Origin of the sequence: Deferribacter desulfuricans SSM1 (genome assembly GCF_000010985.1) — a bacterium.
Taxonomy (GTDB): Bacteria; Chrysiogenota; Deferribacteres; order Deferribacterales; family Deferribacteraceae; genus Deferribacter; species Deferribacter desulfuricans.
In genome coordinates this window covers 702,844-760,514 of record NC_013939.1, presented here as the reverse complement: position 1 = coordinate 760,514, position 57,671 = coordinate 702,844, and the positions used below count along the sequence as shown (strand labels likewise).

Sequence of the window (57,671 nt, the reverse complement as noted above, 5' to 3'; positions counted from 1 at the left end):
TTTTTTAATATCTTTTCTGAATAATCCATCATCCCTTTTGCGTACTCCTTTACCATTTGAAGCCCATAACTATTAACTAACTCTTCAATCCTTTTTATACCGGTTATATTAGCCATAATTTGTGCTGTAAAATCCCCCTCTCTTTCATAAGGGGTTCTCACATTATTTAGAAGAAATTTCATCAAAGGCTCAACCACCTCACCTTTCTCAACAATTTTAAGAGGTGGTATAATTAAACCTTCTTGAAAAATTGAGGTAGATAGTGGCATTGAGCCTGCAGTCATACCACCGATATCAGCATGATGAGCCCTATTTGCAACAAAAAATTGAGGTTTATCTTCTCCTAAAAAAACTGGTGCAACTATTGTTACATCTGGCAAATGAGTGCCACCTTTATAAGGGTCATTTAAAATAACCATGTCGCCATCTTTCAAATTTACATTTTCTATAGCTGATTTCACACTCATAGGCATAGAGCCAAGATGAACTGGGATATGTGCAGCCTGAGCAATCATATCACCATTTTCATCAAATAGTGCACATGAGAAGTCTCTTCTCTCTTTTATATTTGGTGAAAAAGCTGTTCTATTTAATGTAACTCCCATCTCCTCTGATATTGAAATAAATCTATTTTTAAAAACTTCTAATAATATAGGATTTAATTTCATAACCTCACCTCAAACATGAATTATCAAGTTTTCAAAAGCATCCACCTCAACTGTTGCCTCAGGTGGTATTACTATTGTTGAAGAATATTCGATAACTATAGCTGGCCCATCGAATTTATTACCATACAAAAGTAAATCCCTATCAATGACTTTAGACTTAACAGTTTTACCACCAAAAATAACATCAGTTTCACTTAATATGGCATTTTTATCAATATCTGCTACTTTAGTAGCTTTCTTTTCAAATTTCGGTTTTTCCATTTTACCTCTTGCTCTAAGTCTTAAATTTACTATTTCAATCGGTTTTTCATAATTTGCATACCCATACAATCTCTTATGATATTCATGAAAAGTATTTACATAATCTTCCGTAAATGGAACGATAATCTCATAAGATTGCCCTAAATACCTCATATCCAAATACAACTCTAATGATATATTTTCTCGCTCTACCCCCTCATTCAACAGGTCATTTATCCCTTGCTCTTTTAAATCTGCAAAATATGTTTTCAATTCATTAAAGCTTAATGCTTCTTTCAACATCACTGTCTTTGAATAATCCTTTATTATGTCTGATAAAATCATCCCTATTGCAGATAAAATACCTGGATTTCTAGGAACAAATACTCTTGGGATATGAAGTAGTTTAGCTAAAAATGCAGCATGCATCCCTCCTGCACCACCAAAGGAGAAAAGTGTAAAATCTGATGGGTTATACCCTCTCTCTACAGAAATTACCCTAATCGCTCTTTCCATATTTGTATTGGCAACTTCTAAAACCCCTTCTGCAAGCTCCACTGTGGTCAAACCAAACTCTTTGGATAGCTTGTCAAAATAAAAGTTTAGCTTTTCTCTATCAAGTTTCATCGCTCCACCAAGAAAGTGGTCAGGGATAAGTCTTCCAAGATAAAGGTTTGCATCTGTAACTGTAATCTGCTCCCCTTTACCATAGCAAATAGGTCCAGGATCAGCACCTGCGCTTATCGGCCCCACTCTCAGAGCACCACCATCATCTTTATAAGCAATTGAGCCACCACCTGCACCAACCGTATGGATATCTATCATAGGAACTTTTACAGGGAATCCATCTATTTCAGATTCTACTGTTAAAGGCAACTCTCCATTAATAAGTGCCACATCTGTAGAGGTTCCACCCATATCAAATGTAATTAGTTTGTCAAAACCTGCCATTTTCCCTATTTCAAATGCCCCAACAGCTCCACCAGCAGGACCAGAAAGAATAGTCCTAACAGATTCACTCATTGCCACTTCTGCAGAAATTACCCCTCCATTTGACTGCATTATTCTGAGCTTGCTCCCCTCAGTTAAATTATCTTTTATATGACTTATATATCTATCCATTTTAGGTGATACATAAGCATTTATTACTGTAGTTGATAACCTTTCATACTCTCTAAACTCAGGTAAAATCTCTGATGATAGGCAACAATGAAAACCTTTTTCTCTAAGATAATCTCCTACAATCTTTTCATGTTTTCTATTCAAAAATGAAAATAAAAAGCATACAGCCACAGATTCTGCTTCCGCAATCTTTAGTTTTTCAGCAATCTCTTCAAGCTGTAATAAATCCACCTCTTTCAGAACTTCACCATTTGAATTAACCCTGCAGTCCAAACCAAATCTCATAGTCGATGACACAAGTGGCTTATTTTTTTGATAGTATAAGTCATAAAGCTTTTTCCTATTTTGTCTGCCTATATCTATCACATCTTCAAAACCTTTATTTGTTATCAATGCAGTATTTGCACCCTTCTTTTCTAAAATTGCGTTTGTAGCAACTGTAGAGCCATGTGTAATATTCCCAGGTTTACCCTCAAGAATATAATCAAGCCCCTTTAAAACAGCTTCAGCAGGGTTATGTGGAGTAGATAGTAATTTATATACCCCCCATTTCCCATCTTTTTTATAAATAAAATCTGTAAAAGTACCACCTGTATCAACGCCTACAATAATCATCAAAACCTCCTACTCTCAATTACATCTTTGAGCATTTTTATGCCTTCTTCATCGTGAAATCTTGAATAAACAACTAAATTTTTTACCTTATTAAAAAGGTTCTTATTCGTATCGTAGATCTGTTTCAAAGTGAGTACATATTTAGCATCTTTAATTAAATTTTGAATTTTTGTTTTTTCTTCAATAGAAACAAATATTAACGCATTGAATTTTCTCATTAAAGAACTGTAAGATCTTTCAAATCTCCTCTTCATCTCATCATTAATTGTTATCACTAAAATTATATCACTCGTACTTACCTTATCAAAATTTATCAAAGTATCTATTGGTGGAGTAATTTTCAAAGGGAAGATTTTTGCATTACAATTATTAACCTCTTCCAATCTTTTTAAACAGTAATAAGTTGTAATTATTATACAATTATCAAAACTACATTCTTTTAGCCTATTCACAGCATCAGGCAATAAAAGTGGGATTACCTCTCTTTGCAACTGCTCTTCTAATTCTCTTCTACCTACAAACAAATTATAATACTCTTCATCAACATAATAGATATCCCCAGAATCTTGTTCTAATAGAGCATGATTGAAACAGAAAAACACTTCATCACTATTTAAACCACTATTTATTATTTTGTTTATAACCTTTGATAATTCCCCTTGATAAAGTAATAAATTTTTTCTTTTGTATAAAAACTCTTTGTTGATACAAAACCCCTTCCCTTTTACAGCAACAAAATAACCCTTTGATTTCAATTCAGAAAAAACGCTTTTTACAGTATTAATATTGACATCTAACTCATTAGCTATCCACTGAAGCTGATAAAACTGGTTTTCAACACCAAAAAAGAATATTTCTAATAGCTTTAATTTAACTATTGCTGATTTAGTGTAGTTTTCTAACATGTTTTATTAATAAAATCCTGTTTCAAAATTATCAAGCTAAAAACTATTTTTATAGACTTTAATAAATTTTAATCATAATCAAATATATGTTAATGGCAATGTATATTTTTTAAAAGTATAATCAAATATCTTTAAAAAAAATTTACAAATTAAATACTTTGTTGTCTTTTTATCACAAACCTTTATAATAATAAAAGAGGAGTATATAGAGGTTAAAATGAGTGAAATAAAAATCAGGAATATGACGATTGATGATTTACCAAAAATTTATAGACTTGGAGAGAAAGTATTCACATTAAATAAATACCCAAACCTACATAGAGTTTGGGATGAAAATGAGGTAGTTGAGTTTTTTGTAAATGATAAAGAGAGTTGTTTTGTAGCGGTAGATGAAAAAAATGAAATAGCAGGTTTTATATTATCTTATATTATTCATAAGGCATCTATAAGATATGGATATTTAGTTTGGCTCTGTATTGATAAACAGTACGAAAAACAGGGGATAGCATCAATCCTTTTTGACAAATTCTTAGAACACATGAAAAAAAACGATGTGGAAACTGTAATCGTCGATGTAGAAAAAAGTAATGAAAAAGCCTTAAACTTTTTTAGAAACAAAGGGTTTTCATCACCCAAAGAACAGATTTATTTAACACTAAATTTAAAGGATAAAAAATGATTAATGAAAAAAGACTTAAAGAACTTTTTTTAGATATGGTAAATATCTACAGCCCATCAGGTAAGGAAGAAGAGATAATTTCTTATTTAAAAAATTATTTTAAAAAATACAAAATAGATTTTGAATATCAAGAAGTGGAAGAATCAAGAGGTAATCTAATAATTTTACCCCAAAGTGACGAAAGTGAAATTGTTTTTGTAGGGCATATTGATACGGTGCCTGCATTTGACTATGAAAACTACGAAGCAGATATTGTTGGTGATGAAATTTATGGGCTTGGTACAGCAGATATGAAAAGTGGCTGCGCTGCGATGATTGAAGCTTTTTTGACTTTTAAAGAAAAAGTGAAGAAAGATTTTCCATGTTCACTCGCTCTGGTAGTAGGTGAAGAAGAATCAGGTGATGGAGCTTTTGAGCTTTGTAGAGCTTATCCATTTGACTGGGCTATCATAGGGGAGCCTACAAATTTGCTCCCTTGTTTTGGGCACTATGGCTATGTGGAAATTTCCCTTGTAACTTATGGCCAAAAATTACATGCAGCTGTTTCTAAACCTGATAAAAATGCTGTTAAGATTATGATGGATGCTATAAATATGATTTTAGATTATCTTGGGCATAAAGGGGATATTTTATACAATATAAGGGATTTTAGTAGTTCACAATCAGGTTTTGCAAGCCCAAATAGATGTGAAGCCTATTTGGATCTTCACATCCCGATAAAGTATGCTATCGGCTCACTCGTATTTGAAATAGAGGATTTAATCTTTTCAAAATTTGATTCTGAAGAGATAAAACTTTCACTAGAAACAATTCATCACGGTTATGAGCTTTCAAACAAAGCTTCTATGCCAAAATTGCTTAAAAACATTTATGAGAAAATGAAATTAGAGTTCAATCCTTCCGATTTCAAAAGTGATTCAGATGCACCTATTTTTTGGCAATCAGGTATAAAACCGATTATTTTAGGCCCAGGTGATTTATCAGTGGCACATACAAAGGACGAATTTGTAAGTTTCAAAGAAGTCATCACCGCCGCAAATCTTTACTACAACATCCTAACAAGCACAGCAAAATAATTATAAAATATCTTTCAGTTTGGATTTGCTAACTACTCCATTTTCATCATAACCACGGGCTTTGTAATATCTTTTAAGCATTTTATCTAATGGTGGCAGTCTGTTTTCTTTGTCAGATTTTCTTGGCTCATAAAGTAATCTTGCTGGTAAAATATCATCCTTTTTAGTCACACCTAGCCTATTATTTAAATACCTCTCCAATAAATGTATCCTTTCGCCAGCCTTTAAAAACTCCTTTTTGGAGATATTCAACCCAGTTACAGAAACCCACAACTCATAATACAAAGAATAATCGATTAGTAACACAGCGATTTTCGATAAATTATTCATAAAAAATCTAAGTAAAAAATCAGGGGTATATTTAGTTAAAGGTGATTCTAAAAGGTAGGCAAAAGCAGTAAAGAGGCAAACTTGTAGCGAATTAATACAATTAAAAAGATTTTCAAAAAATACAGTAAATTCCACTTTCCCTTTTTCAGAATAGGGATTTAGTAAATCAAAAATCACTTCCAGCCCAATAGGATATGCTGATAGATGACAACCTCCCCTATTTGCAGTTGCAAATGATAATGCTTGTCCGAAAGCAGCTCTTGGGTCATACCCAGATATTTCCAACCCTTTTACATGTATTGCAAACTCTTTTCCACCATATTTTTCACTTAACCTTTTAACCCCTTCGGCTAAATCATCACCAACCCCTCTACGATGAGCTATATCCAACAAAACTTCTTCAATCCCATCACCTTTACCAAATTTCAAATTTGAGCTAAAAATCCCTTTTTCACCTGCCTCCATTGCCCATGCCAAAACACCACCAGTGGAAATCGTATCCATCCCCATTCTGCCACAAATATCATTCCATTTTGCAACAATAGCTGAGTCAAATATACCAAGGTTGCTACCCAAAAGTGTCACAGTTTCATACTCAGGCACAGAAAGCTCTTTGCCATCCACAACCCCTTTATGACCACATAATATTGAGCAAGGCTTACAGGTATGATGTTTTGTATTAAACAATTTTGCCATATTTTCTCCAGCAAGATTAAAAGATTTGGGATCAGCCCCATCTTGGAAGTTGTAGGCAGGCATCGCACCTTTAGAATTTGTAAAATTTACATTTGAGGCTGTACCATAATTTCTGTAAAGGCTTGCTGTAAAATTGTTTCTATTGATATAATTAAGCCCTTTTTTCCTTATTTTATCAAACATTTCTTCATTTTTTGGTAAAATTTTATATATACCTTTTTTGACAACTACACCTTTCAAATTTTTAGAGCCAAAAACTGCTCCAAATCCACATCTACCCAAAAATCTATGACCAGAAATCACATTTGCATATCTCACTAAGTTTTCACCTGCAGGCCCAATAGCTAATGATGCAACACCATAATTTTCAAAATAATATTGTGTTTCTCTTGTATCCTTACCCCAAATCTCGTTAGCCGAATAAAACTCTACACTATCAGATCCTATCACAAGAAAAGTAGGCTCTTTTGCAACCCCCTTTATCACCAAAGCTTCATAACCATTTTTCCTAAGCTCCATTCCAAAAGGTCCACCACAGGAAGATGTCCCCACAATATTTGTTAAAGGGGATATTGTAACAGCATGAAATCTACCACTACATGGAGCATTTGTCCCCATCAAAACACCTGGAACAATAATAATAGGATTCTCAGGGGAAAATGGGGTAATCTTCTCATCAAAAAGATCATACAAAAGCTTAATTCCTAATCCTTTGCCACCTAAATATTTTTTTAAATCCTCTATATTTAGCTTCAAAACATCATAATTCTTTTTCGATAAATCAACAAACAGTATCTTATCGCTATAACCTTCAATAACATTCATCAGTAAGACACCTCTAAAATTTTTATAATATCATCAATACCTGCATACTTTGGTGTAAAAACAATGGAACCGTCATTTAAAGACATCTTTGCAATATTATCAAAATCACTTTTTCTAACACCAACATCGCTCAATTTTATTGGTAAATTAGTCAAAGCATTAAGTCTTGTTAGAACATTTCTGACATATTCTATCAAATCTTTCACTTTTTCTTCTAAAAAATTATTTAATAGCTTTATTATTTCTTCAAACTCTGCTTTTCTCGTATCATAATAAAACTCAAGACCAGCAGGAAGCAAAATCCCCATAGCAACACCATGTGGTATTTTGTACATCCCTCCCAAGGTATGCCCAATAGCATGAACTATACCAACCATAGCATTTGAAAAAGCTACCCCTGCACATGTAGAGGCAATCATCATATTTAATCTATATTCTCTGTTTTTAGGGTCATCTATTACTTTATATAAGTTTTGAAAAATTAATTTGATAGCTGTCAAAGAGAAAGAATCCGAAATTGGGTTTTTCTGTAAAGAAAGATACGCTTCCAAAGCATGTGTCAAAGCATCCATAGCAGTAGCTGCAGTCATAATCGGTGGTAGGGATAAAGTCATTCTGGCATCAAGTACAGTCACATCAGGTATGAGAAACTGTGATGCGAAGGGTAGTTTCAAACCATTTTCTTCATCAGCTATTACTGCAACAGATGTAACTTCAGAACCAGTCCCACTTGTAGTTGGGATAACAATTAAAGGTTTTAGCTTTCTATCAATCCTATCTGCTCCTGCAATATCTGCTAAATCTTCTGAATTGTAGGCTATCAAAATGTTTGCACCCTTTGCTGAATCGATTACAGATCCACCACCCACGGCAATTATCGAATCACAACTTGACTGTTTATATATCTCATAAATATTTTTAACAATCTTCAATGATGAATCAGGAGGAACTTCATCAAAAATTATATATTCGATACCAGCTTCTCTCAAAGGCTGTTCTACATATTTTAACAAGCCAGCATTTACAATACCTTTATCCGTTACAATAATAGGCTTTTTGCTATTTAAAAGTGAAAGCTCATAGAAAAGATTTGATAAGGAGTCTTCTCCAGCTAAAATTTTTGTTGGAACAAAAAACTCAAAAAGTGAAGTTTTCATAATTTTACCCTCTAACAATTCCGTACAAATACAGCTTAATTCTTAACAAGTTATTTATCTCTGGAAGCTTCTTCATAATTCTTTTACAAATAAAGGCAGGGAAAAGATACCTTTGAACAATCATAGAAATTCTAGTAAACATCAGTCCATCAGCTATCATCCCTTTTAGTGTCATCCTTTTTTCAGCAAAACCAACCTCAAGCCCTTTCAAACCAAGGAAAATCTTTAATGCACTTTTTAATGACTTAAATTCTATTATCAAATCAGCATCATCTATATCGCAAGTTAACGAATAACAAAGTTTATTATCATTTTTTTTAAAACATAAAACTGGATTATCCAATCCAAATACTTTTACGACAATTTTAAAACCATCAGGCAGATATAATATCTCATTTTTTATATTGTTATCACGGTTTGATAAAAAAGATAGTGACCTTCCAAAAAAGAAAAATAGAATTTTTAATAAGAGAACCATTAAAACACCTTTATATTTTAATTAAATATTAGTTCACAAACAACCTTTTGTCAAGAAAATAAAAGATGTTATGCTGAATTAACAATTATTTTTAACATTGATCAACTTTTAGAAACTTGTCAAAAAACTTATTTTAATATATTTTATCCACATGAAATTTGTAATTTTTTATATTTTTTTATTTATCTCAATTATTAGTTGCACATCTCCACAAATAAAAGTCAATGTTACTTTAAAACCAAAATACTATAATCTACTTTCTCTAAAAAGTATCGCTGTACTCCCATTTGAAGGCAAAGATGGAAAAATCTTTTCAAATAAAATCGAATCCATGATATCTAATACACTATTACAAAATGGAAATGAATATTACAAACTCGTAGAAAGATCAGAAATAAATAAAATTATCGAAGAATTGAAATTTTCAAATAGTGGATTAGTAAATAAAAAAGATGTCATTAATTTCGCCAAACTCATTGGAGCATCAGCAATTTTAACTGGTACTATCAATATTTCAAAAGTTGAAGATATATTGTTTAAAGAACAAAGAAGTGAGTGTATAAAGTCAAAAGAAAGCAAATTAAAAACCCCTTTGGGTAACATACCTGTTTCAAAATGCCTAAAATGGAAATATTATTACGTAAACTGTATAAAAAGAACTGCAACTTTTTCTGCAACAACAAAAATTATAGAAGTTGAAACGGGAACAATTATTTACTCTTCTGATTATACAGAAACAGCTAAATCTGCAGCATGCCCAGATTCTGGCTACCCTGTTAAATCCAGCGCAGAACTATTAACAATAGCACAAAATAAAGTTTTAGAAGACATTAGAAGAGATATACTTCCGTATAAAGTAATCTTAACTATAGAATTAAAAGATAATGATGATGACATAAAAGATAAAAATGCAAAAAAATATTTTAGAGCTGGCTTAGAATTTGCTTCTAACAACAGAATGGATAGAGCGTGTGAACTGTGGGAACAAGCGTACCAAATTAACCCTCAATCAGTATCTCTTTTATATAATTTAGGAGTTTGTAAAGAAGTCTACCAAAATTATTTAGAAGCAAAAACATATTATCAAAAAGCTGACCACTTACTTTTAAAACCAGACCCCATGGTTAATAAAGCATTAAAACGAATAACCATTTTATTCACCAATAATAAATGATTGTTAAAGTAATAATTTAAAGTACTTCCTTTAACAGTTATAATTGTTATGAAGTTGGACTATTTTCAACGTTCAGAATTATAGTTTTCCTCCACCATGATAGTGACACGATTGACAGTTTGTTTTACCTGTTTGGTGGCTCTGTTTGTCTCCATTATGACAAGATTTTCTACATAACTCGAATTTAACTGGGATAGGTACATAAATGTCTCCACTATCAAAGTTTGACCTTGAAGCATTTTTGGTATCAAAAGGAGCATTTGTCCATCTTACTCTATTTGATATCAAAAATGGATTGCCACCATGAGGATCATGACAAATAATACAAGGGATTCTCTTTTTACCATGTACAGAATTATAAAAACCTGAAGCGATATTTCTTATATAACCATTATTATTGGAAGGCTCTAATACATTTAAATCCGGTCTATCAGAAAAGGTAGGAAAACTTCCATCATGACATTTTAAACAAAAGTGATCTATTTTGTATACTTTCAACCAATATTTATCAGATCCACTATAGTTTGTTGGTTGCCCCCAAGTAAATGGTTGGGATGGATTATCAGGATCCACAAGCGATTCTATAACATTTGTAGTATTTAAATCATCTCTTCTTACACCATGTACTCCGTGACAATTTATACACTCTATATGAGCTCCACTACTACTTTGTTGTGCATCAGTTACATCATGAGATCTGTTTACCCATCTACGAGTCCCACTATAAGTATCATAAAATCCATCATTACTGCTCATTAAATTCTCTATATCAATATTATTTTGAGAAAGAGGGCCTATACCTTGTGAGCTCCCATGACATATAAAACATAGGTTCTCTTCTCTCCCTTTTAAAAGCTGTGTTGTCGAATCACCATTAACCACATCTTTTGCATTATGAGGCTTATGACAATCTCCACATGGGTAATCTGCAGAAATTGGGGCACTACTTATTACTTGATTATGAATAGAAGATGAAAAACTCAAAGTTACAGTTCCCTCCAACTTTTTATCATGACAACTTGTACATAATAGTTGCTTATCCCCAGTTCTTAAGAAATAAACAGTTTCAGTATGAGGATCATGACATGTTGTACATTCTACTCTACCGTTTTGCAATTTGATAAAAGAAGGAAGTGTAGAAGGTGATTTTAATTGCCTGTCCTGATTTGCTAAATTATCATCATACACAAAAGATATAGGATGATCATCTCTAAGATCTGTCCCAAGATTTGAATCTCCTGTTAAAGTAAAATTTAGATCATTAGCAATCGGAGTTGAAGATGCATATATAGCATTTAAAGCGATAGTACCATCATGACAAGATAAACAAAGTTTTGAATTGCCAGTTGGCTGTCCAGGCTGTGCATTCATGGTTACAGAAGTATATGTTTGATATAAAGCATTACTTAGTTCCCTATTCCAAAGTGGAGCGTAAGGAAGTGCGTTATGTGGTGTATGACAAAATACACAAACTCTATCTTCTTCGCTTGATTTTATGGGACCAGGCCCTGATTTTGACAAATTATGTTTTGTATTGGCAACACCAGCATAAATAATAACACTAAAACCGATTATGATAAACAAAGATAAAAATAATCTAATTTTCATAAACGCACCTCCGTCTCGCTACCAAAAAATCATCTAAAAGACTTAAAAACTTTTACCCTTGAATTAAAAAGATCTGACACATAAATTTCATCTTTATAACAATAAACTCTTGCGGGCATATAAAAAGACACTTCATCCGAACCATTTTGTCCAATAAAATAAAGGAGGTTACCTTTCTCATCAAAGATCTGAAAATTATCAAAGTCTGCATCAGTAATATAAACTCTATGAAACTTATCAATACACAACCCTTTAGGTTTTGAAAAATTACCGGGTCTATTACCAATCTCACCAAACTCACCAATCAAATTGCCATCATAATCTAGTTTCAACACCCTAAAATTCATTGAATCTAAAACAAATAAAATTTTTTCTTCAGGAATAATGTCAACATCAAGAGGGAAATTAAAATATTTATCAAACTCCTTTATTATATTTCCACCTAAATCTGTAACTATTATTTTATTACGTTTAGTATCAGCTAAAAATATCAAATGATTTTTAATATCTACTTTTATTGATACAGGTTTTTCAAGTTGAACATCAATTACCTTACTGGCTTCATCTATCACATTATACTTGATAATAATATTATTTTCAGAATCTACCATATACAAGTCATTGTCAGCAAAATCTAAATCAACTATGGATTTAAATCTTTTATTATTTATACTTTTTATTATCCTCAGTTTAAAATTATTTTTATTAATTAAATAAATTACTCCAAACATTATATCACTAACAGCAACATACTCATCATTTGCAGCAACAGCAAAAGGTCTATATAAAGGTTGGATTTCATGTTCTAACCCAAAGAATTTTCTAAAAAAACTATAATTTTCTCTAATCTTTTGCATATTAATAATATCTACCAAGGCAATTTTTGGATTAACCATATCAGGCCAAAAAAGCTTATCAAACTGAACTAAGTTTTTATTATGTGTTGAGCATCCACTAATTACTAAAATTATTATCAAGAATTTTAATATTTGCTTCATCTTTTGCTCTCTTTAAAAGATTTTTATAATAATCTTTAAATTTTTTTAATTTCATCAATCTTTCAATTTCATTTTTTATCTCATCAAATGGAAGAACTTCGGATGGTTTAATATCAATGACTTTCACAATTAAATATCCATAAATGTTTCTATAAGGTCCTCCAAAATCACCTTTTTTCAGTTTAAAAATTTCTTTTATTGGATAATTCTTGCTAAATTTGTAAACTGTATCTTGTTCTGGATAAATACCTTTATCACACTTTTGCCATGCTTTTTCATCTTCTTCTTTTAGCATTTTCAGTAAATTTTCTGCTTCCTTTTTTTTCTCTTCCATCTCTTTTGCTTTTAGCTCTCTTGCATCAGCTTTAATTAAACAATTTTTCACCACATAAGATTCACCTGTAGAAAACATTTGCTGATTATTTTTATAATATTCCTTCAAAACTTTAGGTTCTATCTTTTCACTAAATATCTTTTCTTTAATGATATCTTTAACATTCAAATCCATATATGTTTCATATAAAATTTTTTCTGTTATACCATTTTCTTTTAATGCTTTTGCGTATTCATTATTACTTTTAAATCTTTTTTTAATGACTTTAATAATCTCATTCACTTTATTTTTTAATCCATTATATATTTCAGGATTGTTGTTTTTTATAAATATAACAATAGCTCTACTATCAATTGCAGTATTTAAAGCTTTTTCCCAGTACTCTTTTTTATTTAGTGATTGTGTATGAAAACGTCCTATTGGTACTACTTTATTCAAAAAAGATTTTACTTCGAAAAGATGAATGTCTTGTTCATTAACTTTTGCAACAACCTTATCCTCAGCAAATAGTAAATTACTATGAACCAGTACCATAATAAAAATCAAAATTTTTGCGCAATTCAAAATAAACCTCATGTTCAACTCTCCTTTTCTCATCAATTTCGGTAATATTTTTTCTATAGCCTAAAGCTAACTTAAATACTCTAGTTTGATAATTAACACCACACTCATAATCATACCCTTTATCCATATTCCTGTCTATCTGCTTTTCAAAAGAAAATATTGCTCTAAGTCTATCAGTGGGCGTATAAGTTAATTTAACAATAACATAATCATCTTTTTCATACTCTCCTATTGCATTATCCCTTTCTCTCTCAAAACCTATCTCAAAAATAGCATATGGTCTCACTACAGGAAAACTTCTGTATTTAACCAACTTTAAATTTGCATTAAATAATTGTAACTTATATTCATATATATTCTCATTGTATTTAACATCAAATAATATATTTTCCCCACTGTAGATATAATAAACTCTTTTCTCTTTTTCTGAATATGTTGATAAATTGTTATATTTTTTCTCTTCTTTGCTATAATAGGTAGATAAGTTGTGCTTTTTGTATCTTACTTTTAAATCGTATGTTGTTGTATACTTTTTATAAACCCCAAACTCTTTTTCATATTCTTTCTCAGGATAAAAACTGATATTATAATCTGAGCCCCTTAAATCCAAATTTAAGGTAAAGCTGTAATACTCTTTATCATTTGACTTATCATAATTATATTTATTGTATTTACTAATTAGATAAAACTTTTTATTAAGTGAAAAATAGCCATCTTTTGAAATAACACCCCAGTTTGTACTCTTGTCCTGATTTTCATTTAAATGTTTGTATTCAAACTGTTTATCAAATATTAAATTATAGGGTCTTATTTCAAATAATTTTAATAAGTTAAAACGATTTTCATCCTCATTTATATATCTATTATTAGGATTATAAATCACATCATAATTAGAAAAATAATAATCAATATCAAGTCTCGATTTAAATGTTTCAAAGTATTTTAAATAATATCCACTTTTAATATTGTATTCATTTTTCCTATATTTATAACCCGTATCTCTTGTGATATAGACAGTTAAATCATCACCATCACCAGATAAAATAACAGCATTACCTTTAATATATTCAGAATAACTGATAACTAACTGATCTGATGGTAAAATCAACACATTGTTAAAATTATTATTTCCATCAACAATTAAACCACTCAAATCTATTACTACCGAAGAAGTGCCACTATTTTTTATAATGACACTTCCTGATCCATTTAAACCAGAACTTATGATAGCTAAGAAATTATTAAAAGAATAAGAGTTATTATCCAAATTATTAGAAGTTATTACACCTTTTTTATATTTTATTTCGGTATAATATGTCAAATCCTTCGAATCATAGTCCAAACCAATAGTGCCAACATTATATTTGTCAATATCGTTCACATATTTATCTTCATTATATTCATAATTATATGATAAAAACAAAGTATATTGATTTTTTTCATAAGTAGTACTTAATTGATAAAACTTACTATTAAAATTACTGCCTTCAAAATTTTCATCTATATGTTTAGCATAACCATCAAATTTTAAATCACCAAATTTAAGAAGTGTGGGAAAACCAAAAGCATCAACTAAACCAAAAAGATATGTTTTTTTATCAGAGTCATCATCCCCTAAATTAAACTTTTTTATTTCCTGTTCAAAATTAAAACCAACCTTATTTTTTATATCAACCCCTGCTTTTTTAATAGTATCTATTTTTAAATAATTGGTATCACTTTCTAACCCTTTGTAATACTTATATTCTGTATAATTAGCCATCAAATTAATTGTCCCATATTTATAAAAATAGTAATTTTGCATTTTGTTTTTATCATAATCATCTAAAGATTTTACCACTCCATCTAATTCTTGGATATCAGTCTTAATCTTACTTAAAGAGTTAAAATATACATCGCTATCAGTTTTAAATAATTTATCTTCTGAATACTCTAACGTAATCTCAGTTTGTTTTTTAGGAAATTTTAGATTTAATCTTCCATTTATAGACTTGTTATATTTATCTGTATTATCACCATTATTATTGCTAAATGGTACGCTAAAACTTGGCTTTTCATTATAAAAATAATTCATATGATATTTATCTAAATTTAAATCAAATTTTAAATCTCCTAATCTTCCTCTTAAAAACTCCCTCTTATATTTAGTTGTTAAAAATAACCTATCTATTTGACCACCTTCATAGAGCTTAGATTCATTATCTTCACTTTTTGAGTACGACTTAAATAATGTTTCTAATCCAGTATTTAAATAAATATAACCAGCAAAAACAAATTGAACATTAATGAATAAAATAAATGATGTTAATAAAATAACTATCTTATATATCATAATCACCTTTCATGACAATCAACACATAATTTTTCTGGTAAATCTCTAAGTAGCTTAACCTCTTTTGTATGCGGGTCATGACATGTGGAACAGGCCATTAAATCATTATTACCATATAATGGCAACTTGTTATCAATTTTTTTATTATAAATTTTCATTTTTTTTAAATGTCTTTTTGTACTCTTAACACTTAGACCTACTGGGTGAAAACTTGATGAATGCTCAATATAATCTGAATGGCATGATATACAAACAATTGAGATATTATCAAATGTATCTATTACTTTGAAACTGTTTTTTTTTGAAACATTTAAATTAATAATCGGTGAGATATAATTAAAAATTTTATTTGCACCCCATAATGGATTGATATTATAAGATTTTCTCAATTTATGACAATATGAGCAATAGGCATTACCATCAAGGTATAAAAATTTATGAGAATTATTTCTGGCATCCACAACTTGAATAATAATTAATAAAATCAATAAAATTAGTATGTAAAATTTCTTCATTTCTTTCCATGATATTTTTTATTCTTTCTTTAATCAAACTATTTATTAGTATGACATTCACTACAAAATGTTTTCACATCCGTTGTTCTCAATAATTTTTCTATATCTCTACGATCTGTAAAACTATATCCAATTGCACCTTTATGAGGGTCATGACATGTTAAACATTCAACTTTGTTATTTATTAACTTAAATTTCCCATTTGTACCATTTACCCAGCCGTTAGCAACATTATTATTTAACCCACTATCCTTTGTATAATCATATACAACACCAATGGGATGATTAGACTTAGAATAATCAATTGTTAAAACACCCATGCTATAGGTTTCGAAATATCCACCAGTAAAACCAGTGCTTTCTGACATCCCATCATGACAACCCATACAAGCTTCAGATGGTGAACTTATATTTGTATCTTGTAAATTATCCAATGTTCCTGTTGGACTTGAATAAGCTTTATAAGGGCTACCGTCATCATACTGATTAGTATCATTCCATAGTGGTATTTTGCTACCTGCATTATGTGGTTTGTGGCATGGAGCACAAGGAGAAATATCTACACCATCAGACCTATAAAATGTATGAGGACCATTTTTAACAAATTCTCCATTTAGTTTAATAACATGACAGTTATAGGTAGAACAACTTGATGCATAAAGAAATGATGAAAAAAGAAGTAACATAACTAAAGCTAAATAAAATCTATCAGTAATTTTCATAGCCCCCTCTCTATCAACAAAGCTTTTATAAATAGGGAAGGTATTCACCTTCCCCAAGTATAAAAGCTTTCTTAATTGTTGTGGCAAGTTTGACATAATTGCGCTTTATCAGCCCTTAAGAAATCAGGAGACCCACCAGCATGAGGATCATGACAAGTGCCACATTCTAAAATATCGCCACTCGTTCCATAAAACTTAAAACCTGCAGCTTTCACATTTGCTAATGGTTTTAAAGATGTAGCAGTTCCATTATCTACATACTGGATAGAAACAGGGTGTTGACCTTGAGCATCATTTTGATAATCAATATCCAAACCAACTGTTACTGTTGCTTTTAATGCGGTTATTGCTGTACCACCATTAACAGTATCATTAATCATACCATCATGACATGCCATACACGCTTTAGAAACACTTCCTAAAGTACTGTTTGGGGTAGCGTTAAGAGAATCAGTTGGTGAAGAATAAGCTGTGTACTGACCATCAAAAGTATTACTATCATTCCATAAAGGAATTAGTGTGCCTGCATTGTGTGGTTTGTGACAACCGCCACAAGCTGTTCCACCATACAAACTTGATGCACTGTTTTGTGAAAAGTCATGTGCACTACCTGCAACCCCTGCAAAAACAAAGGTTGGCAATAAAATTAACGTAGCCAATAAAATTAATTTTTTCATAATATTACCTCCTTATAAAATACTAATTCATATATAGCACAAACTATGCCATAATAAATTCTCTTTTATTAATAAAAGAATACGAAAGATTATTGTTTTTTATTATAAATCTTCATCAGTTTGATATAGAACATAAAAATTATAGTTTTATAATTACTTGATAAATTTACTTTTTTTCGTCACCAAAGTTAAACATAACTATTAAAAATATAATACAAACACACTGTGATACACATTTGATACATTATTGCTACAAACTTAGTAGATATTGAAACACATTCAACTCTTTTTGAGACATATACAAATCGAACTTATTTAAAAAAAAAGTTGATTAACTTTAATATAAATAATTAAGAGTATTGCAGCTCAAATTACCCATCCCACTTCGGCAACTTTGTATAAATATCAAGGAGGTTTTACTTAAGCACCACAGATTGCTTCGTCGCATTTGCTCCTCGCAATGACCCAAAAATGCCGTCTTTGAGAGCGTTAGCGAAGCAATCTGAGGTGCTAAGCAATTGATATTGTGCAACACCCTCCAGTAAATTAATCTGGAGACATAAAACAGCTATAACTAGGCAAGGCCTTCTTATCTCATAAATATCAAGCTATTGAGCTATGATACATTTAGTCATTTATATGATACACATTTGATACATCTATACACATATTTTAATAAAAGTGAGACATTATAATTTTAAAATGAGACATACCTTAGACAATCATATATAATAAATCACTACTCTAATCTATATTATATCTTCTTAACAATCTATAAAACGTTGCTCTACTAACTCCCAATAATTCTGCAGCTTTTTTACGATTATTTCTTGTTTTTTCCAATACCTGCAAAATATCTTCTTTTGTTATAGTATCTTTCACAAATTCTTCTTTAATATTTAGATCCTCATCTAAAATAATACCTGTATATCTTGCCTTAATTAAGCTTGCCCTAATTATATTTTCTAACTCTCTAACGTTACCAGGGAAATCATATCTCAATAAAAGTTTCTCAGCTTTATTGCTCAATTTTATTTCTCGATTAAATGTATTATACTTTCTTATAAAATAGTTTGCTAAAGGTATGATATCCTCTTTCCTCTCTCTCAGAGGAGGTACTCTAATTTCAGCAACCTTTAATCTATAATAAAGATCTGCTCTAAACTTACCCTCTTGAACTTTTTTATCCAAATCAACATTGGTTGCAAATATAAACCTAACATCAAGCTTTATATCCTTTATTCCACCAACTCTTCTAATGCTTTGCTCTTGCAAGACTCTTAATAATTTAACCTGTAAATCAAACTCTAAATCTCCTATCTCATCCAAAAAAAGTGTCCCTTTTTGAGCTTGCTCAAAATAACCAGGTTTCCCTTTATCAGCACCAGTAAAAGCACCTTTTTCATAACCAAAAAGCTCTGATTCCAATAAAGAACCAGGAATTGCATTACAGTTAACAGCTACAAAAGGATATTTACTCCTTTTACTGTATCTGTGAATAGATTTAGCAACAATCTCTTTACCAACTCCGCTCTCCCCAGTAATTAAAACTGGAACATCTGAAATAGCAACTCGTGCCATATCTTTCAATGTCTCTAAAAAGACGGACGACTCTGCAATAACTTGATCATCAAAATCATTCTCAAGTTTATTTGTTTCATTAAATGTTTTGCTTTCATTTAACCCCTTTTCAACATTTTGTATAATTTGTTTCAATTTACTCATTTTAAAAGGCTTACTCAAGTATTCATAAGCACCCTCCTGTATAGCTTTAATTGCAATGTCACTTGAGCCAAAAGCAGTTATCAAAATAAATACAGCATTACTACCAATTTTTCTAAGTTTTTTTAGAACTTCTATACCATCTATTTCGTTCATTACATAATCACATATTACAACATCATAACTTTTACTTCTTATAAGTTCTAAAGCATGCACACCATTCAAAGCAACATCAACTTCGTAACTGTTTTCTAATGAAAGTTTTATTATATCACGAGAATTTTTATCATCATCAACAACCAATATTTTAAGCATTTTTCACCTTTAAATGCAACTCTATACCAAAAATAGTTTCCCCATCTTTAGATTCACAAAATATTTGACCGCCTAACGATTCTACCAGCTCCTTACAAACAGCAAGCCCTAAGCCCGTGCCCTTTCCAGTTTTTTTTGTTGAAAAAAAAGGGTTAAATATTTTTTCCTTTATCTTTTCATCTATCCCTTTACCATTATCAACTACCAATAATTTTATATATTCACCATCTATAACACTTTTAATCTCAATAAACCCTTTATTTTCACCAATGCTATCAGCCGAATTTTTAACAAAATTATACAATATTTGTTCTACAAAGCCTTTATCAGTAAATATGGTGACTTCATCAACATTTGTTCTTAATTCTATATTATCTGAAATAGTAAATGACATATCCTCAACAATATCAGAAACTAATTCTTTAAGATTAACAGGCTCATAAACTGGAACAGGTTTTTTTGAAACATATAAATAATTTCTAATTATATTTTGTATTTTATTTATTTGCCTTGCAATATTTTCTCCACGCTTTTTAACAAAATTATTTTCTTCACATTCATCTAAAATAAGTTCTACGTTACCCATTATTACATGCATTGGTGTACCAATTTCATGAGCCATTTTAGAAGCAAACTGACCAAGTATCGAAAGTTTCTCATAATGTGCCACTTTGTCTTTGAGCTGCTTTTCTTTATTCTCAATTTTTTTAACAATAAAAAAAATCAATATAATATATAAAATAAAACCAAAGATCGAGAAAACAGTTGCCCTAAATCTCACAGTTCTAATATTATTAAATACTTCAGTAACATCTTTATAAATTTCAACAACTCCTTTAACCTTACCATCAAAAATAACCGGATAATATATTTCTTGAATCACATTCTCTTTATCTACAATATGTAAATAATTAAAACTCTCTGATTCTCCAGCTTTTTTAATTTCATAACTGATTTCCCCTTTTAATGCTTTTAGTAATCCTTCACTTTTGTTTTCTAAATTTAGTATTTTTCTTTCTTTCATCACTGCAAGTCTTTTTCCATCTGATGAATAAATAATCGCCTCTATTAAATTTGGTTCATTATTTAATATATTAAATATGGGACTAAAATCTAAACTATTGTCCCAGTCATTTCTAAAAACATAATAAGAGGTTGCTGATATTAGTGATTTTTTAAACCTTTTCTCAAAATTTTTTCTCTCTACAGAGATAAAAAAATTCTTAAAATCTAAATATATAAACAAATTTAATAAAACCAAAACTAGAAATATAACAGCAACAGAAGATATTAAAAATTTTTGAGTTAATGATAAATTAAAAAATTTTTGTTTTATATTTTCAAATTTTTCTTTAGGTATAATTTTCAAATTACCACCTCAACATAGGCTCATCAACTGTCATATTTCTCCTACCTTTTTTATATAACTCTCCTAAATATTGAAAAATAACAACCCTTTTATTTGGAGCATCTAATACATAAATTCTATCCTTATCATCAATTACCAAATCTTTAGGGTTATTAAATCCACCTAAATAAACAGAAGGTTTTTGTGCTCCCATATAATATAAAAAAGTTCCTTTTTTATCATATACTTTAAATCCATTTGAAGCAATATCCACAATATAAATATGCCCTTCAGAATCAAAGTCTATTCCGTTTGGAAAGTTCAGTGCCCAAATATTATCTCCCGGTTCTAATAACTCCCCCTTAAAATTACCGTCTTTATCATAAATAAATACTTTCCCAATAAATTTGGATACTGCATAAATATCTTCAGTCTGTGGATCTATAGCTATGGCTGTAGGTGCTGGAACCTTTTTTATGCTTTTAATGAATTTACCATCTAGAGTTAAAATATCAATTCTTCCAAAAATTTGATCAGCTACATACAATTTATTTTTATAAACCAAAACATCTGAAATATCTTTATATAGTCCATCAACATCGAATTTTTTTTCAGCTTTTAACTTCTCGAAGTCTTTATCATTAACTTTTCTTCCATATGACCATAAAACCTTTTTATCTTCTGTGATTTCCATAACATTTCCACCAGATCTATTACCAATAAATATCCTACCATCTTTAGTAACATCTATGGCACAAGGCATAATAGAGCCAAACCTTATATCCCTAATCTCTTTCTGTATAAAATCAATTATCTGTATTTTAAATGCAATTGGTGCTGCTATATAAACTTTGCCTCTACCATCAGTTGCAATTCTTATAGCTCTATAATCTACCCATTTTACATTAATATCACCAACCAATTCCTGTAATAATCTGTTTTTACTCGATGCTTTTCCAGGAAACTCTTCTGAATTTGCTATAACTCTTACAGCTTTAAATTTAGGATTTGCTGATTCTTTTGGCCAAACATACTGATCTATTTTAAATACTGGCTGTTTAGTTGAGCAACCAAAAATAAAAATACCTATTAAAATAGTCAAAAATATCCTAAAAAGTTTCATGCAACCCCCCATACTATAGTTTATCTTTATGACAACTGGTACAAAGTATCATAAAATCTTTAACACCATTTTGAAATAGCTGTTTAGATTCTCCATAGTGTGGATTATGACAAGAAACACAACTAATTTCCTCTTTTGTTCCAGGAATCTTCTTACCACTTGTAGGATGAGCTGAAGAAGTAAAATTAGCTAAAACATGAACTCCTGACTTTTTTTCTGAATGGCAATTAATACACAAATTATTGATCTTATCATTTAATAAATATTTCCTATTTGAACCGTGTGAATCATGACAAATATTACAATATCCAGCTACTGTTGGACCATGAGCATATGGCGCATTAAACATATTATTCCTAAACTCCTCATGACATTGCAAACAGATGCTAGATATTGGTTGTTTTGGAGCAAAATAATTATTTTTATCATGGCACTGAAAACATTGCCATGCTGCTGCAGGACCATGTACATATGTATAGTTCATTTTATCTGAATGACAAACCTGACAGTCTTTTATCTTTTTAAAATTATGACAGCTAACACATAAACTTTTATTTTCATCCAAATGAAAATACGTTTTTCTCTTAATTTTGTCTCTATATAATTCGGCTGAAGTCAAATATTTAACTGTCAAACTTATATTATTTTGTTTATATTTTACATTAATTTCATTAATCCCTTTATCTACATTAACCTTTGTCATAAAAACATATTTAAGTCCGTCTTTTGTTTTTAGTTTCTGAAAATTTTTAATATCTATTAAATTCTTATTACTTATAATTTCTACTTTATCTTTTTGGCTAACATAACCAATAATATGTATTTGAGAATCATTTACAATCATATTATCAAAAGGATAAACAATAACTATATCATTAGAATAAGCTAAGCTATAAACAAATATAAAAAAGCTAATTAATAAGATTTTGTTCACAAGACTTTTCAAAGTATTCACACCCTTTTTTAAAATCACCTTTAGATTTATAAACTTTTCCAAGTAAAAAATAAAGTCTCCTTTTGTTAGGATAAATTTTCTCTATATTTTTCAATAAGTTTAATGATTTTTCATATTCACCTATGTTATAGTAAGCCAAACTTAAATAAAATTTAGCATCAATAAATTTATCAGATATAGGCTCTAATAATTTAACAGCATCTTTATATCTTTGTAATAATATATAAACTTCTGACAGTTTAACTTTTTCAAAATTAGTTAAATTATCCAATTTTAGAGAACTAAGCCTTTTTATCGCATCATCTTTCTGACTATCGCGAATCAATCTTTTTATAAAATTTATTTCTGGTAATATGCTTCTTCTTCGATCAACAACTGATGTATTACTATATTTTTCATATTCATCTTTACTTATTTTACCTGTCAAATAGTCTAAATATCTATTTATCTTAACATAATATTGGCCTTCATATCCAATAGCATCAATTACTTTATTATTTTTATCTAAAAATATTGTTACAGGTAAAGTGTATATTCCTAAATCCTCAATGATATCACCATTATATAAGGTTACATAAAAGTTTTTGGACAAATCGCCAATTAATTTAAGTAATTCATCTTTTTTTATCTGTTTTATATCCATTGAGTAGCAATATATATTTTTAGTGCTACAAATCTTTTTAAAATTTTTAGCTATTTTAACACTCAATTGTTTATCACTCCTCCACAATAAAACCATTTTTATTTTTTTATCTTTAAGTGAGTTAGCAAAATTCGATTCTTGCGATGTAAACTTACTAAAATCAAACACATCTCCCTTTTTTATGTTTTTTAGGGGGAAAGAAAAACATACATTTGTAAAAATGAAAAATATTATTATTAAATTTGCAATTCTCATAACTCATCCCCTTTAATTATTTTTTACAGGATGAACTCTGTCATAACTCTTTGGTTTATGACAACCTACGACACAACTGCCACCAGTTTTAGTCTTTGTAAAATTAATAGGAAGCTCCCAACCTCCAGATCCAAACGGTACAGATTTCCTAACATGCTTTGGCTGATTGGAAGCATGAACTTCGTGACAGGCTTTACAACTTCTTCCCTTACCTTTAATCCTAACATGTAAATAATGAAGATTTTTATCTCCATTTCTAAAACCAGTATACTTTGTTGTTGATGCAAACTGTAGAATTTGTTCATTATGACAATTAAAGCACAAATCATACAAACCTTTTTTATAAGGGTTATAAAACTTTTTAGGAAAAGCCATTTTTAAGATAAAAGGAAATTTCGCACCATGGACATCATGACAAGCAGTACAACCATCTGTTTTAACAGGTCCATGCACATATTTAGAATTCTTTACTTTCTCTCCGATATCATCATGACAATCAAAACAAATATTTTTAGTATCACTCAATAGTAATTTACCAAAATCAGAAGAATGAGGATTATGACAATCACCACAATTTCCATCACTAACCGGTTTATGTTTATATTTTGCATTATTAATTAAATGAAATAAATTTTTGTCTTTTTTATGACAACTCAAGCATAACTCTTTTTCTGATTTTGCCCTTAAATGGAACTTTGTATCAGAATTGTGCGGATCATGGCATTTAGTACAACCATCCTTAACAGGTTGGTGAACCACAACTTTCTTAAAACCTTCTTTTTTATCACTATGACACATAAAACATAACTTATCCTTGTCAGCTTTTAATTGAAATTTATAATCAGAAGAGTGCGGATCGTGGCAAGAGGAACACTCACCTGCTGCTACTGGACCATGTAAGTATTTTTTCACAGTTTTATTATTTTCGTGGCATTCAAAGCATGTCTTGGACTCATTTTTACTCTTTATAAAATATTTATTAGTACCTCCATGTGGGTTATGACAAGCTGTACAATCACCAGTATTTACTGGAGCATGCACATACTTGCCGTTCATTTTATTATCATGGCACATAATACACACAGGATCATCTCCTGTAGGAGATTTGAAATCTATAAAACTCTTTGGTCTATCAATATGTTTTTTAATTTCTATATTACTAGCAACATGACATACAGTACACTGCTCTGCAGCTACAGGTCCATGAGCAAACTCAAGTTTTTTAATATCATTATGACATTTTGAGGTTGTACAATTAAAAGCATATAAAATTAGTGGGGATAACAATATAATAAAGAAAATAAAAAATTTTTTCATTATCAACCTCCAATACTTTATAAATCAAATAAGCAAATTCCATACCAAATCAAATAAAATCAAATAAAATCAAATCTAATTACCTATAAGAATATCTAATATATTTTTAGGTTTCAAGAGTTTTCTTTGACTTTTTTTTCTGTATTTTTCAGTATGGTAATACTTATATCTTGTCAAACCTTCTGCTCCATGGCACGTATTGCACAATTTAATCACTTCGGAATACATTAAAAAACTATTCAACGAATTACCCTCTACATTACTATATATTTTTTTAAAGTTTTCCTTTTCACTCCAAACATGAGCATCATGACAAGTTGAACAAGTAATAATGCCCTTAATATTTTTATTCCCTTGATTATCAAATAATTTTATCCCTTTAGCTATCAACTCATTGTAAGTAATTACTATTTTTGGATGGCCATAATAATTTACAGTTTTTTTATTTGCCAACCCCTTACTGTTATGACAGTATAAACATAAGTCTTCTATGAAATTTTCGTCATTATATTTATTATATGGCCATAATAAATTATTGCTTTTTGGATAATTGTGTGGTTTATGACACTCTTTGCACACCGAATTCAATTTTATATGTAATATATTTTTTAAATTATGTTCAGAAAAAGTAACATCTTTTTTATTTTTATGACAACCTGTACAAAGCTCATCTGTAGAACCTATATTCTTTGAAAGCATAAAATTATTATCTAAATGAGGATCGTGACACGTAGAGCACACTATTTTCCCATCAAGAAGCTTATATTTATTGTAATTTATATTTTGAGCTAACACAAATGGATGGCTATTGTATATGACCTTATCTCCAACAATAGATCTTAATTTATGGCACTCTACACATCTATCGTTATTGTCACTAGTTTTTAAATAATCATTTTTTTGAAAATGTATATCATGGCAAAATTCACAACTGTTTTCATTAAACTTTTTAAATAAATTACCACTCTTTTTACTCACATTGTGTTTAGAATTTGTAAAGGTAGTTTTATCTTTATGACAATTAAAACAAATATTGCTATCATAAGCTTTAAGAAAATAATTTTCTTTATAACCACTATTTTTATTATGTGCATCATGGCATGAGATACAACTCAATTCCTTTAAATTATATTTTTCAGAATCATTCACTTTTCCAATAGGATGCATTAATTTTACCACTTTCTTATGTGCTATACCATCTTTATTATGACATATTAAACAATAATCATTCTCTGTTTTAATTATCTCTTTGAAAAGATATTTTTTGCTTTTAGCATTATGAGGAATATGGCATTCAGTACAAACAAATAACTCATTATTTTTTTTAATTTTTGCATGTTTTGTAATCAAAATGTTATCTTTATCTTTATGACAATTCAAACATAAAATATCAGTATTTTTTGGGTTGTTTATTAAAAACTTACCTAATTTGCCAGGATTATGGGGATCATGACAACTAACACACATTATTTTCCCTTCTATAAACTTACCATTACTAGTTGTTATTTTGTTTGAAGGGATTATATTTACTGGATGAGAATGTTCACCTACCAATTTTTCCTTTGCTATTTTTCCTTTACTATGACAATCATAACAAACATTCTCTAATGAGTTAATTAAAAGATTTTTATTATCAGAGTTGTGTATCTTGTGACAAGAAACGCAATTTAATTTATCTTTACCATGAGCAGAACCAACAATTGCTTTTTTCCTATTATGACAACTTAGACATAACTTACCGTCTTTGACTTCTTTTCTTAAAAAGTTTTTACTTTTTATATGTGAATTATGACATGTAGCACAGGTTATGTTATTACGATTATTATTGTCATTTAATATTTCGCTAAAATATTTATTCTCTTTTTCAAATAATGGTAAATCTGTTTTATATTTACTTTCAATAAATACAGGATGATTGTATTTATTTTTATTAATTACTTTACCTTTCACAATTCTTTTGTCTAAATGACATGAAAAACAAGCTTTACTCAACAAATCATCATCCGTTTTGGGTAAATCCAATGCCCATCCATGAGGATCATGACATGCAGAACAAACACCATGTTCATAAGGTGATTTTTTAAATTTACTCATAAAACTTTTTAATTTTTTCATATTATGTTTGGTAAAATAAATCGCTTTTTTTTCATTATGACATTTAAAACATAACTCATCATTTTTATTATTTATAATCAACAAAGATTTATTTACACCTTTATGGGTATTGTGACATGTAAGGCAGACAATTTTATCTTCAACAAAAATCCCCCCATTTCGTTCAACTTCTATTCTTTTTACTTTATCTTTAAAAATGATATTTACTGGATGAGTTAACACCCCTTTTTTGTAATACTTCCCTTTTTCTAATTTATCGGTATGGCAATAGGAACACAATTCAGAATTAACATATTTACCCAACAGTAGCTTTTTTTCTTTAGGTCCGTGAGGAGTGTGACAACTTTCACATATCACATTATTTTCTCTACCTAATACACCTCCTGCTCTAAAAAATTCTTCATTTATCAAATAATCTACTTTCGCATCAGGGTGATTATTTTTACCAAATTTATTTGTATGGCATGATTTGCATAACTCAGAATTTTCATTTCGCATTCTTAAAAATATACTTCTTGAGATACCTTCTTTCTCAGGTTCACCTGTACCATGAGCACTATGACATGTAGCACAAACAATCTTTCCATCTTTAAGTGGTAACTTTTTTGGAACTATAACATTTTTTGACGGCTTGACACCAACTTTATGTTTATCCTCAGCCCAAACTCGAATTCTACTATCTACAACTGTCCCATCGTGACAGGAAAAACACATTATCTCTTCAGCTACTACTCTTTTTTCAGGAAATTTAACTATATCAGTTCCTTTATGTTGAAACATAAATTCATCCATCCAGCTATAATGACAAAGTGCGCATTCTTTAGCAGGTTCCTGCCCCGTAGGTGCAGAATAAACTTTTAAACTGAATAGAATTAAATTTAAAAATAACATTAAAACAAAGATATTTCTCTTGCTCATTTTTAAAACCTAAAAACGTAAAGTTTTTTGGTAAAATAATCAATAACACTTAAATAATCTTTATAGATTCTTATTCTCACAGGAGATTTGAACTTAATTAATTGCCCTTTTTTACCTAATAAATATTTTAGATCCCCTGTCTTTTTATCAAATAACTGAATGACACCTAAAAATCCATCAGCTACTAACAAATAGTTTTTGTAAAAAGCTATCCCTTTTGGTCTATAAAAACGTCCACTACTGACCCCCCACTTACCTATATATTTAACAAATTTAAATTTATTATTTAATACTTGAACTCTTGTGTTTATAACCTCAGAAACATAAATATCTCCATTTTTATCAATTAATAAATCAAAAGGGTATCTAAATTCTCTCTCATAAAACCCCATAACGCCTACTTCATCAATAAAGTCTAAAGTTTTAGAATTAAATCTAAGGATTTTATGTCCATCATTACTAACAACAATGTATGTATTTTTATAAAATTCGATATCTGTAGGATCCTTAACTTTAATTTCATACATCTTTTTAAAATTTTTATTATAAACGCAAATCTTATTTTTATTTGGTATTGGTACAAAAAACTTATTATCAAAATAAGTTATACCAACAGCTCCTACTGAATCCTCTAATTTAAATTTTCTATTAACCTCCCCTTTTTTAATATTAATTTTGAATATTTCCCCCTTCTTCGCTTCTAAAACAAATAAACTATCTTTGATAAAAACAGCTGCAGCTGGAACCTCTCCAGCTGCAAATTGATAACTATAAATTTCATCAACATTAATTAACTCATAAGCATATATTCTTGAAACTATAATCAACAATAATAAAATATAATAAAAATTTTTCATTTTTTCTCCGCTAACTTACTTTTGTGGCTCTAAAAACTTTGGAATATAAAATTCTTTATATTTATTTACCATTCCAACAACTTCATTACTTAATATCTGTAATACTCTCTCCCTTTTATAACCAATTTCTAACAAAGGCAGATAACTCAAATCAATAGTTAGGGCATGGCATTCATCACATCTAACTGGATTCTTATCTGTGTATTTATGAATAAGTTTTAAACCTTGGCTTTTTTTAGCAGGTGGTAATTTATTTACTACTTTTCTAAACTCCTCAACAAATTTTCTCAATTCAGAAGAATCAGGTCTTATGAATACCCCTCTCTCAAGAACCATAGGAATTAACTTCATTTTGGAATTACTCAAATACTTTGAAATCTCTATACTTTCTTTCACTTCTCCATTTATTTTATCATACCAAACAAACTTTTTTTCTTTCTTAATTCTTATATGACAAGTCTCACAAGCCAAAAAATCACTATGCATATTTAAAAAAGCTCTTACTGCTTTATTTTTATCGTGAGGGATATCTCCATGACATTTAATACATAAATTAATTTCATCATGAATCACACTATCACCAACATGATGAAAATGTTTCTCTAATTCTTCTTCTTTAATTACCTTATACCCAAGATCATAGGTTACCTTTTTTTCTTCAGTTAACATTTCTTTAAATAGTTCTTCCTGCTTACTTTTATTCTCCTTACCATAGTCAACTTTATGCCATATATGCATTGTAAGCTTTACTACAAGGTATGAACTATAAATAATAAAGATAATTCCAATAATGGCATATATTTTTTTTAAAAAGGTTAACTGATGCCTCATCTAAACCTCCTTATCCACATTCGAATATTCAGTACTTTCCATATAATTCATATAATTTTTATACTGCTCTTCTAACTCCTTTTCCTTCACAAGTTTATAAGCATCCATATCCAAAACTAACTCAGGATTATTTTCGACCAACTTATTAATTCTTTGCCACTCTAAATAATACTCATGTTTCATAATCTCTTCAGGCAAATAACCAGTTAAAAACAATGGAGACATTGGAAACTTATCATAATTTACATGTGCATTATACATATGCCAGACTAATATAACTGCTGCTGCAAGGAGTGCTTCATCAGAATGAGCAATAAAGCTAATATTCAATACCCATCCAGGTACATATTTAGTTGCATCAGCTTCAAACCATAGCATTAAACCTGTTAAACCTAAAACTGGAATACCCCAAAATACTGCCCAATAATCAAACTTTTCTCTCCAATGAAACCTTTCATGTCTAGGCTTTTCGTCTGAAATAAAGAAAACATACTTAAGAAAATCTATAAAATCTTTGATATCTTTTAGGCGTGGAAACATAGGTGAAAAATAAATAAACTTTAACATCCCTTTAATAGAAAAAGTATGAGTTTTTATGCTAGGCTTTATATAATAGATATATAAGTTTTTAAAAAGATAGTACCAATGATAGAAAAATAATGCCACCATTGTACTTCCACATATTCTATGTATTACTGTTGTAACTTCTAAGCCTCCAAAAGCTTTAATTATTGTTTTTGCCCATGGATAATAATAAAACTTCAGAGGAAATCCCGTTAAAATTAAAAGTATAAATGTCGTCATTAAAATAAAATGTTGAATTCTTTGGGCAGGCAATAATTTTAAATAATATTTTTTCCCATTTATTATTTTAATCAAAGGGTATTTCTTTATCATTTACGACCTCCTTTCCTTCTTCTAAGGCTAAAATTTGGAAAAATATCTCTAAATAATTCTAAAACTATCATCAAAGCTAAAGGTAAATAGGCACCTAAAGTCAAACAGGTAAAACCAAGCGCTGTATAATATTCAGGTTTATATAAGTTTTTATCTATAACAACATGCATTCTTACTTCACCCATCCCTGGAGTTGCATTTGGGTGACAAGTTTTCTGTGCGCATGTTTTCCATCTGTTTTTATCTGCAATTGAACTATTTGGATCTTTATAACTTCTTACAGAATGGGCAGATTCATTTGGAGACACATGACAATCTATACAAGTTGGAGCATATTCAAAACCAAAAATTACAGCTTTACCATGAAAAGTATCTTTATAGGTTGCAACGGCATTTTTAAGTTTATGTTTTTTAGCCATTTCATCTTTACCATGGCACCTTTCACACATCCTAACTATTTCTTCACTGTTTTTACTTGTATGTAGTCTATGGCTAACATGATTGTAAAAATATTTTGCAAAATCATCTTTATGACATAGTTTACATCTCGCTAACGCTTTTTCGCTTTGCCCTTCTTCTGTTATATCTTTAAAAATCTGAATGGGTCTAAATAATGGGTTATTATGACAATCAACACATTCTGGAAAATCTTTTTCGTCATGATTATTAACATAAGGATTACTTGGATTATGAACACTATTCATTATGGCTTTTTTAACCTTCTCATGCGAAAATCTTTTTTCACTCGTTGGCTCAATAATATGGCACTCATTTAGACAGTTAACTTTAGTATTTTCCTCATGAGGAATTTTCGTTATTTGATTATGACACTCCTTACATTTAATTTTTCCGTGAACTGACGAATGAAACAATGAATCGTTAACATAAAACAGTCTTGTTCTTCCATCCTTATCAATTCTGGATAAAGTACGGTACTTATGACACAGCAAACAATTTTCATCATCCGCTGCATAACAAATGGTCGTTATTAAAAAAACAAAAATAATAAAAATACTTCGCATCCCACAAACCTCCTAAATTTAAATTTTATTATGACACATGATGCATAAATCCTTACCTTTATTAAATCTCATTCTTCTTTCAAATTTACCTGCAGCCTGTTCTGGAATTAATTCATATTGATGAGGTAAGTGACAAGTTACACATAAAATTTGATAATCTTTACCAAAAGGTACATATATACTCTCCTTAGAAAGAAATTTATTTATTCTATCAATAATTACATTATTAGGTTTTATTAAATGATTAATCCCTGTTGGATGTAAACCACTAACTTGATGACAACCATTACATATCTCATTTATATTTTCACTTTTAAGTTTTACATCATCTTTTGTTTTAGCTGTTTGTATATCAGGTATCTTTAGATGACATATAGTACATGTGTTTGTTATTAACTTACCATTTTTATCTATTTGAATATGTGGATTAAATTTTTTGAAGTATTCTTTTTTATGACAATTAAAACAGTAATCCTCTAACCTGCTATACCCTTTCTTTAACAATTTATAGTTGTTAAAATTATTTTGACACTTAAATACATGACATGTAGAACAAACAACTTTCCCCTCTTTTAAGTGAAAATCATCAGGTATTATTACATCTTTTTTCTCTTTGTATACAAAACCAAAACTATGACCATAGAGATTAACATAACTAACATCATGGCACGAAAGACATAATTTAAGTTCATTTTCAGCTTTTTTAATATTTAAAATATTATGGCATACATTGCATAAGTAATTTGAGTTATGAGGATTTCTCTTTTTTTTTATAAAATTTATAAAATACTCATTACTTAAAAATGCACTTTTCTTTTTTGTACCACTGTGACAAATATCACAAGATTTATTAACTAAACAAAAACTCGATATCTCCGATTTTTTATGACACTCTGAACACAAAACCTTTTTATTAACTACATAATCATCTTGATAAGCAAACAAATCGAGAACAAATGTAAATAAAAAAATAAAAAAGTAATACTTTTTCATACCCCTTTACTATGCAAATTTTGTGCCAACAAGACAACCTATTGATACACAAAACTTTTTATTAAACATATTTTATACAAACTCAGTATGAATTTATATTTTATCTAACAGTACCAACCATTTAGCATTAATGTATTAGAATATTCAAATAAACAAAAATGTTAGACAATCAAAAAATATTGTGATAAGAAACTTAGTAGATTAAACTACAATAATATTTATTATATAAAGGGTGTTGCACAATAATAATTGTTTAAGCACCTCAGATTGCTTCGCTGACGCTCGCAATGACAGTGTTTTTGGTCAATTTGAGGCAACGGAAGTTGCCGAAGCAATCTCAAAACTATAGCGATATAAAAAAAATGATCCGTTGTGCAACAGCCTCATAGAGTGTTTAGATGTATTGGCAAAAAGCAAGCTGTTGGAAGGAGCCATAAATTAGAGGATGTTGCCACCATATTCTAGTATGTTGATAATTAATTGTATTAGATTGATTAGGCATCTTTTATTGCCTCACTACGATTCTATTAGCAGATTAATTTGTAACAGTTTAAAATATATTTAAAAAAGGTGAAACATGTTCAAAATTCTTATTGCAGATGATGATAAGGATATGAGAGAAAATATGAGATTTTTTTTAGAAAAACTAAATTATGACATTATTGAGGCTTCTAATGGCATAGATGCCCTAGAGAAAATTAAAAATGATAATATATCGATAGCGTTAATAGACTGGCTAATGCCAGGTCTTACAGGAATAGAATTGTGTAAAAAAACTAGAGAGTTAAATTTAGATAACTATGTTTATATTATAATTGTTACAGGTAAATCTGAAAAAGAAGATACTCTTGAAGCACTACACCATGGTGCAGATGATTATATTGTAAAACCTTTTAGTTTCAAAGAATTAAAAATTAGACTTTTTAGTGCTGAAAGAATAATTAAGTTAGAAAATAAATTAAAAGAAGCATACGCTAGACTTTATAATGATGCAATTCACGATTTTTTAACCGGTGTATTAAATAGGCGAAGTATTATGTCTGAATTAGAATCACTTTCTAACAATCCTAATGATGAAATTGGTATTATTATTATAGATATAGATAATTTTAAAAAAATTAATGATACATATGGGCACTTAGTAGGTGATGAAGTTTTAAAAGAAATAAGCAATATTATATCTAAATCATTGAGAAAGGATGACTATGTGGGGAGATATGGTGGAGAAGAATTTTTAGTAATTCTGCCCAAACTCAATATAAACGAATCATTCACTGTAGCAGAAAGAATTAGAAATAGTATTGCAAATCACAATTTCCACATTGGTGATATAGACTTTAAAATTACTGTTAGCTTAGGTGTATCATCTTTAAAAAAATTTAAAAACATAAAAGATGCGCTAAATGAAGCTGACAAAGCACTTTATGTTGCCAAAAGAACTGGGAAAAATAAAACCGTTATAGCAGAAAATAAATAACTTAAACTTTTAGGTCGGGAACGGGGGGAGAAAAATAATACCCTTGAGAAAATTCTACTCCCAATTTTTTTATAATTTCATATATAGTTAGATTTGAAACAAACTCTGCTATTGGGTGGCACTTTAATGTCTTAGAAATTTCAACGATATGTCTAACAATATCATAAGTAGAACTATCTGATTCTATATTACTAATCAAAGAACCGTCTATCTTTATATAATCTATAGGCATGGAAATCAGCTTACTAAAATTGGAATATCCTACTCCAAAATCATCTATAGATATTAAAAACCCATTTTCCTTAAATTTAATAACTTCATCTTCCAACTCATAAAAATTTTCATTTTCAAGAAGCTCAATCGTGACTCTACCACTTTCAATATTGTATTCTTTACATTTATTAACCAAATAATTTAGTATACCATTTTCCACATCCATTGGTGTTAAATTAATCGAAACTTTTTTATGATTATCTTTCATTCTTTTAAATACTTCATCTATCAAAATCTTTGTTAAATCCTTGATATAACCAGATTCATTTGCCACAGACATAAAAAAATTTGGTGTATAAATCTTTTTACCAATCTTTATTCTCATAAGTGCTTCATATTTTTCCACAGCACCAGTAAAATTATTTACGATGGGTTGAAAATATGGAACTAAACATCCATCTATCTCATTTTTTATAAGTGCAGTTATCCTGTTTAACCATTCCCAGTTATTTTTATAAAGTTCTACAATATTATTAATTTTACTATAAGATAGATAATCTCTGTTTAGTTTTTTAGCTTCTAAAAGAGCAGTTTCGGCCAACTTTAATTGTAGCTCTGGATAATCCTTATTTTTTTCCTCTAAATCTTCACATTTTGAAAAACCCAATCTAACACTAATAGGTAAGTTAAAACCATTAATCTTTATGCTTTTACTCGACAAGCTTTGATATATTTTATTCAAATACAAATCTTCATTTATTTCACAAGCCAAACCAACCGAATCATAAACAACAAAAATATTTCCATATAATCGGTAAATACTAAACTCTTTAAACATATCCCTTAAAATTTTAGATAGCTCTATTAGATATTTATTCCCTGTATCATAACCATAAATACTGTTTATCTGCCTCATAGATTTTATATCAATAAGAACTATAACAGATTTGTAATCAATGTGCTCTAACATATCGTAGTATAATTTATTCCTGTTTGGTAAGTTTGTCATAGGATCATAGTTTGCAAGATAATTCAATCGTTTCTCTTTTTCTTTTATCTCTGTAATATCAAAACCATAAACTAAATAAGTATTTTGGTTATCAATAAAATATGAAAAGAACTTATAAATTTTTTTATTAGATAATTCTAATTCAAAATCAAATTTATTTTTCTTATTTTTTATATCTTCTACAACTAATGGCGGAAGTTCTTTATCTTTTAGGATGTTATCTGCAGCTCTATTTTTATATAAAATATTCCCATCTGTATTTATCAACAAAACCGGTTCAGGATTATACTCAGGCAAATATCTTAACAGTTCTTTAACCAAATTTTCTAACCTTATTTTTTTTGTATATTTATTACGTTATTAAAGATAATACAAAACTTAACAAAGATTGACAAGTGAAACTTATTTATGACTCATAAAGTAACTTGCCTATAGCAGACTTTCTATCAGTCTTTCGTTTGATAGCATTAAACAATATCTGTTTATCTCCAATTATAATTACCCTTTTTTTAGCTCTCGTAATTGCAGTGTAAATCAGCTCTTTTGTTAACATTTGATGGTCTTTATTCCCTAAAATAAAATAAACATTATCAAATTCTGAACCTTGACTTTTGTGCACTGTCAAAGCAAAACCCAAATCATAACCACTTATCAATGACTCTGGAAACTTTAAATACTCTTTATTCAATGAATCATAAAACATCAAATATTTTTTATCCTCTACCACTGCCACACCCATATCACCATTATACAACCCATTTGAATAATCATTTTTATTTATTATGAGCTGTCTACCCGTATACCAATCTGTTGCACCAAAGCTTTTTTTTAATTTTTTATCCACATAAAAATTTAGAAATTCTGTCCCAAAATCCCCTCTTTTAAATGGAGTTAAAATTTTGATTTTGTTCAAAGCCTGAAGGTAATTCTCTTTTATCTCTTTTTTAAAATCGTCAACGATATTCTCAATCACATTTTTATTTAAATCATAAAACAACAGGCCATCAAAACCTCTTTCACTAAAAATTAGTTCTTCTAATTCATTATATTTCTCAAATTTTATTAACTCAGCCAATCTGCTTATTCCGCTATTTTTTCCAAATCTATAACTTTCGTCAAATTCAATTAAACAGTCAACAATTGGCATAGAATCATTTTCCACAACATTACCATTAAAATCAAATTTATTTGCTATATTCTTCGTAAAAAAATTTAAGGTATTTAACCCAAAAAACTCTTTTATACTACAAATCTCCCCAAGTACTGCTCCAGCCTCAACCGAAGAGAGTTGATTTTTATCCCCAATTAATATCAAACGAGCATCATCCTTTAATGCCTGTAAAACGTGATAAAATATTTCCACATCAACCATTGAAACTTCATCGATAATTAAAGTATCAAAAGGTAATCTGTTATTTTTGTTATAATAAAAACGCATCTCTCTGCTATTAGCACCAAGAAGTCTATGAATAGTACAAGGAGGCTCAATTTTATCAAGAAAAGGGAACTCTTTTAATGATTCTAAAATCCTTGATACTGCTTTTCCAGTAGGTGCTGTTATAGCAATTTTATGATTATCATTATTATCTAAAATTGTCTCGATTATCTTTTTGATTACAGTGGTCTTACCAGTCCCAGGCCCCCCTGATATTACCATAAAATTGTTTATTACAGAAAGACTTACAGCAAGATTTTGTAAGTTATTTAAGTTCTCATCATAAAAAAACTTTTTTATTCCTCTTTTTTTCGCTGATAATTCTCTGATTTTATCTGCAATATATTTTTCATAATTAAAAATCCTTTTAAAAAATAGTTTATCATCAAAAACCACTACCAAGTTTTTCAAAAAGTTATACTTTACAATTTCTGATTTTATCTTTTCACTATCTGGAAAAATAAAGCTTAATCCTTTATCATCTAATTCAAAAAATTCTAACAAATCACGGTTTTCAATACACTTCAAATCAAGACAACTATCCCCATTTTCATAGCTATATGCTAATAATAAAAAAATATTTTTAATTAGCGGATTTTTTGTATTCTCATATACCCATTTAGCAACTTCATACTCAAAATAACCTATAATTTTGTTTTTAAGTAAAATATCTAATACCATCATCAAAAATACTCTAATAGTTTATTTAACTCTTGTTTGCTTAAAGAAAATTTATAATATCCACATTCTTTTTCAGGCTCAAAACCTCTTAAAAATATGTAAAACACATCACCAATTTCATATTTAAATCCACTACTTTGTAAAAATCCATAAATGGCAATCTGATAAATAACCATCTGTAAATAATAATGATGCAATGCTATCTCATCAATTAAACGCTCCCTTGAATAATCTTCAATAGATGAACCTAAAAAATTAGATTTCCAGTCAACAATATAGACTTTTTTATCATATTCAAACACAAGGTCAATAAAACCTCTTAAAAATGTCAAAACACCTTTTTCTACATCAATATCTTGCAATCGCTTAGAAAAAACTGACAACCCTTTATTACTAAAAATACTTTTTAACTCATCTAAAAATCCACGAGAATCATTTAATCTCAAAAAAAACTCAAATTCTTTACTACATTTCTCATCATCTAACTCTGCAAATCTAAAATTTTTATCAATTGCTTTAATTTTTTTATTTAAAACCTTAGATATTATTTTATAAGCTTCTAAGCCAGCAGCTTCATCAAATCCCAGCTTTTTTCCATACTCAAAGCAAACATTCTTTATTTTTTCACTACTCCATCCAAATGATATATCCTCCAAGATCTTATGCAAATAATTGCCAGTTTTTGCGCCAGGAGGTAAAGATATATTTTCTGCAATAAAGTGTTCTTCCTTTTCATCAAGCTCTAATAACTCTTCAAGCTCAAAAATTTCGTTTCCTTTTTCTAAATTTTTTGCAGATTTAATCATTGAAGAATAACTACTTAATATATAGCTATTTTTAAACTCCCCCGAAAATTTTTCAAAAACTAATTTTTTATCCTCATTGCTAAAAGATACTTTTTTATCTGTCGAAGGGACTAAAGTATCAATATATGCATTATCACCCAAAAAATGCTTTAATCTCTGTAGTTTATCGTCAAAAGAAACTTTATCATTTAACTCTGCACCATACAAAAAAGTATCCAAGTATTTATACCCTCTCCTTTTATAATCAAAAATTACACATTTACACTTTGCTCTTGTTAAAGCCACATAAAATAGTCTTGCCTTCTCCTGAATATCGTCTTCAAGAATACTATCCTCTCCATAAATAAACTCTAACAAGTGCTTATTTTCATTAAAATTGTAGAAAAATTTATAAAAAGTTCCCTGCCTATCAAACTGCTTTGGATAATCAAAAAATGGTATGATAACAAACGGAAACTCAAGACCTTTACTTCTATGAATTGTTATTATCTGAATAGCATTTTCATCAGATTCTAAACGCAATTCATAATCTTCACTCCCTTTTATATCCCCCCTTCTCCTTTTAATAATCCAGCTTTTCATCTTTTCTGGAGAATAAACATCATTTAAGGTTTCTTCCTGCAAAAGTTCTAAAATATGCAGATAATTTGTATAAATTCTTTCACCATTTACCCTTTTTAAAATTTTTCCCTTACTATTTTCATCAAAAAAAATCTTAATAAATGCAGGTAAAACACCTAACTTTTGTAAATATTGAGAATAAAGAGCAAATTTCTCAGCATATTCTCTAATAATTTCATCATTAATCTCATAAATCCTTTTATCAAAAACCGGTGTTAGTAAAGCTGTTTTAATCTTCGATGGATTTTTATAATCTTCCAGTGCATCTAAAATTTTAATCAGCTCAAATGCTTGATCTGTTTCAAAAACAGTTTTTGTGGTATTTAATACAGACTTTACGCCTCTGTTGGACAAATATTCTCTAACACTTTCTGCATCAAAATTTGTAGGGACAATAACTGCAATATCTTCAGGTCTTAACCCCCTTTCTTCATCACCATCAATTATTTTTTCATGAGAAAGGGCATAGTTTATCCGGTTAAATAGTGAATCTAAAACTTGATTTTTATTTGTACAATCAAGAAGGTAAATTTCAAAATCACTATTTACAAAAGATTTTATTTTAAATTTATTTTCTTTAAAAAACGATACTTGTTGATACGTTATTCTGTCATCACCAAAGAACGATGCTTTTGAAAAAATCTTATTATAGTTTTCTATTAAATTATCAGTTGACCTATAACAGATTGATAAAACAAACTTATTCTCTTCTTTGATATTTTTTGTGGCATAAAAATACGCATTTAGGTCAGCCCCTCTAAAACCATAGATAGATTGCTTAGGATCGCCGATATAAAATACAGTTTTCTCATTAAATATTTTATTAAAAATCTCAATTTGGAAAAAATCGGTATCCTGAAACTCATCAATTAACAAAACTTGAAGGTTTTTATATCTGCTTGCAAGCTCACCACTATTTCTCAACGACAAATAAACATTTTTTACAAGGTCATTAAAAGTAATGATGTTATTTTTAAGTTTCTTACTATCTAAAAACTCCTGTATGCTTTCGAGATTTGAAATAATTTTATTCTTTATATAATTTTTAAAATCAGTTACAATTTCATCCCTTAACTTCTTTATAGACTCCAAATATTTTGATTCACTTTTGTTAAACTCATATTGAAATATATCAAAATCAAAGATTTTAGTTTTTTTAATAAAACTTTTTACATACCTGTTTGCTGTATCTTCATTTTCCTCAAGCTCATCAATGGATTGATATAACTTTTCTATCTTTTCAACCAACTCTTCACAGTTAATGTTTGATTCTTTAATATAATCCACATCCGAATACCTTAAAAAATCTTCTATAAAATTTTCAAAGTCTGTTGGGGAATAAATCCTAAACAACAAATCTATAATTTTTGGATCTTCCCCATAAAAGACCTTTCTAAACAGATGATATACTGAGTCTTCTATCAACTCTTTGTCACTACTCTCAATCTCATAATTAAAAAGTGATTTCGTCTCTAACGGATTTTCAACTAAAACCTTTTTACAAAACTTATGAATTGTAAAAATAGCTGACTCATCCATCATAAAAAGTGCCATTTTCAAATGGCTCAAAACTTTTTTATCACCCTTAAAACCTTCTAAATATAATTTTAAGTTTGAGTCTATGTCATCACTTTCTTCGTTTATGAATCTATAAGCGTTTACTAAAAATTTCCTTATCCTATTTTTTAACTCTTCTGCAGCATCAACAGTAAATGTTACCACTAGTATATTTTCTGGTAGCATCGACTTTTCGATAATAAGTCGCAAGTAGATAACAGCGATAGTGTATGTCTTACCTGTTCCTGCAGATGCTTCTATTAAATATTTGTTTTTTAAGTTAAATCCAAACTTATATGGATCAAATAGTTTCAAAATTTACCTCAAAATTATACAGTTTTTGATTAATCTCTTTTAAAAATTCAAAATAACTTCTGTTGATTTCAAAGTTATCAACAAAATATATCAGATAGTTATCTACTTTGTTATTAAACATCTTTTGAAATAAAGAGTTTTCAAGACTTCTCAAAAATTCTTCATATGTTTTATCTACTATCTTATCGTCAAATATTATTGGTTGGCATTTTCCACGCTCAAAAACATCCACAATAAAAGATAAATAACTAAAATCGAGGTTAAAATCGGCAGATTTTATTTCATTTTCCCTAATAAGATAGAAACTATTTTTATTTGAAACCAAAGTTTTTACTACCCATTCTAACTGATAACTTTTATCTTTAGCTTTGTTAAAGAAATCCATAAAAAATAGGTTGCCATTTATCTGATAATAAATTTTCCCCTCCAGTGAAAATTTATCACTAATTTTACAATTAATATCTAAGTCATTTAGCAATTTAAGAGAATATTCAGGTGAAACTCCTTTTAACAAATTATCAAGATAATATAACCTCCTTTTTATTCTTTCTAAATACCCTTTTCCAATATTTGCGTGAGGCAAATCTCCACTAAATTCAAGCTTATCAATCACTTTAAAATCTCTTAATATTTTAAAGATTAAATTGTATTCATCATATTTCCCAAGATAAAGAGGTTCTTTTGACTCTAAAACACTTGTTTCTTCTTCAAAATCAATACCATTTTCTTTAAAATAATATTTTAACGGATTGCGCAAAAAAGTAGTAAGTTTACTTAGACCAATCTTTTCTACTTTTTCTCCATTATCTACTTGTTTTGAAGATAAAACCAAAATATTCTCTTTTTCAAAACTCAAATTATTATTAGATGCTATTTTAAAATCATCTTCGTTATAATTATAAAGTTTACTATTTTTTTCAAAATATTTACTATTAAAAGAGTGCAGTGGGTGCTCAATCCTTTCTAAATGCATAAAATCAACAAGCTCCACCACAGGAAGTGAAGGGTTAATTATCTTATTCTTTTTTAAGTCTCTACCGATAAAGCTTATATAAAGATATTTTTCAGCAGAAATTATTGTATCAAGAAACAACAGTCTGTCAGAAAGTTTTGCATTTCTATCCCCTTTTCTTCTATTTTTTTCCATTTCATTAATAAAAAGTTTAACATCTTTCCGTGGAAAATTCTCATCTGTCATCCCAAGCATACAAACCACTTTAAAAGGGATACTTCTAAGAGGAACAAGCTCACAAAAGGTTATCCCTCCCCTCATAAAATTATAAGAATTTTTCACGTCATTTGTTACTACCCTTAAAATCTCTAAAAAACCTTCTAAATCAACTATTATTTCCTCACTTTCAATCTTTTCTAACTCACTTAAAAAACTTAGGAAAGAGGCTGAATCGCTAAAATTTTCACCGATAAAATCATCAACAATATTAAACAAAATCTTTTTTGCATTTTCTAAAGATACTTTATCTTTAAAAGATTCATAATAAAATTTTATTTTATCAATAATATAAAGTAACTTACCAAGCAGATCTGCCTGCGAAAGTTTAATATTTGTGTATGGCAACACATTATCAATAATATAATCTTCTCCACTAATCATCCCCAACATCAATCTCTTATAAAAATATCCAAAAGTATTATTTAAAGATATATTTTCATAAAAACTTTTTATTTCACTTTCAGAAAGCCCCCACCTTAGATTCAGCTCATTTATCAGATAATTTATTACATTCAACTCGTTTTGATTGATATCAAATTTTGATCTAATAGCTTCATTCTCAATCATATCTAAAAAATCAACCACACTCAAATCTTCCCTCAAACAGCTCAAAATCTTAAAAACTCCTTTAATACCAACATCATCATTTAAATAACTATTATCAGAGATATTGTATTTGATATCCTTGTTTTTAAATACTGCATCAATAAAAGGGGCATATTCATTTATATCAGAGCACATCACTACAATATCTTCTAAAGAAATTGACTTATCCTTATCAAGAACACTTAAAATATAATTATAAACACCTTCTACCTCTCTCAGTTTACTATGAAAAGAGTGGACTTGGATTGTGTCATCATTTACAATTTCTGCATCTTTAACATTTTCAAAAATACTCTGTTTAAGTGTGCTAAGAGCGGTTTTACCATCGTAATCTTTATAATCTTCATACTCTATAGGTGTTGGCTCCATATCATATAATAAAGAAATAAACTCCTGTAACATCTTACCATTATTCAATAATATTGTATTGCCATCCTCAAAATAATCAGTAAGGCTACCATATTTCTTTTCAAAATATACTCTCGCCTTTTCGCCTAAATCTTCAAACCAATAACTTTTGGAGGGATTGATAGTGTATAAATTAACCCTTTTAAACTGTGACAAATTTTTCAAAAAATTAATATAAATTGGAGGTAAAATGGATATGGAAAAAAGATTTATTGTATCAGGTATTTTTTCAAGAAGGTTTTTATCAAATTTATCTTCTATAAATTTTTGAATACCAACAACAATATTTTGCCTTGAAACAACAACCTTTTTAAAAAGTTCTCTCTGCCATTTTGTCATTATTTTGTCAGGATTTAATAGATATTCATACCTATAAGTTATATACTGGTCAAAAATATCAGATAGTTTCAACGCAAGTTGGACACATTTTTTACCACCAACATCATCAATATATGCTGAGAGCTCTTTTGGAACACTTTTCTGTAAGTATCTAAGAATTTCCAAAAATATTTCTTTTTTATCTAAAAGTGCTTTTTCTTTATCAAGAAGTTGTAATATTTCTAAAATTTCTAATATAAAATTTCTTGGAAAAAGAAAATTAAAATTGCTAAAAAAACCTTCTCTTTCGGTAAATTTTAAAGACAACCATCTAACCATCCCATCTGTTTGAACAACAATCCATCTCCGATCAAAGAAATGTTTAACAGATGCTGATTTAATATTCGTATATAATTTATCAAAAAGTATATTTAAATCATTTGAAAGGTATAAATGTAGTCCGTTTTTCATAATAAAATAAAGGGGAAAATTCCCCTATTTCTCTTAAATAAGATTTTTAAGCTCGCTCTCAATAATATTTTGATATTCTGCCATTTTATCTTTACTTGAAGCTTCAAATCTCATCACAAGCACCGGTTGAGTATTACTTGCTCTAAGTAGCCCCCATCCATCTTCAAAAATTACCCTAATGCCATCAATATCAATAATATCCTTTATGTTATATTTGCCATTATCTTTATATTCTTTAAAAAGTTCTGTTAACTTTTTAACGATTTCAAACTTTTTATCCTCTGGGCATTCAAAACGTATCTCTGGAGTATTATAAACCTTTGGAACATCAGATAATAAATCACTCACCTTTTCTACTTTTTTATCAATAAGATTATTTACATAAGCCTCTAAAAATCTAACAGATGAATAAATGGCATCATCATACCCAAAATATCTATCATTAAAAAAGATATGTCCGCTCATTTCACCAGCTAGTTCTGCATTTGTCTCTTTAAGCTTATTTTTAATGAGAGAATGGCCAGTTTTCCACATTATCGGCTCTGCACCTATCTTTTTAGCATAGTCAAAAAATACTTGTGAAGCTTTTACATCAGCAATAACCTTTGGCTTTTCATAAAATTTCTTCAGCTCTTTTGTATAAACAATTAGTAGCATATCACCCCAGACAATGTTTCCACTTTCATCAACTACACCAATTCTATCCGCATCACCATCATACCCTATACCAAAATCAGCTGATTCTTTTTTAACAGTTTCTATCAAATCTTTTAAATTTGCTTCCACTGTAGGATCTGGATGATGGTTTGGAAATCTACCATCCTCTTCACAATACAATTCTACTGTATCAACACCCAGACGTTTAAAAATCTCTGGAGCTACCCTTGAAGCAACCCCATTACCAGCATCTATTACAACTTTAATTTTTTTACCTAAATTATCTATTTTCTCTTTTAATTCTTTAAAGTGCTCAACATTCCAATCAATGTATGCACTCACTATATCGTAATTGCTCACAGTTCCTTTTTTATCTGATTTCCTATAACCATATTTCATAATATTTTCATAAACAGATTGAATCTTCTCAGAGTGAAACGTCGTTTTTCCTATACCAAATTTCATCCCATTGTATTCCGGAGGATTATGGCTTCCAGTAATCATAATAAACCCATCAGGGTTCAAATGAAATGCACTAAAGTAAGTAACTGGAGTGGGACATCTTCCAAGCTCCACAACATTTACTCCAGCATCTATCAACCCTTCCTTTACCCCTTCAAAAAGCTCATCAGAAGATAGTCTAACATCTCTTCCAACAGTAACAGTAGGGTTTTCCTTACCCGTTTCTTCTTTTACTTGATAAGCAAAAGTATTTGCTATCTGTTTTATAACTTCTTTATTAAAATTATCAGGAACAACCCCCCTAATATCATACTGTCTAAAAATCCCTCTATCTATCATTTCCACCTCCTTTTTAAATAAATCATCATTAATAACTTATTAAAATAATAACACATTTTCAAGAAAAAAAGAAATTACTGATTAATAAGACATAATTTTTCTCAAAATCAAATGTAAAAAGAAAATTTTAGTGGATAATTTTCAACTTATAATAATGCTAACATCTTGCTTTGAGTAATATCACAAAATAATCATACATTTTCAAATTATTAACTTTTATGGCCTTTGTTTTTTTACATATTACCAGTCTTTTCCAATTAAAGTAATATCATCATGTAATCTATCAGGAGCATAATTGTATAACAATTGAATTATCTGCTTTTTAGTCTTTTTTAGACTAGGTTCAAATATATTAATCATATTATCATTAGTTATAAATGACAGTTTTGTTTGCATACGTCTTGAGGTAGCCCAATCTTCACCCCCTATAATTGTTTTTGTATCCTTTAAGCAAATTCTATTTAAATTTTCCCATTTAATCTCTTTGACTCCTTCAGGATATTGAATAATAATACCGTTTCTATCGATTTCTATACTTTGTGTGTCTATGTTAGAGATAAAAAAAGCAGTAATTGCGGCAGATGGTAACCAAAACATAGCTACCACTTGCAAAACCATAGGCTCTGTATCATATAAGTATATTTTAGTATGAAATATTGTATCAATACCCCACGCCAAAGCTGAATATGCTGCAAAACTTAATGAAATAATAAATATAATATCACCCATTTTAGCCAGCCATCTTGGATTTAGGCCAATACCTTTTCTCTTAGAATAAGACTTTTTAAGAAAAAAATATCCATATAATATTAAAAAACTTGATAATGTGTAAGCCACTATTGAAATTGTATAATTTAACTTTATTTCACCAAATAGAACTATAATTCCTAATCCTAAACTTATCATCATATAAGCAATAAATCTGTATATATAAGTGTGCATAAATATTACTCCTCTAAAAAAATATCAAATGTTTTATTTTTACTCTTTTCTACTAACATACATTAAACAATAACATCTGGTAAAATCTTAAACATTAAAATATTAAATTAACTTTAAGCTTAAATTTAACTATTTAATCCGTTTGCCCCATATATGGGTTCCACCTTGATTAAAGCCCTCAAGGGTATCATTATGAAGTTCAAGCAAATCAACTGCACCACTTTCCCAAACTATACGATAAGTTGGTATACTGTTAAATCGAATAACACTCCATCCATCTTTGTTCCCTTCAGAAGATCGACATGTGCCATTTTTGTAAATCCATACAATTTCTCCATTAAACCATTTCCATATACCATTTATATCTGTGTTATTAATCTTATCACTGTTCAAATTACCTATATCTTTAGTTTTATGTATATTTGAAATATCTAAAAGATTTCTTTGCTTCATATAGAAATTTAAAATCTCTTGAGGTGAAAGTATTCTATCATACAATTGAACATTAGCTATTTCACCTTTGAAAAATTGCGACATACCTGATGAACCATTCACATAATCATAATATTTTGGGCTTTTGCAACATGTTCGATCATAAAAAGTTGCACCCAAATATAGATTTCGACCGTCAATATAATCCGTCGGATTAGATATTACCTTAGAATCTACCTCTCTACCGTTTAGATACATTTTGGCAAATCCATTGCCGGGAACTGCTGAGACAGCTACTACCACATTATACCATTTGTTTGGATATATGTTAGGGCTATAGAGATCAGCATAATTGTTTTTATAGTTATTGTTTCGCAAAGAAAATTGTATCTTGTCATTAATTATACGAAGGATATAACCAGCATTTTTATAAAAAGGGTTCCCAGGAAAACAACTGCCACTATAGCCATTATCTTTAGACAAAATAGTTCTCCAGCCCTCTCCCCATTTATCAGTAGAATATCTAACGCCCCTCAAATCAGAAGCTTTAAACCATAGAGAAATCGAAAGTGCCTGCCCTTTTTTGAGATCAGAAATACTGTTTTTTGATATGGTTATATAGTCATCATAACCTTTAAACTTATATCTGTTTTTAAAAGTAAAAGAAATATTATTATCTGGATGAATTACCACGTATTGGCCAGTAGATAAATTTGAAGTAGGTATATAAGATTTTGTTTTGTTGAAATCCGAACTGATTTCTTCACTGGTACGAGCAAAGTTATAAATTCGAACTTCATCAATAAAACCCTTAAAAAACCTTCTATCAAGTGTGTTGCCACCTATATGTATTTGAGGATTGGCATTTAGAGCGTTTCTACCTGCAAACATAGAAGCTTCTTCTTTACCATTCACATACATCCTAACTTTGCCAGTCTTTCTTTCTCTGGTTACTGCAACATGCATCCAACCGCCTTTTGTAACAGTAGTACTACTTAGAATGCTCTTGTCCGGATTGCCAGTAAACATACAAAATTTGTTATTTAATAGAGCTAAGATGAAGTCATTGTTTGTGCCACCTACATCTGACCAAATAAGACCATTGCCTTGATAACATTGGGTTCCTGTTAAACTCTGAGAATCAGATTTTACCCAAGCCTCTATCGTAAAATCATCTTTTATCCTTCTAGGTATTTCAAGGTATGCATCAGTACCATTAAATTTTAAAGCTTTTCCACTAAATCCAGAGGAAAAAATGGCACCATGGTTGACACCATGATTCCTATATCCAGAATAGTCTTCAGTATCTCCATTCAATGGATAATATGCGATGAGTCCATTATTGTTTAATGAATAACTTGGCTTAGTTACTGTTCCAAAGGAATGACTGTCGACAGTTATACATTCTCCTGATTTCACCATTTTTGGTTTATCAGAGAACATCTTGGGTGTTACCTCAACCTTTCCTCTATCAACACAAACCTTTGTAGCATTAGTTTCATGTCGGTGAGAAACATGAAAGATAGTTCCTCGTACACCCGCTATACAAGTAGGTGTTGAAATAGAAAAGTCAACTTCTTTAAAATTCCTATCATCTTCATTAAAATCGACCCGTATATCGCCTTCTGGCATGAATGTTTTTGCAGTAATGCCACCTTGTGTAATAATATAATCTTCAATTGAAAAATTACTCATATTATGTACAGTTACTGAACCTCTTTCTGCAAAATCAATCAAGGCACATGAACCCATTCCAGTTATTATTACGGATTTTCTGTTTAATATTATTGGACCGTTAGCTGGTTTACAATTTTCAAAATCTATAAAATTTCCATCTCCATTTATATCAACAGCTATTTCATCTCCGCTCCATTTGGTCAAAAAAATATATTCTTCATTTTTATTTGTGTTTTTTTTCATCTTATTATATTTGATTATAGGCAGTTGATGCATTTCGCATTCTAATTTTTTAATATTATTATTTTTATGCACATTGATAATGTATACCTGCAAATTCACTTCTCCAGGAACATAATAAAGCTCATAAGCCCCAGTACGTTTGCCCGCTTCAATAATAATCTTATATTCTCCAGCCTCATAGAGGGGCGGTGGTGCGAGGTACTTGAGCGAGCCATCTGGATTGACCTTATAGAAAAACATATTTGACTCTGATCTTACTTTGGATCCCTGCATGCATTTATAGTAAGTAACTTTAGTTATTTCATGCCAATTATTATCTTTGCCTTTCTTAAGCACCCAGAAACTGGGTTCCTGATGGTAAAATACCCCTTTTGGAACCTTAGACTCAAAATGAAATGTTACATATCCGGGATAATCTAGAGTAAATTCATAGGTTCTTCTCACTCTTTTGCTAACCGTGTCCCAGGAAATTCTGTCTTTATTATTTTTGCAATTGATCCACTCATTATAGTTATACATGTTACGTTCCCAACATTCAGAAAACTTTACTGTTAAATTTAGAATTTTTTTACTCCCAGGATACGTAGTCACTTTTTTCCAATTATCAGCATAAATCGTACGTCCAAACAGAGTAGAAATCTCCACAATTAGTAGTAGAATAATAAATACTTTAAAGTTAAATAATTTTTCAATTTTCATCTTATTTCTCCTTCATCATATCTAAAATGCTAGATACAGATTACCTATACTTTTGACCTAAAATCTTGTATTAATTTGAATACGGAAGAAAATAGTATAAATATTACTTTTGCAAATACTAGCATTAAAAGATTTATGATTTTCATTTCATGGCCTTATCTCTATTGGAGTGCCTACTTTTACCATTTTCCAAATTACATCCATATCTTTATTACTTACAGCTATACATCCTTTTGTCCAATCAAATTTTTGCGATATGAACGAAAGCCAACCCCAACCTTTTTTTTGACCATGAATCATAATATCTCCTCCTGGAGAAACCCCCATCTTTTTGGCTCTTTTTACATCTGAAGTATTTGGATAAGATATATGGATAGATTTATAATAACGACTACGTTCATTTTTATAATCTAAAAAATATATACCCTCTGGCGTTTTTTCATCACCCTGTTTTTGTTTTGCTCCTTTCGGATTACCTCCCAGGGCAATATGAAATGATTTTAATATTTTGCCTGATTTTAATAGATAAATTTTGTGTTTTGATTTTTTAACCAACACATAATCTGCATATTCTACTCCAAAACATTCAACTGATATAAAAAATAATAAAATGAATATATTTATCACTATCAAAATATTATTATGCATTTTCATTAAATCACCAAATTATAAATTTAGTACTAATTCTAATAAAGCTCATAATAATCTAATAGAAGATGTTGCACATTAAAAGAAACATTACTTTTTAGAGTTCCTTCAATAAAGCTCGTAATAACAATCTTTTTAACTTATTAAGAAACAAAAAACTGTTTAAACAATCTCATTTTCAGAAAACTGCCATTCAAAATATGCACAACACTCTCAATAATTAATATGTTGTAAATAAATCAAAAATCAAGTTAGAATATTTCGAAGCTTCTAACAAAGTATTATAAAAAGACTTTTAAACAAAGATTTAAAATAAATGTATAAATATAATTTTATATCAATAATCAATATTTCTTATAGCTTTTTGTTTGTCATTAGTGAAAAATATTAAAAAAGTATCAAACTGGTCCAGAATATTTCACAAGAATCTAACATAATGTTGTTTTTAAGAACATAATCAAAACAATCTGAGAGTTAGAACAACAATTAATATTCTATACTCTCTAGATATTAAAAAAATAACTATTTTATTTTTTATTTAAATTAATATTCAATTATAATCACAACTATAGTTGAAACTCAATTTTAAGCATGTTAAAATTGAATATAAGCCTTTTATCTTTTGTCAATTAGATCTTGTGTACTCAAGAAATCATTGATTTAAGCTAAAAAGGTATATTCTCATACATTGTTGAAATATAATATGGAGGATAAGAATGTATAAGTATTTAATAATTTTTGCACTGTTTTTAGTAAGCAGCTGTTTTAATGGTTCATCAAGCTCAGATTATGACAAAGCTGTTCAATATTGCGAAGAAAACGGAGGTAAGGTCTTAATGTCTACAGATACGAATGAAGAAGTATGTCAATATTATGAAACTTATGACTATGATGATGGAGAACATACCTATACAATGGAGTGTGAACTAATGACATTGTATCAAGGTGGAGACTGTTCAGGTATAAATGAGCCTATTAATGAATTGCCACTTGTTCAATGGTGTCCTACTTGTGAAAAAACAATTAGGGAAGCTTTTCATGGTCAAGTAATCGATATATTATTAAAACTTGATCATACAGGCTATGTCCATGGTAGCCAATTTATATTACATCCTAATTATACTGATATAGGTGGAGACGATATTGAATCATACAATTTATTTTTAGATTGCTCAGGTTATGTTGGATACTATGTAGTACAGGGAATAGCAAAGCCTCTTTTTGATAAAGTTGATACATGCTATCATTCTGCAAGACCTCTTGCAGCAGATTTTGCCGATGCTTTTGCAGCAGCAGATAATATTACTGTTGAAACTGAAGAAGCAACAATGTCTGACTTAGATAATCCCGATAATTTATGCTGGGGCAGAGTTACTCATATAAAGGATGCAATGCCAGGGGATATTTTAGTCTATAAGCATCCTGAAAATATAGAAGGAGACACTTGTGATAATTATACTGTAACAGGGAATACAGGACATATAATGTTTATATTTGATTATCCTCAGAAAAGTACATATTATCACAACAATGAATGGCTGGTTAAAATTTCTGACTCAACAACTTCTCCTCACAGTAGTGATAGTAGATTTTCTAATACCTGTAAGTACAAATTAGTAAACGGACAACTTGTTTGCGAAAAAACAGAGTTTGTGAAAGATGGAAGTTTTATTTATGATAAATCACAATATAAAACAAACTATTACACTGCCTGGACATCGCGCTACAATGATGGAGATAAAAACTATAAGGAAGAAAATGATGATTGGATAGAATTATGTATAGATAATAACACCTTAGATAATAATACTTTTCATAGAAGATGTAGCGATTTTGGTTTGGAAACTCAAAAGAAAATTTATCCTGAAACTAAAAATGTTGATTCTTCTACTGGAATTGGGGTAGGTTATATCTATATTTCCGATGACATGGATTATTATAGGGTAAAATATGGTGCAGATAGAGATTATGCTGAAGTTTATATAGGCAGACCAATCAAATGTAACAAATAAATAAACGGAGAGGGCGGGATTCGAAAACCCCAAATAGCTATATGAACAATTAAACCAAATTATAAAAAACGCTATTTTTAAAGGATTTTAAGAACATTTTATAATTGCAAATAATCAAAGCATAACAAATTTTATCACAATTTTATCACAATAATATCACAGTCCAGCACCCGGTAAGTTAAAACTTTTAACTACTTATATGAAAAAATTACTGATCCTATAAATATTTTTACCATAAACAAATTTTAATCTTAGGGCTAGCAATCAATTCCTTAATAACCTTTATAACTTTCTTTTTGCTAAATATGATGTACAAAGTAGATCGTTAAGAAATAAAAGGGTTAAATTTTATGATAAATTTCAAGGAGATAAAAATCTTACGCATTAGTTGAACTATGGTGAGTGTTGAAAAGTAAATCTATCTTCATAATTTCTTCATAAATGTTATGATAACGTTTGATGTAGAAAAAATAATATAATAAATGGATTATTATAAAATATGCTAAAAGGTAATTTAAATGCTGATAAAATTTATATGTTAATAAGATATTATTATATAATTATTTAAAAAATAATTTTGAAAAAGAACCTAAACAATAAATTTAGTTCAACATAGGATTAGAGATATATTACGATTTTATTATTAATAATTTTATGATTAAAAATTATGAAATACATATGAAAGATAATAATGAAAGCATTCAATGCGGTATGTTTATATATTTAATACTTTTGGAGACTATTTATGACTGTTAACAAACCAATAGGGTTATTTTATGTAACGGCAGGTAATGGACACAAAATAGCAGCAAGGGCTTTGGCTGAAAGTTTTATAAAAAATGATATTTGTTATTATATCATAGATGTACTGTTTTTTACAAACAAGTTATTCCAATGGTCATACAGCTCAATATATGATTTTATTGGTGAGCATTCCCACTTAGCCTGTAAAACTATTTATAAAATTACTGATAGAAATAGGGATAAAAGTAAAATACTTAGCATTATCGATAAGTTAAGTCTTGATAATGTGGAAGGTTTTGTATCCTTCATAAAAGAAAACTCAGTAGAAAAAGCAGTTTGCACTCATTTCCTCCCTGCCAATATTTTGTCAAAGATGAAAGATGATGGAATATTTCATGGAAAGATATATGTAACAGTTACTGATTATGGATTACATAAAATGTGGTATGACAAAAATATTGACTGCTACTTTGTAGCAAATGAAGAAGTAAAAGATGAATTAATAAAGCTTGGTGTTAGAAGCGATAAAATCCATATTACCGGTATTCCAATAGCAGATAAATTTAGAAAAAAAATAGATTCGGAAAACCTTAGAGCTAAGTTAAATATTGACGATTCAAGAAAAACCTTGCTTCTAATTGGTAGTGCTATAAGTGAGAAGAGAATATTTGATATAATTCAAGAGATATTTATTTCTAATAAATATCTAAATTTAATTGTCATTGCCGGAAGAAATAAAAACCTATTGGGAAAAATAAAATATTTTGAAAGCAATGAATATATAAATTTGCAGAAATTAGGATTTGTAAATAATATTGAAGAATATTTAACCGCTTCTGACTTAGTTATTACTAAGCCAGGTGGATTGACTGTCAGCGAGGCTTTAGCTTGTGGTGTACCAATGTTTCTTATTGACCCTATTCCATATCAAGAGACAAATAATGCTTTATATTTAACAAAAAATAATTGTGCTGAATTTTCACAAGAAGATTCGCACTTATTAGTAAAAAAAGTTTTAAATTTGCTTAATAATGATACTAAATTAAATTTTATGAGAGAAAACATAAATAAAATAAAAAAAACATATGCTTCTGATGAAATTGTAAAAATTATCAAACAAGATGGGGAAAAAAATGAAGACAGGTGAAATTATTACCGGTTATTTCAGTAAAAGGAAATACCTAAGAATCATTTTAATTATTTTAATAATTATATTTTGGGTTTGGTCAGAATTGGGTGATTTGAAAAAGATAGAAGAACACGATTTAAACTTTAAATCTTTGCAGGAAATAAATAATAGATATAACGGTGGAGATTTTTCTTTTGCAGTTATGGGGGATAATAAAAATTCATCAATTTTTGATTATATAATAGAAAAAATAAACCAGGATGATACATTGCTTTTTGCTGTAATTGGCGGCGATTTGGTTATGTATCCTACTAAAGAAACTTATCAGGCTTTTTTAAACCAGTGGAAAAATATTCAGATACCTACCTTAGTTTTACCAGGGAATCATGATGTAGCTTTTCAAAATCACTATTTTTATCATACGATATTTGGTAGATTTTATTACAGTTTTACACTGGGTAATTCAAAATTTATTATGCTTGATAATAGTAATGAAAAAAATATATCTGATGAACAGTTATTTTGGCTTGAAGAACAGTTAAAAAATTCACAAAATTTAAAATATAGATTTGTTTTTATGCATGTTCCACTTTGGGATCCTAGAGATTTTGACAAAGGTGGGGTTAAGTTTGCTCATGCTTTAAAAAATCCTGATTTTGCAAGAGAATTGGAAGATTTATTTATAAAATATAATGTAACAATACTTTTTGAATCACATATACATGGATTTTATACTTACACAAAAAGGGGATTAAAACATATAATTACCGGTGGTGCTGGTGCAGAACTAAAAGGTACTGATCCGAATTCAAATTTTTATCACTATATAAAAGTAAATGTTAGCAATGAAAATATCAGTACCGAAGTCGTAAAAATTGATAAAAATGTTGTTTTAATAGGTATTAAAAAGTATTGGAATATCGCCAAGCTTTATTTTGCTACTTTAGGTAAAATATATTTAAAACAAATTATTCTTGTCATTTTTATTATAGCTTTGTTAGTTGATATGTATTTTGAATATTTATTTTATAAGAGAAAACAGAATAAATGAAAAAACACATACTAAAAGCAGTTAATATATTAATAATTTTGGTTATTTTATACCTTACATTTACCTTTCTGGCAAAAATATTCCATAGTTTATCCTGGGAAGAGGTTAAAAGTGCTGTTTTACTTATTGATAGTAAAATGATTACTTTGGTAGCTATATTAACTGCTTTAAATTATTTCATCGTTACTTTTTACGATTTGATTACGGTAAAACAGATAAAGTTAAAAATACCCTATAAAAAAGTATTTTTATACTCATTAACCTCATTTATTTTAAACAATAATTTGGGCTTTGGTGCAATTATGGGTGGTGCACTAAGGTTTAGATATCTGACTAAAATTGGGATGTCACCAATACTTATTACCAATTATATGATTTTATTTTCCTGGATTTATTGGTTAGGGCTTATCGCTCTAAGTTTTGTAGTATTTTTATTTATAGAGCCTGGCTATTCATTGTCATTACCATTTATTCACTTTACAATTCAGGCCAAACTACTTGGTTTAGTAGCCTTGATAATAGTTTTAATATTTTTTATTCTTTCTTTTTTAAAGCAGAAAAAAATTATATCTGGCGCCATTCTTTACCCAATTGCAAAGCCAAAAATATTATTACTTCAATTTACAATATCTACTCTAGACTGGCTTCTTTTAGGGCTTATTTTTTACTTTTTACTTCCTAATCATAGTATCGGTTTTTTTAAATATTTACCTATTTATTTAGTGTCGCAAATTACGGCAGTTAGCAGTCATGTTCCTGGTGGTACAGGTGTTTTTGATGGAATAATGATCTTTTATCTAAAAAATTATTACGAAGTAAATGCATTGGTAGGGTCATTATTTATATTCAGATTAGTATATTTTTTAATTCCACTTGCTTTTGGAATTTTACTTTTCTTTTTTAATGAATTTTATCTATCAAAAAATAATTATAGAATAATATCAATAGAAAAGTAAAAATGCAATTGTATTATAATTTATCCTAGTGTAATAATTCTTATACTGTAATCTCCCATATTTTTCAGCTCGTTTATTTCTTACCACTAAAAATAAATTCTACTATTTCATCTTTCGATATTTATAAATAATATTAATTGCATAAGGTATCTCTCTTCTTATTTTTTATTTTCCTAAAACTATTTGAAAATTACAATAAATATATTTATTTCAATCTTTACACAAAACTCTTATATACTAACTTATATTTCAAGGTTGAAATTCCAAATTATTGTAGTTATTGTTAATGATAACAAACTTATAACAATAAATAAAAAATACCGGATATATTACAATGAATAGAAAAATAGGATTGAAAGAAGCTATTTCCATAGGCATTGGAGGGATGGTAGGTGGTGGTATTTTTGCTGTGCTTGGACTAGCAGTATCTTTAGCAAAAGGGGGGACACCTATAGCTTTTTTATTTGCTGGAATTATAGCATTATTGACATCGTACAGTTATGTTAACCTTTCAAAAACATATCCCGATAGAGGAGGTACTGTAAAATTTATCAATCAAGGCTTTGGTAAAACGGTTTTTAGCGGTGCAATCAATAATCTTTTATGGGTAAGCTATATAATTATGCTTTCGCTTTATGCTTCGGCCTTTGGTTCTTACGCACCCAATTTATTGGAATTAACACACAACAAAACTACTGATTTTCATATTTATGCCAGTGCCATTATCATCTTAGCGTCCATAATAAACTATTATAGTATTGTAGTTGTGGGCAAAATAGAATCGTATGCTGTAGTTATCAAGTTAATTATTTTAATTGCATTTATTATCATAGGATCATATGGTTTGATAGGTAATCCTAATGTATACCAGTTAAATGTTTCTAACTGGAAATCTCCATTAAAATTATTTGCTGGAGGTATGGTGATTTTTGTCGCCTATGAAGGATTTGAATTGATAGCGAATGCGGTACCTGATATTATTAATCCTGAAAAAAATATTCCTAAAGCTTACTACTTTTCTGTAATTTTTGTCATATTACTTTACTTCACAATAGCTTTAGTGACTGTAGGCTCATTACCTTTTTCTGAAATAACAACAGCACAAGATTATGTTTTGGCAGAAGCTGCTAAACCTATGTTAGGATCAATTGGTTTTAAAATTATTACTATCGCAGCTCTTATTTCCACCTTTTCAGCCATTAATGCATCTTTATTAGGCGGTAGCAGGGTAAATTTTGAAATCGCCGAAGATGATGAACTGCCACACCATTTCCTTTCAAAACTTTGGAATAAGCCCATAGGACTAATAATTACAGCTTTAACTACGTTTATTTTAGTCAACATTCTCAAATTAGAAAGTATATCTACAGCTGGAAGCATTGGTTTCTTATTAATTTTTAGTGCCGTCAATTTTGTTGGTTATAGATTATCTAAAGAAACAGGCAGTAATAAAATAATTTCATTAACAGGTTTTATTTTATGCTTGGTTGCAATATTAATTTTGAT

The 57,671-nt window shown here is 29.1% G+C and carries 42 protein-coding genes (2 of these 42 only partly in view); 9 read left to right on the top strand and 33 right to left on the bottom strand.

The window, feature by feature from the left end; all coding sequences use genetic code 11:
* The 3 genes in view from DEFDS_RS03865 to DEFDS_RS03855 are tightly spaced (at most 9 nt apart) and all read right to left on the bottom strand, a layout consistent with a single transcriptional unit that may run on beyond the window.
* A protein-coding gene (locus DEFDS_RS03865) for a hydantoinase B/oxoprolinase family protein (RefSeq protein ID WP_013007495.1) crosses the window boundary here: on the bottom strand, nucleotides 1-668 show its 5' portion. It extends 898 nt beyond the left edge of the window; the window shows 668 of its 1,566 coding nt (coding positions 1-668); its start codon is at nucleotides 666-668; the stop codon falls past the left edge of the window.
* Between the two features lie 9 nt (nucleotides 669-677).
* Nucleotides 678-2,645 (bottom strand): hydantoinase/oxoprolinase family protein, encoded by a 1,968-nt coding sequence (locus tag DEFDS_RS03860; protein ID WP_013007494.1) that lies wholly within the window; start codon nucleotides 2,643-2,645, stop codon nucleotides 678-680.
* Nucleotides 2,645-3,550 carry a hypothetical protein gene (locus DEFDS_RS03855; protein ID WP_013007493.1) on the bottom strand — a complete coding sequence of 302 codons (906 nt, stop codon included), beginning with the start codon at nucleotides 3,548-3,550 and terminating at the stop codon, nucleotides 2,645-2,647. Before DEFDS_RS03855 ends, DEFDS_RS03860 begins: the two co-directional genes overlap by 1 nt.
* Before the next feature lie 217 nt (nucleotides 3,551-3,767).
* Here DEFDS_RS03855 and DEFDS_RS03850 point away from each other — a divergent pair, with 217 nt between their 5' ends.
* The gene (locus DEFDS_RS03850; protein ID WP_013007492.1) at nucleotides 3,768-4,229 is read left to right on the top strand and encodes a GNAT family N-acetyltransferase; all 462 of its coding nucleotides are present in this window, start codon (nucleotides 3,768-3,770) and stop codon (nucleotides 4,227-4,229) included.
* Complete coding sequence (locus DEFDS_RS03845; RefSeq protein WP_013007491.1) at nucleotides 4,226-5,305, top strand: M20/M25/M40 family metallo-hydrolase; 1,080 nt, start codon at nucleotides 4,226-4,228, stop codon at nucleotides 5,303-5,305. Before DEFDS_RS03850 ends, DEFDS_RS03845 begins: the two co-directional genes overlap by 4 nt.
* Here the strand turns inward: DEFDS_RS03845 and DEFDS_RS03840 are convergent, their stop codons facing one another.
* The 3 genes from DEFDS_RS03840 to DEFDS_RS03830 are packed head-to-tail and all read right to left on the bottom strand — an operon-like array spanning nucleotide 5,306 to nucleotide 8,791.
* Nucleotides 5,306-7,156 carry an aldehyde ferredoxin oxidoreductase family protein gene (locus tag DEFDS_RS03840; protein ID WP_013007490.1) on the bottom strand — a complete coding sequence of 617 codons (1,851 nt, stop codon included), beginning with the start codon at nucleotides 7,154-7,156 and terminating at the stop codon, nucleotides 5,306-5,308.
* Complete coding sequence (locus DEFDS_RS03835) at nucleotides 7,156-8,313, bottom strand: iron-containing alcohol dehydrogenase (RefSeq protein ID WP_013007489.1); 1,158 nt, start codon at nucleotides 8,311-8,313, stop codon at nucleotides 7,156-7,158. Before DEFDS_RS03835 ends, DEFDS_RS03840 begins: the two co-directional genes overlap by 1 nt.
* Before the next feature lie 4 nt (nucleotides 8,314-8,317).
* The gene (locus DEFDS_RS03830; protein ID WP_013007488.1) at nucleotides 8,318-8,791 is read right to left on the bottom strand and encodes a hypothetical protein; all 474 of its coding nucleotides are present in this window, start codon (nucleotides 8,789-8,791) and stop codon (nucleotides 8,318-8,320) included.
* A gap of 151 nt (nucleotides 8,792-8,942) precedes the next feature.
* Between DEFDS_RS03830 and DEFDS_RS03825 the strand changes: the two genes are divergently transcribed.
* Nucleotides 8,943-9,965, top strand: coding sequence for a CsgG/HfaB family protein (locus tag DEFDS_RS03825; protein WP_013007487.1), 1,023 nt, complete (start codon nucleotides 8,943-8,945; stop codon nucleotides 9,963-9,965).
* 78 nt (nucleotides 9,966-10,043) lie between these two features.
* Here the strand turns inward: DEFDS_RS03825 and DEFDS_RS12565 are convergent, their stop codons facing one another.
* The 19 genes from DEFDS_RS12565 to DEFDS_RS03730 all read right to left on the bottom strand — a co-directional run bounded on the left by DEFDS_RS12565 (nucleotide 10,044) and on the right by DEFDS_RS03730 (nucleotide 33,026).
* Entirely contained in the window at nucleotides 10,044-11,573 is a 1,530-nt protein-coding gene (locus tag DEFDS_RS12565; RefSeq protein WP_013007486.1) for a cytochrome c3 family protein, read from the bottom strand.
* A 29-nt stretch (nucleotides 11,574-11,602) separates the two neighbouring features.
* Nucleotides 11,603-12,571, bottom strand: a complete 969-nt coding sequence (locus DEFDS_RS03815) for a hypothetical protein (protein ID WP_013007485.1) — start codon at nucleotides 12,569-12,571, stop codon at nucleotides 11,603-11,605.
* On the bottom strand, nucleotides 12,528-13,439 hold the full coding sequence (locus DEFDS_RS03810; RefSeq protein WP_161595875.1) for a peptidyl-prolyl cis-trans isomerase: 912 nt from the start codon (nucleotides 13,437-13,439) through the stop codon (nucleotides 12,528-12,530). Before DEFDS_RS03810 ends, DEFDS_RS03815 begins: the two co-directional genes overlap by 44 nt.
* Entirely contained in the window at nucleotides 13,423-15,801 is a 2,379-nt protein-coding gene (locus tag DEFDS_RS03805) for a hypothetical protein (RefSeq protein WP_013007483.1), read from the bottom strand. The genes DEFDS_RS03810 and DEFDS_RS03805 overlap by 17 nt, the downstream gene beginning before the upstream one ends.
* Before the next feature lie 2 nt (nucleotides 15,802-15,803).
* The gene (locus DEFDS_RS03800) at nucleotides 15,804-16,316 is read right to left on the bottom strand and encodes a cytochrome c3 family protein (protein ID WP_013007482.1); all 513 of its coding nucleotides are present in this window, start codon (nucleotides 16,314-16,316) and stop codon (nucleotides 15,804-15,806) included.
* Between the two features lie 38 nt (nucleotides 16,317-16,354).
* Nucleotides 16,355-17,038: a cytochrome C gene (locus DEFDS_RS03795; RefSeq protein ID WP_153801464.1), complete on the bottom strand. Its 684-nt coding sequence runs from the start codon at nucleotides 17,036-17,038 to the stop codon at nucleotides 16,355-16,357.
* 71 nt (nucleotides 17,039-17,109) lie between these two features.
* Nucleotides 17,110-17,715: a cytochrome c3 family protein gene (locus tag DEFDS_RS03790; RefSeq protein ID WP_013007480.1), complete on the bottom strand. Its 606-nt coding sequence runs from the start codon at nucleotides 17,713-17,715 to the stop codon at nucleotides 17,110-17,112.
* Between the two features lie 744 nt (nucleotides 17,716-18,459).
* On the bottom strand, nucleotides 18,460-19,752 hold the full coding sequence (locus DEFDS_RS03785) for a sigma-54-dependent transcriptional regulator (RefSeq protein ID WP_013007479.1): 1,293 nt from the start codon (nucleotides 19,750-19,752) through the stop codon (nucleotides 18,460-18,462).
* Entirely contained in the window at nucleotides 19,745-21,121 is a 1,377-nt protein-coding gene (locus DEFDS_RS13090) for a sensor histidine kinase (protein ID WP_013007478.1), read from the bottom strand. The genes DEFDS_RS03785 and DEFDS_RS13090 overlap by 8 nt, the downstream gene beginning before the upstream one ends.
* Nucleotide 21,122: 1 nt before the next feature.
* Nucleotides 21,123-22,223, bottom strand: a complete 1,101-nt coding sequence (locus DEFDS_RS03775; RefSeq protein WP_013007477.1) for a hypothetical protein — start codon at nucleotides 22,221-22,223, stop codon at nucleotides 21,123-21,125.
* Between the two features lie 13 nt (nucleotides 22,224-22,236).
* Nucleotides 22,237-23,157, bottom strand: a complete 921-nt coding sequence (locus DEFDS_RS03770; protein WP_231841034.1) for a cytochrome c3 family protein — start codon at nucleotides 23,155-23,157, stop codon at nucleotides 22,237-22,239.
* Nucleotides 23,135-23,887: a tetratricopeptide repeat protein gene (locus DEFDS_RS03765; RefSeq protein ID WP_161595872.1), complete on the bottom strand. Its 753-nt coding sequence runs from the start codon at nucleotides 23,885-23,887 to the stop codon at nucleotides 23,135-23,137. Before DEFDS_RS03765 ends, DEFDS_RS03770 begins: the two co-directional genes overlap by 23 nt.
* Before the next feature lie 201 nt (nucleotides 23,888-24,088).
* On the bottom strand, nucleotides 24,089-25,393 hold the full coding sequence (locus tag DEFDS_RS03760; protein ID WP_013007474.1) for a cytochrome c3 family protein: 1,305 nt from the start codon (nucleotides 25,391-25,393) through the stop codon (nucleotides 24,089-24,091).
* Between the two features lie 75 nt (nucleotides 25,394-25,468).
* A complete protein-coding gene (locus tag DEFDS_RS03755) occupies nucleotides 25,469-28,426 on the bottom strand; it encodes a cytochrome c3 family protein (RefSeq protein WP_013007473.1) in 2,958 nt (985 codons plus the stop codon).
* A gap of 2 nt (nucleotides 28,427-28,428) precedes the next feature.
* A complete protein-coding gene (locus DEFDS_RS03750; RefSeq protein WP_013007472.1) occupies nucleotides 28,429-29,283 on the bottom strand; it encodes a hypothetical protein in 855 nt (284 codons plus the stop codon).
* A 15-nt stretch (nucleotides 29,284-29,298) separates the two neighbouring features.
* Nucleotides 29,299-30,114: a cytochrome c3 family protein gene (locus DEFDS_RS03745; protein WP_013007471.1), complete on the bottom strand. Its 816-nt coding sequence runs from the start codon at nucleotides 30,112-30,114 to the stop codon at nucleotides 29,299-29,301.
* Nucleotides 30,115-31,011 (bottom strand): formate dehydrogenase subunit gamma, encoded by an 897-nt coding sequence (locus tag DEFDS_RS03740; RefSeq protein WP_013007470.1) that lies wholly within the window; start codon nucleotides 31,009-31,011, stop codon nucleotides 30,115-30,117. It abuts the gene before it with no gap.
* On the bottom strand, nucleotides 31,008-32,033 hold the full coding sequence (locus DEFDS_RS03735; protein ID WP_013007469.1) for a cytochrome c: 1,026 nt from the start codon (nucleotides 32,031-32,033) through the stop codon (nucleotides 31,008-31,010). The genes DEFDS_RS03740 and DEFDS_RS03735 overlap by 4 nt, the downstream gene beginning before the upstream one ends.
* 18 nt (nucleotides 32,034-32,051) lie before the next feature.
* Entirely contained in the window at nucleotides 32,052-33,026 is a 975-nt protein-coding gene (locus DEFDS_RS03730; RefSeq protein WP_013007468.1) for a cytochrome c3 family protein, read from the bottom strand.
* A 577-nt stretch (nucleotides 33,027-33,603) separates the two neighbouring features.
* Here DEFDS_RS03730 and DEFDS_RS03725 point away from each other — a divergent pair.
* The gene (locus DEFDS_RS03725; protein ID WP_013007467.1) at nucleotides 33,604-34,503 is read left to right on the top strand and encodes a GGDEF domain-containing response regulator; all 900 of its coding nucleotides are present in this window, start codon (nucleotides 33,604-33,606) and stop codon (nucleotides 34,501-34,503) included.
* A 1-nt stretch (nucleotide 34,504) separates the two neighbouring features.
* Here DEFDS_RS03725 and DEFDS_RS03720 read toward each other — a convergent pair whose 3' ends face one another.
* The 8 genes from DEFDS_RS03720 to DEFDS_RS03685 form a co-directional block, all read right to left on the bottom strand.
* Nucleotides 34,505-36,046, bottom strand: a complete 1,542-nt coding sequence (locus DEFDS_RS03720) for an EAL domain-containing protein (protein ID WP_013007466.1) — start codon at nucleotides 36,044-36,046, stop codon at nucleotides 34,505-34,507.
* 85 nt (nucleotides 36,047-36,131) lie between these two features.
* A complete protein-coding gene (recD, locus tag DEFDS_RS03715; protein ID WP_013007465.1) occupies nucleotides 36,132-37,844 on the bottom strand; it encodes an exodeoxyribonuclease V subunit alpha in 1,713 nt (570 codons plus the stop codon).
* Nucleotides 37,844-41,140 (bottom strand): UvrD-helicase domain-containing protein, encoded by a 3,297-nt coding sequence (locus tag DEFDS_RS03710; RefSeq protein ID WP_013007464.1) that lies wholly within the window; start codon nucleotides 41,138-41,140, stop codon nucleotides 37,844-37,846. The genes recD and DEFDS_RS03710 overlap by 1 nt, the downstream gene beginning before the upstream one ends.
* A complete protein-coding gene (locus DEFDS_RS03705; RefSeq protein ID WP_013007463.1) occupies nucleotides 41,127-44,174 on the bottom strand; it encodes an exodeoxyribonuclease V subunit gamma in 3,048 nt (1,015 codons plus the stop codon). Before DEFDS_RS03705 ends, DEFDS_RS03710 begins: the two co-directional genes overlap by 14 nt.
* Before the next feature lie 33 nt (nucleotides 44,175-44,207).
* A complete protein-coding gene (locus tag DEFDS_RS03700; RefSeq protein WP_013007462.1) occupies nucleotides 44,208-45,632 on the bottom strand; it encodes a phosphomannomutase/phosphoglucomutase in 1,425 nt (474 codons plus the stop codon).
* Nucleotides 45,633-45,872: 240 nt separating this feature from the next.
* Nucleotides 45,873-46,574 carry a hypothetical protein gene (locus tag DEFDS_RS03695; protein ID WP_013007461.1) on the bottom strand — a complete coding sequence of 234 codons (702 nt, stop codon included), beginning with the start codon at nucleotides 46,572-46,574 and terminating at the stop codon, nucleotides 45,873-45,875.
* Between the two features lie 129 nt (nucleotides 46,575-46,703).
* Nucleotides 46,704-49,166, bottom strand: a complete 2,463-nt coding sequence (locus DEFDS_RS03690) for a LamG-like jellyroll fold domain-containing protein (RefSeq protein WP_161595871.1) — start codon at nucleotides 49,164-49,166, stop codon at nucleotides 46,704-46,706.
* A 606-nt stretch (nucleotides 49,167-49,772) separates the two neighbouring features.
* Nucleotides 49,773-50,279 (bottom strand): L,D-transpeptidase family protein, encoded by a 507-nt coding sequence (locus DEFDS_RS03685; RefSeq protein ID WP_013007459.1) that lies wholly within the window; start codon nucleotides 50,277-50,279, stop codon nucleotides 49,773-49,775.
* Nucleotides 50,280-50,989: 710 nt separating this feature from the next.
* On the opposite strand from DEFDS_RS03685, the gene DEFDS_RS03680 reads away from it, so the two are divergent.
* From DEFDS_RS03680 to DEFDS_RS03660, 5 genes are all read left to right on the top strand, one after another.
* Nucleotides 50,990-52,285 carry a hypothetical protein gene (locus DEFDS_RS03680; RefSeq protein WP_013007458.1) on the top strand — a complete coding sequence of 432 codons (1,296 nt, stop codon included), beginning with the start codon at nucleotides 50,990-50,992 and terminating at the stop codon, nucleotides 52,283-52,285.
* A 745-nt stretch (nucleotides 52,286-53,030) separates the two neighbouring features.
* Nucleotides 53,031-54,176, top strand: coding sequence for an MGDG synthase family glycosyltransferase (locus DEFDS_RS03675; protein WP_013007457.1), 1,146 nt, complete (start codon nucleotides 53,031-53,033; stop codon nucleotides 54,174-54,176).
* On the top strand, nucleotides 54,163-55,209 hold the full coding sequence (locus tag DEFDS_RS03670) for a metallophosphoesterase family protein (RefSeq protein WP_013007456.1): 1,047 nt from the start codon (nucleotides 54,163-54,165) through the stop codon (nucleotides 55,207-55,209). The genes DEFDS_RS03675 and DEFDS_RS03670 overlap by 14 nt, the downstream gene beginning before the upstream one ends.
* Nucleotides 55,206-56,165 (top strand): lysylphosphatidylglycerol synthase domain-containing protein, encoded by a 960-nt coding sequence (locus DEFDS_RS03665; protein WP_013007455.1) that lies wholly within the window; start codon nucleotides 55,206-55,208, stop codon nucleotides 56,163-56,165. The genes DEFDS_RS03670 and DEFDS_RS03665 overlap by 4 nt, the downstream gene beginning before the upstream one ends.
* A 334-nt stretch (nucleotides 56,166-56,499) precedes the next feature.
* Nucleotides 56,500-57,671: the 5' portion of an APC family permease gene (locus DEFDS_RS03660; protein ID WP_013007454.1), read on the top strand. The gene runs 106 nt beyond the window's last position; only the first 1,172 of its 1,278 coding nucleotides appear in the window; the start codon lies at nucleotides 56,500-56,502; its stop codon lies beyond the right edge, outside the window.

Excerpts from the sequence above, each read along its gene's own strand:
- DEFDS_RS03860 (WP_013007494.1), bottom strand. The coding sequence starts at position 2,645 with ATGATTATTGTAGGCGTTGATACAGGTGGTACTTTTACAGATTTTATT.
- DEFDS_RS03855 (WP_013007493.1), bottom strand. The coding sequence starts at position 3,550 with ATGTTAGAAAACTACACTAAATCAGCAATAGTTAAATTAAAGCTATTA.
- DEFDS_RS03850 (WP_013007492.1), top strand. The coding sequence starts at position 3,768 with ATGAGTGAAATAAAAATCAGGAATATGACGATTGATGATTTACCAAAA.
- DEFDS_RS03845 (WP_013007491.1), top strand. The coding sequence starts at position 4,226 with ATGATTAATGAAAAAAGACTTAAAGAACTTTTTTTAGATATGGTAAAT.
- DEFDS_RS03840 (WP_013007490.1), bottom strand. The coding sequence starts at position 7,156 with ATGAATGTTATTGAAGGTTATAGCGATAAGATACTGTTTGTTGATTTA.
- DEFDS_RS03835 (WP_013007489.1), bottom strand. The coding sequence starts at position 8,313 with ATGAAAACTTCACTTTTTGAGTTTTTTGTTCCAACAAAAATTTTAGCT.
- DEFDS_RS03830 (WP_013007488.1), bottom strand. The coding sequence starts at position 8,791 with ATGGTTCTCTTATTAAAAATTCTATTTTTCTTTTTTGGAAGGTCACTA.
- DEFDS_RS03825 (WP_013007487.1), top strand. The coding sequence starts at position 8,943 with ATGAAATTTGTAATTTTTTATATTTTTTTATTTATCTCAATTATTAGT.
- DEFDS_RS12565 (WP_013007486.1), bottom strand. The coding sequence starts at position 11,573 with ATGAAAATTAGATTATTTTTATCTTTGTTTATCATAATCGGTTTTAGT.
- DEFDS_RS03815 (WP_013007485.1), bottom strand. The coding sequence starts at position 12,571 with ATGAAGCAAATATTAAAATTCTTGATAATAATTTTAGTAATTAGTGGA.
- DEFDS_RS03810 (WP_161595875.1), bottom strand. The coding sequence starts at position 13,439 with ATGGTACTGGTTCATAGTAATTTACTATTTGCTGAGGATAAGGTTGTT.
- DEFDS_RS03805 (WP_013007483.1), bottom strand. The coding sequence starts at position 15,801 with ATGATATATAAGATAGTTATTTTATTAACATCATTTATTTTATTCATT.
- DEFDS_RS03800 (WP_013007482.1), bottom strand. The coding sequence starts at position 16,316 with ATGAAGAAATTTTACATACTAATTTTATTGATTTTATTAATTATTATT.
- DEFDS_RS03795 (WP_153801464.1), bottom strand. The coding sequence starts at position 17,038 with ATGAAAATTACTGATAGATTTTATTTAGCTTTAGTTATGTTACTTCTT.
- DEFDS_RS03790 (WP_013007480.1), bottom strand. The coding sequence starts at position 17,715 with ATGAAAAAATTAATTTTATTGGCTACGTTAATTTTATTGCCAACCTTT.
- DEFDS_RS03785 (WP_013007479.1), bottom strand. The coding sequence starts at position 19,752 with ATGCTTAAAATATTGGTTGTTGATGATGATAAAAATTCTCGTGATATA.
- DEFDS_RS03775 (WP_013007477.1), bottom strand. The coding sequence starts at position 22,223 with ATGAAACTTTTTAGGATATTTTTGACTATTTTAATAGGTATTTTTATT.
- DEFDS_RS03760 (WP_013007474.1), bottom strand. The coding sequence starts at position 25,393 with ATGAAAAAATTTTTTATTTTCTTTATTATATTGTTATCCCCACTAATT.
- DEFDS_RS03755 (WP_013007473.1), bottom strand. The coding sequence starts at position 28,426 with ATGAGCAAGAGAAATATCTTTGTTTTAATGTTATTTTTAAATTTAATT.
- DEFDS_RS03750 (WP_013007472.1), bottom strand. The coding sequence starts at position 29,283 with ATGAAAAATTTTTATTATATTTTATTATTGTTGATTATAGTTTCAAGA.
- DEFDS_RS03745 (WP_013007471.1), bottom strand. The coding sequence starts at position 30,114 with ATGAGGCATCAGTTAACCTTTTTAAAAAAAATATATGCCATTATTGGA.
- DEFDS_RS03740 (WP_013007470.1), bottom strand. The coding sequence starts at position 31,011 with ATGATAAAGAAATACCCTTTGATTAAAATAATAAATGGGAAAAAATAT.
- DEFDS_RS03735 (WP_013007469.1), bottom strand. The coding sequence starts at position 32,033 with ATGCGAAGTATTTTTATTATTTTTGTTTTTTTAATAACGACCATTTGT.
- DEFDS_RS03730 (WP_013007468.1), bottom strand. The coding sequence starts at position 33,026 with ATGAAAAAGTATTACTTTTTTATTTTTTTATTTACATTTGTTCTCGAT.
- DEFDS_RS03725 (WP_013007467.1), top strand. The coding sequence starts at position 33,604 with ATGTTCAAAATTCTTATTGCAGATGATGATAAGGATATGAGAGAAAAT.
- recD (WP_013007465.1), bottom strand. The coding sequence starts at position 37,844 with ATGATGGTATTAGATATTTTACTTAAAAACAAAATTATAGGTTATTTT.
- DEFDS_RS03705 (WP_013007463.1), bottom strand. The coding sequence starts at position 44,174 with ATGAAAAACGGACTACATTTATACCTTTCAAATGATTTAAATATACTT.
- DEFDS_RS03700 (WP_013007462.1), bottom strand. The coding sequence starts at position 45,632 with ATGATAGATAGAGGGATTTTTAGACAGTATGATATTAGGGGGGTTGTT.
- DEFDS_RS03695 (WP_013007461.1), bottom strand. The coding sequence starts at position 46,574 with ATGCACACTTATATATACAGATTTATTGCTTATATGATGATAAGTTTA.
- DEFDS_RS03690 (WP_161595871.1), bottom strand. The coding sequence starts at position 49,166 with ATGTTTTTCTATAAGGTCAATCCAGATGGCTCGCTCAAGTACCTCGCA.
- DEFDS_RS03685 (WP_013007459.1), bottom strand. The coding sequence starts at position 50,279 with ATGAAAATGCATAATAATATTTTGATAGTGATAAATATATTCATTTTA.
- DEFDS_RS03680 (WP_013007458.1), top strand. The coding sequence starts at position 50,990 with ATGTATAAGTATTTAATAATTTTTGCACTGTTTTTAGTAAGCAGCTGT.
- DEFDS_RS03675 (WP_013007457.1), top strand. The coding sequence starts at position 53,031 with ATGACTGTTAACAAACCAATAGGGTTATTTTATGTAACGGCAGGTAAT.
- DEFDS_RS03670 (WP_013007456.1), top strand. The coding sequence starts at position 54,163 with ATGAAGACAGGTGAAATTATTACCGGTTATTTCAGTAAAAGGAAATAC.
- DEFDS_RS03665 (WP_013007455.1), top strand. The coding sequence starts at position 55,206 with ATGAAAAAACACATACTAAAAGCAGTTAATATATTAATAATTTTGGTT.